At 59.4% G+C, this 40,423-nt stretch carries 28 protein-coding genes and 1 tRNA gene; 21 read left to right on the top strand and 8 right to left on the bottom strand.

The genetic code is table 11. The features are described from left to right. Nucleotides 1–91: 91 nt before the first annotated feature. Nucleotides 92–167: transfer RNA gene (locus AAE514_RS17480), tRNA-Val, on the bottom strand. A 309-nt stretch (nt 168–476) separates the two neighbouring features. On the opposite strand from AAE514_RS17480, the gene AAE514_RS17475 reads away from it, so the two are divergent. The 3 genes from AAE514_RS17475 to trmA all read left to right on the top strand — a co-directional run bounded on the left by AAE514_RS17475 (nt 477) and on the right by trmA (nt 3,933). Next, nucleotides 477–2,018 (top strand): two-component system sensor histidine kinase NtrB, encoded by a 1,542-nt coding sequence (locus AAE514_RS17475; protein WP_347332852.1) that lies wholly within the window; start codon nt 477–479, stop codon nt 2,016–2,018. Beyond that, on the top strand, nt 2,015–2,773 hold the full coding sequence (locus tag AAE514_RS17470) for a hypothetical protein (RefSeq protein WP_347332851.1): 759 nt from the start codon (nt 2,015–2,017) through the stop codon (nt 2,771–2,773). Before AAE514_RS17475 ends, AAE514_RS17470 begins: the two co-directional genes overlap by 4 nt. Nucleotides 2,774–2,844: 71 nt before the next feature. Then, a complete protein-coding gene (trmA, locus tag AAE514_RS17465) occupies nt 2,845–3,933 on the top strand; it encodes a tRNA (uridine(54)-C5)-methyltransferase TrmA (protein ID WP_347332850.1) in 1,089 nt (362 codons plus the stop codon). An 8-nt stretch (nt 3,934–3,941) separates the two neighbouring features. On the opposite strand, the gene AAE514_RS17460 is transcribed toward trmA, so the two are convergent. Together AAE514_RS17460 and AAE514_RS17455 are read right to left on the bottom strand one after the other, a co-directional pair. Beyond that, nucleotides 3,942–4,403, bottom strand: a complete 462-nt coding sequence (locus AAE514_RS17460; RefSeq protein ID WP_347332849.1) for a DUF2489 domain-containing protein — start codon at nt 4,401–4,403, stop codon at nt 3,942–3,944. Between the two features lie 87 nt (nt 4,404–4,490). Beyond that, complete coding sequence (locus AAE514_RS17455) at nt 4,491–6,134, bottom strand: DNA recombination protein RmuC (RefSeq protein WP_347332848.1); 1,644 nt, start codon at nt 6,132–6,134, stop codon at nt 4,491–4,493. Between the two features lie 250 nt (nt 6,135–6,384). Here AAE514_RS17455 and murI point away from each other — a divergent pair, with 250 nt between their 5' ends. After that, the gene (murI, locus tag AAE514_RS17450) at nt 6,385–7,197 is read left to right on the top strand and encodes a glutamate racemase (RefSeq protein WP_347332847.1); all 813 of its coding nucleotides are present in this window, start codon (nt 6,385–6,387) and stop codon (nt 7,195–7,197) included. A gap of 31 nt (nt 7,198–7,228) precedes the next feature. Here murI and AAE514_RS17445 read toward each other — a convergent pair whose 3' ends face one another. Next, the gene (locus AAE514_RS17445; RefSeq protein ID WP_347332846.1) at nt 7,229–9,835 is read right to left on the bottom strand and encodes a bifunctional diguanylate cyclase/phosphodiesterase; all 2,607 of its coding nucleotides are present in this window, start codon (nt 9,833–9,835) and stop codon (nt 7,229–7,231) included. 172 nt (nt 9,836–10,007) lie between these two features. Here AAE514_RS17445 and AAE514_RS17440 point away from each other — a divergent pair, with 172 nt between their 5' ends. The 16 genes from AAE514_RS17440 (at nt 10,008) to nuoN (ending at nt 32,696) form a co-directional block, all read left to right on the top strand. Further along, complete coding sequence (locus AAE514_RS17440; protein ID WP_347332845.1) at nt 10,008–12,755, top strand: PD-(D/E)XK nuclease family protein; 2,748 nt, start codon at nt 10,008–10,010, stop codon at nt 12,753–12,755. Then, nucleotides 12,752–16,273: a UvrD-helicase domain-containing protein gene (locus tag AAE514_RS17435; protein WP_347332844.1), complete on the top strand. Its 3,522-nt coding sequence runs from the start codon at nt 12,752–12,754 to the stop codon at nt 16,271–16,273. The genes AAE514_RS17440 and AAE514_RS17435 overlap by 4 nt, the downstream gene beginning before the upstream one ends. Nucleotides 16,274–16,376: 103 nt before the next feature. After that, a complete protein-coding gene (locus AAE514_RS17430; RefSeq protein WP_347332843.1) occupies nt 16,377–17,450 on the top strand; it encodes a 3-deoxy-7-phosphoheptulonate synthase in 1,074 nt (357 codons plus the stop codon). 235 nt (nt 17,451–17,685) lie between these two features. After that, nucleotides 17,686–18,099: an NADH-quinone oxidoreductase subunit A gene (gene ndhC / locus AAE514_RS17425; RefSeq protein ID WP_347332842.1), complete on the top strand. Its 414-nt coding sequence runs from the start codon at nt 17,686–17,688 to the stop codon at nt 18,097–18,099. An 80-nt stretch (nt 18,100–18,179) separates the two neighbouring features. Further along, a complete protein-coding gene (locus AAE514_RS17420) occupies nt 18,180–18,860 on the top strand; it encodes a NuoB/complex I 20 kDa subunit family protein (protein ID WP_347332841.1) in 681 nt (226 codons plus the stop codon). Nucleotides 18,861–18,997: 137 nt separating this feature from the next. After that, the gene (nuoC, locus tag AAE514_RS17415) at nt 18,998–20,764 is read left to right on the top strand and encodes an NADH-quinone oxidoreductase subunit C/D (RefSeq protein ID WP_347332840.1); all 1,767 of its coding nucleotides are present in this window, start codon (nt 18,998–19,000) and stop codon (nt 20,762–20,764) included. Then, on the top strand, nt 20,764–21,282 hold the full coding sequence (gene nuoE, locus AAE514_RS17410) for an NADH-quinone oxidoreductase subunit NuoE (protein ID WP_347332839.1): 519 nt from the start codon (nt 20,764–20,766) through the stop codon (nt 21,280–21,282). The genes nuoC and nuoE overlap by 1 nt, the downstream gene beginning before the upstream one ends. Further along, a complete protein-coding gene (nuoF, locus tag AAE514_RS17405; protein WP_347332838.1) occupies nt 21,279–22,628 on the top strand; it encodes an NADH-quinone oxidoreductase subunit NuoF in 1,350 nt (449 codons plus the stop codon). Before nuoE ends, nuoF begins: the two co-directional genes overlap by 4 nt. Further along, complete coding sequence (gene nuoG, locus AAE514_RS17400) at nt 22,628–25,366, top strand: NADH-quinone oxidoreductase subunit NuoG (RefSeq protein WP_347332837.1); 2,739 nt, start codon at nt 22,628–22,630, stop codon at nt 25,364–25,366. The genes nuoF and nuoG overlap by 1 nt, the downstream gene beginning before the upstream one ends. Next, entirely contained in the window at nt 25,363–26,340 is a 978-nt protein-coding gene (gene nuoH, locus AAE514_RS17395) for an NADH-quinone oxidoreductase subunit NuoH (RefSeq protein ID WP_347332836.1), read from the top strand. Before nuoG ends, nuoH begins: the two co-directional genes overlap by 4 nt. Nucleotides 26,341–26,368: 28 nt before the next feature. Further along, on the top strand, nt 26,369–26,905 hold the full coding sequence (nuoI, locus tag AAE514_RS17390) for an NADH-quinone oxidoreductase subunit NuoI (protein WP_347332835.1): 537 nt from the start codon (nt 26,369–26,371) through the stop codon (nt 26,903–26,905). 21 nt (nt 26,906–26,926) lie between these two features. Next, on the top strand, nt 26,927–27,451 hold the full coding sequence (nuoJ, locus tag AAE514_RS17385; RefSeq protein WP_347332834.1) for an NADH-quinone oxidoreductase subunit J: 525 nt from the start codon (nt 26,927–26,929) through the stop codon (nt 27,449–27,451). Beyond that, on the top strand, nt 27,448–27,756 hold the full coding sequence (nuoK, locus tag AAE514_RS17380; RefSeq protein ID WP_347332833.1) for an NADH-quinone oxidoreductase subunit NuoK: 309 nt from the start codon (nt 27,448–27,450) through the stop codon (nt 27,754–27,756). The genes nuoJ and nuoK overlap by 4 nt, the downstream gene beginning before the upstream one ends. A gap of 5 nt (nt 27,757–27,761) precedes the next feature. Continuing rightward, nucleotides 27,762–29,630, top strand: coding sequence for an NADH-quinone oxidoreductase subunit L (nuoL, locus tag AAE514_RS17375; protein WP_347332832.1), 1,869 nt, complete (start codon nt 27,762–27,764; stop codon nt 29,628–29,630). Between the two features lie 91 nt (nt 29,631–29,721). Continuing rightward, the gene (nuoM, locus tag AAE514_RS17370; protein ID WP_347332831.1) at nt 29,722–31,278 is read left to right on the top strand and encodes an NADH-quinone oxidoreductase subunit M; all 1,557 of its coding nucleotides are present in this window, start codon (nt 29,722–29,724) and stop codon (nt 31,276–31,278) included. After that, a complete protein-coding gene (nuoN, locus tag AAE514_RS17365) occupies nt 31,278–32,696 on the top strand; it encodes an NADH-quinone oxidoreductase subunit NuoN (protein ID WP_347332830.1) in 1,419 nt (472 codons plus the stop codon). The genes nuoM and nuoN overlap by 1 nt, the downstream gene beginning before the upstream one ends. Before the next feature lie 114 nt (nt 32,697–32,810). On the opposite strand, the gene nfuA is transcribed toward nuoN, so the two are convergent. After that, complete coding sequence (gene nfuA, locus AAE514_RS17360) at nt 32,811–33,398, bottom strand: Fe-S biogenesis protein NfuA (RefSeq protein WP_347332829.1); 588 nt, start codon at nt 33,396–33,398, stop codon at nt 32,811–32,813. 507 nt (nt 33,399–33,905) lie between these two features. Between nfuA and metH the strand changes: the two genes are divergently transcribed. Beyond that, nucleotides 33,906–37,622, top strand: coding sequence for a methionine synthase (gene metH, locus AAE514_RS17355; protein WP_347332828.1), 3,717 nt, complete (start codon nt 33,906–33,908; stop codon nt 37,620–37,622). Nucleotides 37,623–38,019: 397 nt separating this feature from the next. Here the strand turns inward: metH and AAE514_RS17350 are convergent, their stop codons facing one another. The 3 genes from AAE514_RS17350 to AAE514_RS17340 all read right to left on the bottom strand — a co-directional run. Continuing rightward, nucleotides 38,020–38,673, bottom strand: coding sequence for a DUF8164 family protein (locus tag AAE514_RS17350; protein WP_347332827.1), 654 nt, complete (start codon nt 38,671–38,673; stop codon nt 38,020–38,022). A gap of 234 nt (nt 38,674–38,907) precedes the next feature. Beyond that, nucleotides 38,908–40,173 carry a glycosyltransferase gene (locus AAE514_RS17345; RefSeq protein ID WP_347332826.1) on the bottom strand — a complete coding sequence of 422 codons (1,266 nt, stop codon included), beginning with the start codon at nt 40,171–40,173 and terminating at the stop codon, nt 38,908–38,910. Beyond that, the coding region (locus AAE514_RS17340; RefSeq protein WP_347332853.1) for a hypothetical protein at nt 40,082–40,423 on the bottom strand (342 nt) is incomplete at its 5' end. The genes AAE514_RS17345 and AAE514_RS17340, both read right to left, overlap by 92 nt.

Genomic DNA, 40,423 nt, shown 5'->3' with positions numbered 1-40,423 from the left:
ACTCGAACCCGCGACCTCCGGCGTGACAGGCCGGCATTCTAACCAACTGAACTACCGGTCCGCATTGTCATGGCAAGGGCTTCACTTAACGTGGTGGGTGGTACAGGAGTCGAACCTGTGACCTACGCCTTGTAAGGGCGCCGCTCTACCAACTGAGCTAACCACCCTCGCCATGGGCTGCGCATTCTACCGAATTCCGGACCGGTGTCAAACACTTTCTGGAAATTGTTGGAAAAAAAGCCAAGACATTGATTGTTGGGCATTTTTTGATCATCTGAGTGCAGGGGTTGCACTCATTTGAAGACCGGGAAATGCACCCTCCGCACCACTTGCCGTGCCGCTCATTCCAGCCCCTCCAAGCCAAGGTAGTAGCGCGCTTTTGGTGTGCGAGAATTTTGACGCAGTTCGTTAGAAGTTACGCGCCAAGGGGGGTAGAATGACGTCTTGACACCAATAACAACACGAGTGATGTCACCTTGATAGCGCACCCGCTTGCACAACGCCCTTTGCTCATTGGGGGGAGCCTAGTAGCCGGGGTCGGCCTTGCGGCCCTGCCCGCTATAGCGCACGCGCAAGAGGAGCCCGGGTGGCCCACCGCCCTGCTTTGGACGGTGATCCTGCTACTATTGCTGTTGCAATCGCTGCTCATTATTGGCCTCCAACGCAGCCGCCTGAACAACCAACGCGCCCGCAAAGCGCTCAAGCGCAACCAGTCCGAGCTCGAAGCCCGCATCGCCGAGCGCACTGAGAGCCTTAACGAGACCAATCAACAACTGCAGGATGAAGTGGCACACCACCAAGTCACCGAAATTCTACTGCGCGAAACCCAGGACTACCTGCACAGCATCATCAACGCCATGCCCTCGGTGCTAATCGGTGTGACCTCAGAGGGCATAGTTACCCACTGGAACAGTGCCGCTGAGCGCCTTACCGGCTTTGGCGCCGAACAGGCCCTGGGCCAACCGCTGCCAGAGGTTTACCCCAACCTGCCCGTGTCCATGAGGACCATCAATGAGACCATTCAAAGCGGCGTGCCCTACGTCAACGAGAATATTCAGGAGGGCCAGGGTAGCGAGGCACACTACACCGACCTGAGCATCTACCCCTTGATTGCCGTTCAGGCGATTGGAGCGGTGATCCGCCTGGATGACATCACCATGCGGGTGCGCGTTGAGAACATGATGATCCAGAATGAGAAGATGATGTCGCTGGGGGAGTTGGCCGCCGGCATGGCCCATGAAATCAACAACCCGTTGAGTACGGTGTTGCACGGGGTGCAAAATATTCAACGGCGTACCTCTGTTGAACTGGCGCAGAACCAGGCGGTGGCCCGGGAGCTTGACCTGAAACTGGAGCAGTTGCACGAATACCTGGCCCAGCGGCGGGTATTTCATTTTCTGGATGACATCCGAGAGGCCGGCGAGCGATCCATGCAGATCGTCAGCAACATGCTGGAATTTTCCCGTGGTAACAGCCGTTCCCACGAGCATTTTGACTTGGTGCGCATTGTCCGGCACACCCTGGAGCTAGGCGACAACACCCTGAGCCAGCAAACCAGCCAGGGCCAACAGCGCCCCCAGGTGGTTACCGAACTGGCCGATGACATACCCCCGGTGATGGGATCGGCGGCGGAGATCCAGCAGGTCATTCTCAACCTGCTGCGCAACGCCGTGCAGGCGTTTCAATCCAGTGACTCGACCTTGCCCCCAATCATCCGCCTGCGCGCCAGCCTGGATCGAGCCAGCGCGGTGCTTCAAATTGAGGACAATGGCCCGGGCATGTCCGAAGAGGTACGAAGGCACATTTTCGAGCCGTTTTTCACCACCAAGGAGGTCGGCCAAGGCACGGGGCTTGGGCTATCGGTGTCTTATTTTATTATTACCGAGCACCATTCCGGCACCATTGAAGTGGACTCTATCCCCGGTGAGGGGTCATGCTTTACCATTCGTTTACCATTGGCGGCCCATACCGAACACCACCGCATGGTTAATTCCACGTCTTCGGGGTTAAGATCATGAAGCTAAGCGACAAACGATTCACCACCATCGGCCACTCCCTTCTTGCCAGCGTGCTTTTCAGTTGGCTGGCCGGCTGCGCGGCGCCGGAGGTCAAACCTCCCACCGACAAGGAGCTGGAGCTAATGGCCGGGGCGGTTCTGGCCGAGGCGGTGTATACCGATGCCCTGCTCTCCGAGTGCGGCGCGGTTAGCCCGGAGCTAGAGACCTACGCCCAGGATTTGCGAGAAATGTGGCGTTATAGCCACGGGGAGGCGCTCGCCGGAGCCGATGCCCAGTATTCGCAAGCACTGGCCGATGAGGTTACCCATTTTCAGGGAAAACCGCTCGCTCTGAGGGCGATTCGCTTCAAACACCGCCACGAGCACCGCGCGGCCACCGAGCTTCGACTTGCGGAGCGCAGCGCCAATAACCGGCGCATCGTCTGCGAACGGCGCTTTGGGGAGCTTGAAAAAACGCTGGAAGAGAAACGCTACCTGAAATCCGAGCGGGACCAGTTGATTCAAGAGCAGCTAATCGCTTCGGCGGATGAGTCGGTGAGCATGACGGAGGTACCCACATTGGCGGCCGATATTCCCCGCAACCTGGAACCGGGGCGCAGCTACCGCGAGATCGAGAAGCGCATGGAGCAGCAGTGCCCCAACGCGGCGCCGATGGTTATTCACAACGACTGGCCCCACGAGGCGTACGGCATCTACTGCAGCGAGCAGAACCAGAGCCTTTTGGTTTGTGAGTGGGGCGAATGTCGCACGCCCTGAGGCTCTTTTCACCGGTGAGGGAACAACTGGTACAATCTCGGCCCTTTTTCCACCGGTGAAGACCCGACCCTATGGCCATACATCAAGTATTTCCGGAACAGTACGAGCGCCAGCTGGCCCAGAAAGTAGACCAGCTCAAGGAGAGTTTTGCCCGTTTCAAGCTGCCGGAAATCGAGGTTTTTAGCTCGCCCGATAAGCATTACCGGATGCGGGCCGAGTTCAAAATGTGGCAGGAAGACGGGCGGGCGAACTACGCGATGTATCAGCCCGGCGAGTACAAAAAGCCCTTTATCATTGATGAGTTTCCGGTGGCCTCCCAGCGTATCAACGAACTGATGCCGCCACTGCTGGAGGCGATCAATGAGGACCCGGTGCTGCGCCTGAAGCTGTTTCAGACGGAATTCCTGACCACTCTGTCCGGCGAGGCGCTGGTCACCCTGCTTTACCACAAACCCCTGAACGATGAGTGGGAGGCGGCGGCAAGGTCGTTGCAGGAGGCACTCAATATTCGTCTGATCGGCCGCAGCCGAAAGCAGAAGGTCGTGCTGGATCGGGACTATGTGATTGAGCAATTACAAGTTGGAGGCCGCGAGTTCCAATACCAGCAGGTGGAAACCGGCTTTACCCAGCCCAACGCCCGGATCTGCGAGAAAATGCTTTCCTGGGCCGTGGGGCACACCCAAAACTTCGGCGGGGACCTACTGGAACTCTACTGCGGTAACGGCAACTTCACCCTGCCCTTATCCCAAAATTTTCGTCATGTGCTGGCCACCGAGCTGGCTAAAAGCTCACTGGCCTCGGCGGAGTTTAACCGGGAGCTGAACGGTGTGGACAACCTGACGCTGGTGCGTATGTCCAGCGAGGACTTTGCCCAGGCCCTGGACAAGGTCCGACCCTTTCGCCGGTTACGGAACGTCGACCTGGACAGCTATGAATTCAGTACCATTTTTGTCGACCCTCCCCGCGCGGGGCTCGATCCGCATACCACGCGCATTACCCAGCGGTTTGACCATATTGTGTATGTGTCTTGCAACCCGGACACTTTGAAACACAACCTGGATACCATGACGCAAACCCATCGCATCGAGCACTTCGCCGTTTTTGATCAATTTCCTTACACGCACCACCTGGAGTGCGGGGTCATCCTGACCCGGCGCTAGCGCGGCGGTCAGAACTGGCGGCCGCGAATCCGTTTGGCGGCATCCACGACGGCCTTTTCGTGAAACTGCTCCTGGGTGGTGCGCTCGCGGTCATACTTGAATTTTTGCTTGGTGCTCAGTTCCTTCCAGGCTTGCAGAATGGGGATGTGATCAGTGGCGGTCTTGAGCTCATAAAACGCGGAGAACTCTTCCCGCACGGGATCTTCCACGCCCAGGCTATCGAGTAGCACGCTGATGCGTATGCTCGCCTCGGTCAGCGTGATATCGTCCGACCCCACCGCCTGGGCAATCACCTGAATACTTTTGTTGATGCGCTCCCGTTGGGCCTGGTTGGCTTCCTCCAGTTCCTGCTGCTGGGCCTTTCGAGCCCGGTTTAACTGATGCACCTTGTACTGAAGTATGCCGGCCACCACAGCCAGCACCAAGATTACCACTGCACCGGCCACCGCCAGCCATTGCCATAAACTCATACCGTCATTCCCAATTCGTTACAAACTGTGAGGCCCTCCCGCACTGTGGCGGGGCCGTCGCTTTGGGGAAACCTATTGAGCTGCGCGTTAATCGCCGCGTTCGAACTCACGGGTGGTTTCCTCACTCTCTTCACTCACTTCTTCAGCGAAGTCATCCAGTGACTCCAGCACATCAAGCTCATCAGCTTCTTCCAACTTGTCCCGCCCGATCGCTTTCTTGGTTTTGGCACCCAGTTTTCGGATGTTATCCACTCTCCGGAGTAAGTTGCCATTGCCTGTCGCCAGGCGCTTTCGCGCTGTTTCATAGGCCTCACGGGTTTTGTCGATGTGGTTGCCTACTGTGTCCAAGGCGTCGAGCAGCAGTACAAACTGGTCATGCAGTTTGCCGGCGTCGCGGGCAATGCGCTCGGCGTTTTTGTTCTGTTTTTCGTACCGCCAGATGTTTTCCACGGTGCGTAAAATGGCCAGCAGCGTAGTCGGGCTCGCCAGAATGATGTGTTTGTCGTACGCGTCGCTGTAGAGTTTTGGGTCCTCTTGCAACGCCAACATAAACGCGGCCTCAATGGGCACAAAGATGAAAACAAAGTCCAGCGCCCGAATGCCCTCGAGCTGTTCGTAATCTTTTACGCTCAAACCGCGGATATGGTTGCGTATTGACTGGATATGCTGGGCCAGGTATTGCTCGCGTTGGGCCGGGTCCTCGGTGTTGCAGTACTTTTCGTAATCCACCAGCGACACTTTGGCGTCGATGATGATGTCTTTGTTCTCCGGCAGACGCACAATCACATCCGGGGCGCGCCGTCCGCCGCCCTCGCTGGCATAGCTGACCTGAGTGTCGTACTCGCGCCCCTTTTGGAGCCCCGACTGCTCCAGCAGGCGCTCGAGCACCACCTCACCCCAGTTCCCCTGGGATTTGGTGTTGCCCTTGAGAGCCTGCGCCAGGCTGACAGCGTCCTGGCCGATTTTCTGAGCCTGTTTTTGCAGCTCCACCACCTGCCCCGCCAGGCGGTTGCGCTCGGCACTTTCCTTGTCGTAGACGTCCTCAACCTTGCGGCGAAACTCCGTCAGTTGGGACTTTAGCGGATCAATGGTGGTTTCCAGCAGGGTTTTGCTGCTGTTGGAAAACTGTTGCTGCTTGCTTTCAAAGATTCGGTTGGCGAGGTTTTCGAACTCGCCCGTCAGTTGCTTTTTGGCATCCTGCAAGAGCGTTAGCTGCGCTTCGAAGTGCTCCCGCTCCTGGCCCAGCCGGGTTTGCAGCTCGGTGGCCTGGCTGCGGCTTTCCGCCAACTGGGCGTCGCGCTCACGTAGCTCTCGTTGGGTAGCATTCAGGTATTCGAGCCTTTCCCGCGCGGCAGCCAGTTCCTGCTGGGTATCTCCCAGGTGGCTCTGTAGCGCCTCGCGCTGCTGCTGAGCCTCCCGCCACTGCTGGCGGTGTTCCAGCTCCCGCTCTCGTCGCTCGGCGAGCTGTCGCTCAAGCTGTGCCTTTTGGTGGCGATAGTCCGATTCTTTCAGCGCCCACTCGCTCTGGGCACGCTGAAAGCTGTAATCTTTGCGTTGAAGGCTCTGCGCCTGCTCCTGAAGAAGTTGTTCTTGCCGTTGAAGGCGGGCGGTGAAGGCGCCCTTGATTCGCCCATAGTAGAACAACGCCGCTACCATCAGGCCGGCCAGGAGCCCACTGGCGGCAGCGATTAACAATGTCACATTCATCAAAGGCAAAGAAGCGGTTCCCATTTTTAAGCCGGTTCCCTTGTGTGGAACCGGGGGGCCAAATACAATCGCGGGCTCGTTCCCCGACGCCATCAAGAACTATGCTGCCGATAAACCCACAGCGCCAGACCCAAAAGCTCCGCCCATTACCGCGGCTCGGCCCACCGGGTTACGCGAGCGCAGGCAGTCCACCGACATCAGTCTTATTCTACCAAGCCTGGGCGGCCCAGCCCAAGCTATCGCACCGGCGTCCGCCAGAAGGAGCCACATTACCATGAACCGCCGCACCCCTCGCCTTTTGATCTTCGACTCCGGTGTCGGCGGACTGAGTATCATGGCCGACGTGCAGCAGCTTCTGCCCGGTTGCGCCATTACCTACGCCTCCGACAACGCCGCTTTCCCCTACGGCACCAAGGGCGAAGAGGAGCTGGTGCAGCGCGTCGATGCGGTGCTCCAGGCACTGATCCAGACAGTGGAACCCGATGTGGTGGTCGTGGCCTGTAACAGTGCCAGCACGCTGGCACTGCCGCACATTCGCGCCCATTTTAAGGTGCCCATTGTGGGTGTGGTGCCGGCCATTAAACCCGCCGCGGCCCAGTCCCGTTCCAAGGTTATCGGCCTGTTGGCCACGCCCGGTACCGTAGCGCGCGCCTATACCCGAGACCTGATCGCCCAGTTCGCCTCAAACTGCACGGTGATTTCTCTGGGCAGTTCGGAGTTGGTTCAAAAAGCGGAAAGTCACCTGCGGGGCAAAACCGTCACCACCGAATCCCTGCGGGAGTTGCTATCGCCTATGTTCGCCCACCCCCGCTTTGCCGAGATGGATTCGCTGGTGCTGGCCTGCACCCACTTTCCCCTGCTTCGGCCGCAATTCCAGGCGCTGCTCGGCCCTCGTATCACTCTGGTGGACTCCGGCGAAGCCATCGCCCGGCGGGTGAGTTACTGGCTAGAGGGGCTGGGGTTATCTCCCGATGCAACGAGCGCTGAGCACAGCGCGATATTCACGCGTCATTCGCCGGATGTCGAGGGACTGAAGCCGGCCTTAAGGGTGCTGGGTATTACCCGAGTGGAGTGTCAGACGATTTAGCGGGCATTGGAGCACGGGCGCCGCTACCGCCTTATTTTGGGGCCTGGGAACGCTTTTCAAACAACAGCAACATAAGCTGTTCCACCGGAACGGGCCGGCTGAAGTAAAACCCTTGCCCGTAGTGACAACCGCACTGCTGCAAAAAACCAAGCTGGGGCTCGGTCTCCACGCCCTCTACCACTACTTTGTATTTCAGGCTCTTCGCCATCGCGACAATGAGAGTGGTAATGGCTTGATCTTCTTCATCATCAGGCAGTTGCTGGACAAAACTGCGGTCTATTTTCAGCCAGTTCACGGGTAGACGCTTCAAGTAGCTCAGGGAGGAGTAGCCAGTACCGAAGTCATCAATGGCCAGGCCAACCCCTATTTCACGCACCGCATGGAGGTGCTTCAACGCCAACTGAGCGTCGGCCATCAGGGTGCTTTCAGTCACTTCCAGCACCAACCGATGCGGGTCTACGCCAATTTCCGCAATCACGCTTTTCAAGTCATTAACAAAGGCCAGATCATTCAGTTGCCTAGCGGAGACGTTGATGGATACTTTAATGTCCTTGAAGCCGGCTTTTTGCAGGCTCTTCGCTTGCTGGCAAGCCGCGTGCAACACCCACTTTCCAATGGGAATAATCATTCCCGACTCTTCGGCAGCGGGAATGAACTCGTCCGGCGGCACCAACCCCAGGTATGGGTGGCGCCAGCGAATAAGTGCTTCAATGCCCACCACCTGCTGGGTGGCCATATCGAGTTGGGGCTGATAGAAAAGCTCAAATTCCCGATTGGCCACCGCTTGGCGAAGCTCACGTTCCATGCGCAAACGTTGCTCCACCTGTGTATTGAGCTCCGGGGTATAAAAGCGATGGATATTTCGACCGTGGTTTTTCGCCTGGTACATGGCCAGGTCCGCATTGCGCATTAGAATCTCGATATCCGAGCTATCATCGGGGGCAAGAGTAATCCCAATGCTGGCGCCGACCACGACTTCCTGAGCGCTCAGGCGGATGGGGCGACGCAGTGCGTCAATGATTTTTTCCGCTACCAGGGAGGCGTAGCGTGCCTCCTTTACATGCCGCAGCAATACCGCAAACTCATCCCCTCCCAGCCGGGCGACTGAATCTTCCTCCCGCAAGCATCCCCTCAACCGGTGCGCAACTTCAACCAGTAGCTGGTCGCCCGCTTCGTGTCCCAGACTGTCATTAATGTCTTTGAAGTGATCAAGGTCCAGGTATAACAGCGCCAGTTGCTGCCGGTCCCGCGTAGTGGTGCTCAGCGCCGTGCGCAGCTGTGCCTTGAACAAAAACCGGTTCTCAAGCCCGGTGAGCTGATCGTAATAGGCGAGGCGTTCCATGTCCTGAATATTGTGGTTCAGCCCCCGAATGAGCTCGTTGATTTTTTCCAGCATTCGGTTAATGCCGCGAGCCAACTGGCTGATTTCGTCCTTTCCACTTTCCGGGACTCGCAGGTCCCAGTTGTCCGCTCCCACACGCTCGGTCATGGACGCCAGGGCCTGAACCCGACGGGTAACGACCCACTTCAAGCCGTAATACAGCCCCACCGCAAGAAAGAGCAACATGCCGATAAGGTTCTGATAAATCACCTTCATCGTCGCGGCGTACTCGTCTTCCAGCACTTTATGAGAATAATGCAGCCCCACGTACCAACCCAGTTGGGGTAGCGGCTGATAACTGACATGCTGCGTTTGCTCGCGCAGCGAACGAACCTGCACCGCCCCCGGCGCCACAGCCTCAGCAAGTACCGCGTCGATAAACCCGCGCATCCCAGCATCGGTTTCATCGCGCGGATTGAACGTTTTTTGGGGGGGTTGTTCAGCCTCTGAGGGCAAACGTTCAGACTGGGCACTATGGACGATCAACTCGCCCTCGCGGCTAAAAATGAAGCCCTCCAGGGACTTGAAGTCGTCCTCCACTTGGTTCAGCTGTGAGAACAACAAGGCCGCTCGAAGGTCCGCGCCCACCACGCCGATAAACTCCTGGCCTATGTACATGGGGACCAGTAGCGACATGGTCCAAGTCTGGGAATAAGCGTCGAAATACAGCGGCGTCCAGCGCGGCTTGCGTTCGGGGTTGTGAGCGGGTTCGGCCAGGGTATAGAAAATTTCTTCGGTAACATCGTGGTCGGGTTTGTGGGCGGACACCAAACTTGCCGGCCAAATCCGGCTGACCCGATCTTCCGTTATAAAATAGAAAGCACTGAACTGGGACTTGAGAAGCGGCTCAATGTTTAGCCATACGTCACTGGTGTGGTACACCCGGCGGCGAAGCTCGGCATCAATCGCGGTGTCCCGATGAATAAAAACGCCGGAGGCTCCCCGGTAGGCCCGGACAGCGCCGTCCGGGTCCCGCTGAAACCCGAAGTTCAGGGGAACCGGCGTGTCCGCATTGCGGGCAAGAGCGTCCGCAATAGCGTCACGGGCGGCCGTGAGCAGCCCCTGCCGAGCGACCATTTCACCGGCCAGCTGGTCGCGGTAGCGCTCACCCAGTGCTTGCAGACGATCATTGTAATGCTGTTGAAGCCGCTGAGACTCCTTGGCTCCCTGCCAAGCGCCAATCAATACGCCGCTAATGGCCGCAAACAGAACCACGATCATCAACAATTTTGTATTGATTGACTTTATCCAGGGCATTGGCTTACCTCGAGAGGGCCGCTCGCTTTCCAAGCCGGCCGACGCTCTCTGATTTTTCTTCCCTTTAGCATAGCATCTGGCACCCCCTTCTTTGTGTGCCCCCTGAAGCGGCGCGCCCGCTCATGCTATTCTTTCCTTCTTTTTGCGACACGAGTCCCCCGGACGGAGCACCATGGCCACCTCTTTGTTTGACCTGGAACCACTCATACCGGCACTGGAAGCCAATGAGCCCATTCTCACCGCCAACGACCGGCTGCGGCGCCACCTGCTTAAGGCCTGGAGCCAACACCAGAAAAAACTCGGTCGGCGCGCTTGGAAAGCGCCCCAAGTCTGGCCGCTAAACCGTTGGCTTGACCGGCAATGGCAGACCCTGGTGGAACTGGGGCACCCCGGCTGTGACCGGGCTCTCGCCAACCGACACCAGAGGCAGTGGATCTGGGAGCAGGTTATCGGCCAAGCCGAGGATACTCAGGCACTGCTACAGCCCGACCCTTTGGCTCAGCAGGCCGACGGCGCATTGCGCAGCCTGACCCTGTGGCAGGTGGAGCCGGCCTCCTTGCGGGAAGACCCTTACCTTCACAGCAACACCCGCAGCTTTTTGGGTTGGCTGGAGCCATTTGAGCAGCGCCTAGCCAACCGGCAATTGATGGCCCCCGAAGCCGCTCAGGTAATTATCGCGCGCGCTTTTGAAGAGGGCGCGCTGGCCCGCCTGCCCCGACTTTGGCTGCTGGGATTTGACGCCTTGCCACCGCTGCACCAGCGCATAATCGACGCCGCCAGTGCCGAGGCTCATCCTATTGTTCCGGGCGGGGCAAAGCAGGCTCACTGCCGGCGCCTTTCCCTGCCCGATACCGAAACCGAGCTCAGAACCGCCGCACTATGGAGCCTGGAGCAGTTGCAGGCGAACCCCGAGGCGGTTATCGGCGTCATTGTGCCGGACCTGGGGCAAAGGCGGGACCAAGTGGAACGGGTATTCGCCGACGTATTCGAACCCACGGCCATTTTGCCGGAGAAGCCCCGCTACACCCTGCCCTTCAACTTCTCCGCCGGGGTGCCCCTGGGCGCCACCGCGTTGATCCAGGGGGCCTTGTCACTGCTGAACTTGCTGCGCGAACAGTGGCCACTAAACGACATCTGCACTTTGCTGCAAAACCCTTTCTGGAGCGACATGGAAGGCGAGTTGGTGTGGCGCACGCAGTTAGTGAACCGGCTGCGGGAATTGGGCAAATTTGATATCAGCGGCAGCGACTTGCGCTACCATGGCCAAGCGTTGGCGGAACGCATGATGCCCCCGGAGCACGCAGAAACCCAGGAGGACGCTTTAGGCGAACCGGTCAAACGTCTCCAATTGCTGGATGAACAGCGCCGCCGCCTGCCCTCCGTGGCCAGCGCCCGCCAGTGGGCCCATGCCTTTCAGGCGCAGCTGGATACCCTGGGCTGGCCCGGCGCCCGACGTCTGGACAGCCAGGAATACCAACAAATGGGCCAGTGGCACGAGCTGCTCGAGGCGTTCTCCGCTCTGGAGGCCACCGGCACCGATATGACCCTCAACCAAGCTCTGGGGCAATTGGCCCAGCTTGCTCAACAAACACCTTTCCAGGCGCAAACCCCGGATTCTCCGGTTCAGATTCTGGGCGCCCTGGAAGGGGCTGGGCTGCGTTTTAGTCATTGCTGGGTCGTGGGGTTGCACCAACGGCAATGGCCCCCCGTACCGGCCCCCAACCCGCTGCTACCGCTGGAGCTGCAACGGGACCGGCAGATGCCCCACGCCAGTGCCGAACGGGAATTGCAGTATGCCAGCAGCCTGACCCGTCACTATCAGCAGTGCGCCGAAACCGTTATTTTCAGCGCGCCGGTCAGCGACGACCAGGGTAACCTCTCGCCCAGCCCGCTGATCCGCCACCTGCCGGAGACTCCCCTCGAGGCAGTGCTTTCGGCCCCGCATGACGCCCGCACTGAGTTTGAACGCCACTTGGCGGAGCGCCGCGCGCTGGAACCGGTATCCTGTGCCACTGGCCCGGCGTTTGCCACCGACGCCAAGGCCCCCGGGGGCAGTTCCCTGTTCAAGGCCCAGGCCGCCTGTCCCTTTAACGCCTTTGCCCAGTTGCGCCTGGGCGCCCGAACGCCGGACCGCCCGGTGATGGGGCTATCGCCCGCCGAACGGGGCATTCTGCTCCACGGGGTGCTCGCCAGCCTTTGGAAAACACTCGGGGACTCCGCCACGTTGCACGCCTGGGAGGAAGACTCACTCTCCGCCCTGATCACCGAGCTGTGCGAGCAAACCCTGGCCCCCATTCGCCAACGACGCCCCCGGGAGCTGGGCCCGGAATACTGTGCGCTGGAGCAGGAGCGGTTGCGCGACATGGTCCACCGCTGGCTAACGCTGGAAAAAGGCCGACCGCCATTCCGGGTGCTGGCCACGGAACAGCGTCGGCAAATAACGTTTCAGGGCTTGAACCTGACGTTGTTTATCGACCGGATCGATGAGCTGGAAAACGGCGAACGGCTGTTGATCGACTACAAAACCGGCGCCGAGCTGAACAGCCGCCAATGGCTGGGCGAACGCCCGGACGAGCCCCAACTGCCGCTCTACGCCGTCACCGACTCGGACGCGGTTCACGGCGTCGCCTTCGCCCAGCTCAACCCGAAAGCCCTCCAGTGGATCGGACTGGGTGCCCTAAGCACTCCCCTGCCGGGCGTGCAACCCACGGACGACTGGGACGCTCAGCAGGCCGAGTGGCAAGAGGTACTCTCCGAGCTCGCGCACGCCTTCATTCAGGGAGACGCCCGGGTGGACTACAAAGACGCCAAGTCCCAGCGCTACAGCGCCGAACTGATCCCCCTGAATCGGGCTTTGGAGGGCGACACCGTTAGCCGTAGCCTCGCCGATCCAACCCTTCTCAAGGGGGCCCAGCAATGATGACCGAACCGCTCCCGCACAATGCCTTCAGCCCGGATGCGCCACCGGACCGGGAAGCCCGAGAAGCCGCCCTGGCCCCCACCCGGTCCTTTGCGGTCGCAGCGCCCGCCGGCTCGGGTAAAACCGGGCTTTTGACTCAGCGCGTGCTCACCCTGCTCGCCGGCTGCGATCACCCCGAGGAAGTGCTGGCCATCACCTTCACCCGAAAGGCCGCCGGGGAAATGCAGGACCGGATTATGGCCGCACTTCGAGAGGCCGAAGAAACGCCCGAGCCGGACAACCCCCACGCCCGCCGGACGTGGCGGCTGGCCCAAGCGGTACTCGAGCGCGACCGGGCCCAAGGCTGGCAACTGTTGTTGAGCCCCCAGCGCCTGCGCATTCAGACCATCGACAGCCTCTGCCGCTCCATTACCCGGCAACTACCTCTGGACAGCCATTTGGGGGCCCAGCCGAAGACGTTGGATGCGCCGGAACTGGCCTACCGCGAGGCGGTACGGCAGTTTTTGGGCCGGTTGGAAACCGATGCCGCACTGCGCGATGACCTCAAACGCCTGTTGCGCCACCTGGACAGCAACCTGACCGCCGTGGAGTCGCTGCTAATGCGACTGCTGGCAAAGCGGGATCAGTGGCTCGGCGTTATGCTGGAAGCCCAACAGGCCCACGCCCGGGATTACCTGGAGGCGGTGCTGCACAGCGTTATTACCGAGCAACTGGAACGGGTGGCGGAGGGCATTGGCTATCACGCCAGCGAACTCTGCGCACTGGCCGACCAAGCCGCCGGCAATGTGGCGGAAGATAACCCCGAAAGCCCCGTTATCGCCCTGCAGGGCATTACCGACCTGCCCGATGAAGCGCCCGAGTCCATGGGCCACTGGCACGCACTGGCCGAGCTGATGCTCACCGCCAAGGGAGAGTGGCGAAAGCGACTGACCAAGAAGGAGGGCTTTCCCGCCGGCAAAGCCGGCGCCGGCCTGAAGGCCCGCTTCCAGGAACTGGTGGCCCTTTTGGAAGAAGAGACACCGGACTTGGCCGAGCAGCTGCATGCCGTGCGCCAATTGCCCCCCGCCACCTACACCGGGCCCCAGTGGCGCCTGCTCGACAGCCTGACCCGACTGCTCCCCCTACTGAGTGCCGAACTGACATTGGTATTCAAGCGCTTGGGGGCCACCGACTATGGCGCCATCGCCCAGGCGGCGAGCTTTGCCCTGGGCGATGAACAGAACCCCACCGATATTGCCCTAAAGCTCGACTACCGCATCCGGCATATTCTGGTGGACGAGTTTCAGGATACCGCCGCCCCCCAACTGCAACTGCTGGAAAAGCTCACCGCTGGCTGGCAGCCGGATGACGGACGCACGCTGTTTATCGTCGGTGACGGCATGCAGTCCTGCTACGGTTTTCGGGACGCCAACGTGGGGCTGTTTCTCGACGCGCGCGCCCATGGTATCGGGCAGGTGCCCATGAGCGCGCTCGACCTGACGGTGAACTTCCGCTCTCAAACGGAGGTGGTACGCTGGGTCAATGACATCTTTCACCAGGCCTTCCCCGCCCGGGACGATATCGGCCGAGGCGCGGTGCGCTACTCGCCCTCCATTGCGTTCAATGGCCCACTCGAGGGAGAGGCGGTTCAGTTTTACGGCTGCCTGCACCAGAGTGAAAACGATCAAGCCAGCAGCGAGGACCTAAACCCCGAGGCGAGTCCCGACAAAACCCTGGCGCAAATGCAGGAAGCGGAATCGGTAGCCGAGCTGGCGCAACAGAGCCTCGAGCGCGACCGGGAAGGCACCGTGGCCATCCTGGTCCGCAGTCGCCCGCACCTGCAATGGATACTGCCGGCACTCGCACGTCGTGGCCTGCACTGGCAGGCCACGGAAATCGATCGGCTGGCCAGTCGCATGGCCATTGTCGACCTGATGTCGCTCACCAGGGCCTTGCTGAACCTCGATGACCGCATTGCCTGGCTGTCGATTCTTCGCGCACCCTGGTGCGGGCTGGACCTGCACGACTTGCATACCCTGATCAACGCCGACCCCACTGAGAACAACCCCCGCCTCCCCCATGGCTGGCCGGTAATCTGGCACCAGCTCCAACACCGTGCGGACATTACCGGGCTCAGCGACGACGGCCGACGCTGCCTGGATCGACTGATGGCGGTCCTCGAGCCGGCTTGGAAGGAGCGCCAGCGAAAGCCGCTGCGCCAGTGGCTGGAGGGCATCTGGCTGGGGCTGGGAGGCCCCGCGTTACTGGCCGACCCGGGGGACGCGCAGGATGTTCCCAGCTACTTCAACCTGCTCGAACGGCATCAGTCCGGCGGCGGCTTGAGGGACTGGGACACCTTCGAGCGCGGCGTGGAAAGCCTGTTCGCCGCCCCCAGAGCGGACGCCGACCCGCGCTTGCAGGTAATGACCCTGCACAAATCCAAGGGGCTGGAATTCGAGACCGTGATCATCCCCGGCCTGGACCGCGCCAGCAGCAATGACGATAAGGAGCTGCTGCTCTGGCAGCAGCGCATCAGCCGGGAGGGGGAGCGACAACTGCTGCTGGGCCCACTCGCCCCCACCGGGGCCGACGCCGACCCGCTCTACCAGTTTATGCGCTCCGAAGCCAAACTCAGGGATGCCTACGAAGCCACCCGCCTGCTCTATGTGGGCTGCACCCGCGCCATCAACCGATTGCACCTGCTGGCTTGCATTACCCTCGACCCGCGCTCCGGCAAGCCCCGTTCGCCACGCCAGGGCTCCCTGCTGCGAACCATTTGGGAGCCCGTGCAAGGGCAGATGCAACCGGCGCCCGGCTGCGCTCCAGCGCTGGCACCATCGCCGGAAGCGTCCGACGACACCCAACCCGGCCTGCAACACCTGCTGCGCCTGCCCGCGCGGTGGGAAGCGCCGGCCATGGAAGATCTCCAGGTGCTGGCGGCCTACCGCGGTCGGGAATTCGATGATGAGGAAAACCTACCCGAACGGGAAACTCCCCAAGCACGCCTGGCCCGCCATACCGGCACGGTGCTGCACAACCAGCTTCAGCGCCTGACCGAGCAAGCCCTCACCGTCTGGTCCGAGCGGTGGGCTGAACAGCAACGGCCTTTTTGGCGCCTGCAACTACGGCAAATGGGATGGGAGCCGGAGACCATCGCCGAGGCTCTGAATAAAGTTCACTGGGGCCTGCAACAAACCCTTAACGACCCGGACGGACAATGGGTGATCCGACCGGACCACGAGGACAGTCAATGCGAATGGGCCATTCATCACGTGGTGGGCACCGCCGTGCAGGAGTCGGTGATCGACCGCTCGTTTGTCGCCGAAGGGGTGCGCTGGATTATTGACTACAAGAGCAGTCAGCCGGAGGCGAACCAGTCGCCGGAGACCTTTCTTGCCGAGCAGGCCGAGTTCTATCGGCCACAATTGGCACGCTACGCAAAAGCCCTTAGGGACCTGGGAGAGCAACGGCCGATCAAAACCGCGCTCTACTTCCCGCTACTGGAGCACAAAAGGCGGCTGCTGCCGCTGGAGACATAATGGTAGGCTATCGGCCCGATCGGGAAAAATCTCCCAAAAGGGGCACTAAGTTCAGTAGAATGCCCCTTGTATTCGTAAAATGCTTCCAATGGACGAAAACCCAATGACAGACACCCAAGTAGACGACCTGAACGTAGTCTCCCAGGAGTTGTTGACCTCACCGGCAGACCTCAAGCGCGAGCTGCCCATGAGCGACAAAGCCCGGGAGGTTGTCACCCAGGGCCGGGAAACGATTCGCAATATCCTCGACCGTAAGGATCACCGGATTTTTGTAGTTATCGGCCCCTGTTCCATCCACGATGTAGAAGCGGCCAAAGACTATGCCAAGCGGCTGAAAAAGCTGGCGGACGAGGTCAGCGATACCATCTATGTGGTGATGCGCGTCTATTTTGAGAAGCCCCGGACCACGACCGGCTGGAAGGGCCTGATCAACGACCCTTACCTGAACGACTCCTTTAAGATTGAGGAAGGGCTTCATATCGGCCGCCGGTTGCTGCTGGACATTGCCGAAGAGGGCTTGCCCGCCGCCACCGAGGCACTGGACCCGATCTCTCCCCAGTACCTGCAGGACCTGATCAGCTGGTCCGCCGTCGGGGCCCGCACCACCGAATCCCAGACGCACCGGGAAATGGCCAGCGGCCTGTCCGGCGCCGTGGGCTTCAAAAACGGGACCGACGGCAGCCTGACGGTAGCGATTAATGCGCTTAACTCGGTGTCCAGCCCGCACCGTTTTCTGGGCATTAATACCGAGGGCCGCGTCTCCATCGTTCATACCCGCGGCAATCAGTACGGTCACGTGGTGCTACGCGGCGGCAACGGCAAGCCGAATTACGACTCGGTGAGCGTTGCCATGTGCGAGCAGGAGTTGGAGAAAGCCGGCGTTGCCCCCGCCAATATCATGGTGGATTGCAGCCACGCCAACTCCAACAAGAACCACGAACTGCAGCCGTTGGTGATGGACAATGTGGCCAACCAGATTATGGAAGGCAACCAGTCCATCGTGGGCCTGATGGTGGAAAGCCACATCGGCGCCGGTAATCAAAAAATCCCAGAGGACTTGAAAGACCTGAAGTACGGCGTTTCCATTACCGACGCCTGCATTGACTGGGAAACGACCGAGCGCGCCGTCAAGGAGATGCGTGACAAGATTAAGGACCACCTTAAAAAGCGCGCATAACCCCACAGTAGTCCCCAAAGGGGCGTCTTCCCAACGCCCCTTCTCCCCTCCCCCTATTGATACGCCTTCCCCGATAGTAAACGCCACGGCTTCTTTGCGTGCGTCTCTCGCCACCCTGTCAGTTTTGCTACATTTTTGACATACCAGTTTCCCTTCTCTAGGCTTTAAAGAATAAGTGCCCGTGCAGCAGGGCATGGCAGGGCCAAGTTCTAACTAAGTCGCCGGAGTACGGATTATGGAACAGACTCTGACATCAGCGGCTGCCGAGCAGTGGGCCATTGGCATTTTTGTACTGGCCGTGCTCGGCCTGTGCTGCTTTATGATTTTGGCCTCCTGGCTTCTGGGGGGGCGTTCACAGGGGCGTGAGAAAACCCTGCCGTTCGAATCCGGCATCGTCGGGGCGGGAGAGCCCCGGCAGAAGTTTTCCGTCAAGTTTTATCTGGTCGCGATGTTGTTTGTCATCTTCGACATTGAGGCCGTCTACCTATTTGCCTGGGCGGTCTCCTTGCCCGAATCCGGATGGATCGGTTTTTGGGCCGCCGCTGTCTTTATCTTCATATTGCTCGCCGGGCTACTGTATGACAGCCGCACCGGCGCGCTGGATTGGGCGCCGGTACGGCGCCGTCCGCTCAACTCCACGCACACCTGAACGTTTCCACCGTCGGCTGCCGCGGGAGCACTCGCATCAGCCACGATTGTTTAACGAAAGCCGTCGGGAGATTGATTGCTATGCCCTATACGCTAACGCGAGCAGACGGACCCCAAGCGCAAGCGGACGATGCCTACCCGCTGGGCGAACGCACTCGCGTCGACGATCCCATGCAACAACAGCTCGAGCGCACGGTGTTCACCGGCAAGCTTGAAGACATGCTGAATTCAACCGTGAACTGGGGTCGAAAAAACTCCCTCTGGCCTTATAACTTCGGCCTTTCGTGCTGCTACGTGGAAATGACGACCGCCTTTACCGCACCCCACGATGTCGCCCGCTTTGGCGCCGAAGTCATACGGGCCTCGCCCCGCCAAGCGGACTTTATGGTGATTGCCGGCACCTGCTTTATCAAAATGGCGCCGGTTATCCAGCAGCTCTACGACCAGATGCTCGAACCCAAATGGGTTATTTCGATGGGTTCCTGCGCCAATTCCGGCGGCATGTACGACATCTATTCGGTCGTCCAAGGAGTGGACAAATTTTTGCCAGTGGATGTCTATATTCCCGGTTGCCCACCGCGCCCGGAGGCGTTTCTCGAGGGACTGCAACTGTTACAGGATTCAATTCAGGAAGAGCGCCGGCCGCTATCCTGGGTGGTGGGCGATCAAGGCGTTTACCGCGCTGACATGCCCTCGCAAAGGGAGAAAAAACGGGAAAACCGAATCCAAGCCACCGAGCTGCACACCCCAGACAGTCTGTAACACACCTAGGCGTACTCCCAGCGGGCAAGTACCGCCGTGGGCAGGCCGGTCCGACGCGTCACAGCGAAGCGCCCCTGCCACTTACAGTTTGTCTTCAAAGCACCATCAGTGAAAACACAAACACGAGAGGAGCTTCGATGAACACAGTCACCGCCGCGACCGACAACACCGCCGACGCGTTGCTCGAGCTGATCGGGCGCGAACTCGGCGATGCCGCGGTGGTGACCGACCAGTCAACGCTCACCGGCATGCCGGTGCTGTGGGTCGCGCGCAACGAGCTACTCAACGTTCTTAAGCTGCTGCGCGATAGCGCCTGGTCGATGCTGTTTGACCTCTCCGCCGTTGACGAGCGGTTGCGCAATTATCGCAAGGGCCTTCCGGCCGCCGATTTCACCGTCTTTTATCACCTGGTCTCGATTGAGCGTAACACCGACGTTCTGCTTAAGGTGGCATTGGATGAGAACGACCTGAAGCTACCCAGTTGCGTGGAGGTTTTCACAAACGGCAACTGGTATGAACGCGAGGTATGGGACCTGTTTGGAATCGAGTTCACTGGTCACCCACACCTGACCCGCATCCTGATGCCGCCCACCTGGGAGGGTCATCCGCTGCGTAAGGACTACAATGCCCGCGCCACTGAGTTCGACCCCTACACGCTGACCGTTGAAGGCCAGCGCCAGGAACAAGAAGCCCTTCAATTTGATCCGGAAGCCTGGGGTATGGAGCGCGAGCGCGACGGCGCCGAGTTTATGTTCCTGAACCTCGGGCCCAACCATCCCTCGGCCCACGGTCCGTTTCGCATTGTGCTGCAACTCGATGGCGAGGAAATTCTCGACTGCGTGCCGGACATCGGTTACCACCACCGGGGCGCGGAGAAGATGGCCGAGCGCCAGTCCTGGCACAGTTTTATTCCCTATACTGATCGCATCGATTACGTCGGCGGCGTGATGAACAACCTACCGTACGTGCTGGCGGCGGAGAGACTCGCCGGCATTGAGGTACCGGAACGGGTCAAAACAGTGCGGGTGATGCTCTGTGAATTGTTCCGAATCACCAGCCACCTGTTGTTTCTCGGTACCTATTTACAGGACCTGGGCGCCATGTCCCCCGTGTTTTATACCTTCAGTGATCGCCAACGGGCCTACAAAGTGATCGAGGCCATTACCGGGTTTCGAATGCACCCGGCCTGGTTCCGCATTGGCGGCCTTGCTCAAGATTTGCCGCGCGGCTGGGCGCCACTGATGCAAGAGTTTCTGGACTGGATGCCCAAGCGCCTGAAGGAATACCATAAAGCCATGATGCAAAACGCCATCGTACGCGAGCGCACCCGCAATGTGGCGGCCTACAACACCAGTGAGGCGATTGAGTGGGGCGTCACCGGGCCCAACCTACGCGCCACCGGCTGCGATTTCGACTTGCGCAAGAAGCGGCCCTATTCCGGCTATGAGAACTTCGACTTTGAAGTGCCGCTGGGCAGCCACGGTGATGTGTTCGATCGCGGGCAGCTGCGAATTGACGAAATTCATCAGAGTCTGCGCATCATTCAACAGTGCGTGAACCACATGCCCAAGGGCGATTACAAAGCGGACCACCCCTTGACCACGCCCCCACCGCGCGAGCGCATGCTCGAGCATATCGAAACCCTGATTACCCACTTTGTGCAGGTCTCCTGGGGGCCGAGGCTGAAACCCAACGAGGCGCTACAAATGGTGGAGGCCACCAAGGGTATTAACAGCTACTACCTGACCAGTGACGGCAATACCAGCAGTTACCGAACCCGAATCCGCACGCCCAGCTTCCCGCACTTGCAACAAATACCGGCGGTCATGCGTGGCGGCTTCGTGCCCGATTTGATCGCGCACCTGGGCAGTATCGATTTTGTGATGGGGGATACGGATCGCTGATGAGCATTGAGCAGACTGAGCAGACCGTAAGCACCATCGCCAGCGACCGCTTCGAGCTCGAGCGCGCCGACCGCGAGGCCATGCAGCAAGAGTGCGAGCACTTCGAGCAACCTCAAGCAGCCTGCATCGAAGCACTGAAAATCGTCCAGCGCCGCTACGGCTGGGTGCCGGACGAAGCGATACCGGCCGTAGCCGAAGCGCTGGGTTTGCCGCCGGCCAATGTTGAAGGGGTGGCGACCTTTTACAGTCTCATTTTTCGCCAACCCGTGGGCCGGCATGTGATTCTGCTGTGCGACAGCAGCTCCTGCTTTCTGAATGATTACGAGGCGCTGCGCGCGGCATTCGAAGAAAAGCTCGGCATCGGCTATGGGCAAACCACCGAGGACGGTCGTTTTACCCTGCTGCCGGTCTGCTGCCTCGGGGCCTGTGACCGGGGGCCGGCGCTGATGATTGACGACGATACTTTTGGACCTGTCGGGCCGGACGATGTCGATGATTTACTGGAGGCCTATTCGTGAACGCCAACATTGATCGCCTGCGCTACCGCTGCCAATTGCGCCAGCCGGCCAGCGAACGGCATGAGGAAAGCCACCCGCTGACCTGGCGTTTGCGCGAGGACAATGCGCCTATCGATCTGGCCGAATACGAGCGCAAGAACGGCTACGTCGGCACTCGACGCGCGCTCACCGAACATTCGGCGAGCGAAGTGATCGATATCGTCAAGGAGGCCAATGTACGCGGTCGCGGCGGCGCCGGTTTTCCGGCGGGCGTAAAGTGGAGCCTAACGCTGCAGGGCGAGGATATTCCGCGCGGGTATCTGGTATGCAACGCCGATGAAATGGAGCCCGGTACGTTTAAGGACCGAATGCTGCTTGAGCAGCAACCGCACTTGTTAATCGAAGGCATGATCATCGGTGCCTACGCCAACAACGCCCGTTTCGGCTACATCTTTTTACGGGACGAGTATCGCGAAGCCGCCGCCTCGATTACCCGCGCCCTGAATGAAGCGCGCGAAGCCGGCTGGCTGGGAAAGAATATTGCGGGCAGCGGTTTTGACTTCGATATTGCCCTGCATACGGGCGCCGGCCGCTATATTTGCGGCGAGGAAACCGCGCTACTGAACTCCCTGGAAGGCCACCGCGCCAACCCGCGTGACAAACCGCCTTTCCCCGGCCAGTCCGGCGCCTGGGGCAAACCCACGGTGGTGAACAACGTGGAAACGTTGTGCAATGTGCCGGCGGTACTGCAACACGGCGCGGATTGGTACCAAAAGCTCTCCGGCGGGCGCAGCGACGATGGCGGCACAAAACTATACGGCGTTTCCGGGCGGGTTGAACGAACCGGCTTGTGGGAGCTGCCCATCGGCACCACCGGCGAGGAGCTCATGGAACTGGCCGGCGGCATGCAAAGCGGCCACGCACTCAAGGCGTGGTTGCCCGGCGGTGGTTCGACTGGCTTGCTGCTGCCAAAACATCTTGAACTGCCGCTGGACTTCGACAGTATCGGCGAGGCCGGCAGTCGTCTGGGCACCGGCCTGCTGACGGTGGTTTCTAAAGAACAGAGCATCGTCGCCCTACTGCGCAACCTGGAGCAATTTTTCGCTCGCGAATCCTGTGGTTGGTGCACGCCCTGTCGGGACGGCCTGCCCTGGACGGTGAAAGTGCTGCAGGCACTCGAACGCGGCGAGGGCCAGCCCGAGGACATTGATCTGTTACAGCATTTGGGCAAAGGCCTGGGGCCGGGGCAAACTTTCTGCGCCCACGCTCCCGGTGCCTCCATGCCACTGACCAGCGCGCTGAAATACTTTCGTGACGAATTCGAAGCCGGCGTCGCCCGGCCACCAGCAGCAGTAGGAGAGGCGTAATGGCAACGATTTACGTCGATGGCGAACAATACGAAGTCAACGGCAGCCACAATTTGCTGCAGGCCTGCCTGGAACTGGGCCTGGAAATTCCCTATTTCTGCTGGCATCCGGCCATGGGCAGCGTCGGCGCCTGTCGCCAGTGCGCCGTTAAGCAATTCAAGGACGAAGACGACGACAAAGGCATGTTGGTGATGTCCTGCATGAGCCCGGCAAAGGATGGCACCCGCATCTCCATCGCCGACGACGAGGCGGAAGAATTCCGTCAGAGCGTGATTGAGTGGATGATGATCAGCCACCCGCACGACTGCCCGGTGTGCGAGGAAGGCGGACACTGCCATTTGCAGGACATGACGGTAATGACCGGCCACGATCGTCGACGCTACCGGTTTAATAAGCGTACCCACCGCAACCAAGATTTGGGGCCCTGCATCAATCACGAAATGAATCGGTGCATTACCTGCTATCGCTGTGTGCGTTTCTATCGCGACTACGCCGGCGGCGAGGACTTGGGGGCATTCGGAGCCAACGACAATATCTATTTCGGCCGCTATGAAGACGGCACCTTGGAGAGCGAATTCTCAGGCAACCTGACCGAAGTCTGCCCCACGGGTGTCTTTACCGATCGCACCCACAGCGAGCGTTACACGCGCAAGTGGGACATGCAATTCGGCCCCAGTGTTTGCCACCAGTGCTCGGTGGGCTGCAATATCAGCGCCGGCGAACGCTATGGCGAGGTTCGCCGGATCGAGAATCGCTACCACGGCGAGGTCAATCGCTACTTTCTTTGCGACCGGGGCCGCTTCGGCTACGGCTATGTTAATCGCGACGACCGACCGCTGCGTCCCGAATGTCCAAATGGTGATGGCGAGCGGCGTGAACTCGACGTCGATGAAGCGCTCGATCGGGCCTGCGAGCTGTTGCGCAATGCCAAAGGCATTGTCGGCATTGGCTCGCCGCGCGCGAGCCTGGAAAGCAACCACCAACTCAAGCAGTTGGTGGGTGAAGACCATTTCAGTACCGGCCTGGCCGGCAACGAGCAGGCCTGCGTCGAGCGCATGCGCGCGCTCAATGAAAGCTGTGGCCTAGCGACACCCAGCCTGCGCGAAATCGAGCAACACGATGCCGTGTTGGTGCTGGGGGAAGATCCGATCCAAAGCGCTGCCCGTCTGGGCCTGTCCATCCGTCAGGCGGTCCTGGGCCGGCGCGAAGAATTGGCGGAGGAGCGCGGCGTTCCACTGTGGAATGCCGAAGCGATGAAAACCCTGGCTCAGGATCAACGTTACCCGCTGTTTACCGCTTACCCACAAACCACTGGGCTCAATGGCATTGTCGAGCAGCACTGGAACCTGGCGCCGGCGGATATCGCCCGGCTGGGTTTCGCCGTCGCCCGCGAAATCGATCCGGACGCGCCCCCCGTTCCCGACCTGGATGTCAGTACCCGAGAATCCGCCAAATTGATTGCGGAAAAACTGCTGGCCGCCAACAAGCCATTGTTGGTTAGCGGCGGTTCGCTGGGCTCGAAAGCCATCATCGAAGCCAGCGGCAACATCGCCCGCGCCCTGGCCAAGCGCGGCAAACAAGAGGCGGGGCTCAGCCTGATTCAACGGGAAGCCAACAGCGCCGGCGTGGAAATGCTCGGTGGGCAGCCAGTGGAATGGGCTCTGGATCGGGTACTCGTTGGCGAAGCCGACACTCTGGTGATATTGGAAAACGACTTATACCAGCGCCTGGCCACCGAAACCCTGGACGCCGTTTTCGCCAAGACCCCGAAACTGCTGGTGCTCGATCATCAACGCACCGTCACTCTGGAGCGCGCCGATCTGGCTCTGAGCAGTGCCAGCTTTGCCGAAGCCGACGGCACGCTGGTGAGCATGGAAGGTCGAGCCCAACGTTTCTTTCAGGTGTACGAGCCCCGCCATATGCGCCCGGAAACCCGCTTGCACGAAAGCTGGCGTTGGCTGCACGCGCTCGCCGCCGAACGCGACAAAGAGCCGGCAACCGACATCGTTCTCGACGCGGTGGTACGGGACTGCGCAGAACGCAATGCGGCCCTCGCTGGAATCGTGGAAGCCGCCCCCGATGCCGACTTTCGAATAAGCGGCCAAAAACTTGCACGCTCCCCCCACCGCTACAGCGGCCGCACCTCCATGCGCGCCCATCTCGATGTGCGCGAGCCGGCGCCGACCCGAGACCCCGATAGCGCGCTGGCGTTTTCGATGGAAGGCTACAGCGGCTTCGACCGCCCCCGGCAGGTAGTGCCCTTCGCCTGGGCCCCGGGCTTTAACTCCCCCGAGGCTTGGAACAAGTTTATGGACGAAGTCGGTGGCCACTTGCGGGCGGGCGATCCCGGCGTGCTCCTGTTTAGGTCAGCGGACGAGGTATCGGATTACAGCGGGGAGATTCCCGAGGCCTTTGTCCGCGGCGATGATTGGCAGCTCACGGTACTGCCACGACTGTTCGGCGGCGAGGAAACCTCCTCCCGCACCCAACCCATTATCGAGCGCAGCGCACCGGCACACATCGCCGTTGCCAGGGCAGATGCCGAGCGCCTTGGCCTGCGCGACGGCGACTGGCTGTCACTCACCGGCCAGTTCCAGGCCCTGACCCTGCCGGCCACCGTAAACGACCAACTGCCCGAAGGCCTGGTATCGGTACCTGCCGGACTCGACCCGGCCCTGATCACCGGTGCCCGGGTGAGCCTGAGCCGCATCCAACTGGATGAGGAGGTAAGCTCATGAGCTGGTGGACACCGGAATTGGCCTCCATCGTTTTCTCGGTGTTGCAAGCGCTGGTGATTCTGCTTACCGTGGTGTTGTTGGGCGCGGTGATGACCGTGGTTGAACGCCGGCTGCTCGGTGCTTGGCAGGACCGCCACGGCCCCAACCGGGTTGGGCCTTTCGGTTCGCTGCAATTGATCGCCGACATGATCAAGATTTTCTTCAAGGAGGACTGGGTACCTCCCTTCGCCGACAAACGCCTGTTCGTACTCGCCCCCGGCATCGCCATGGCGACGCTGTTGTTGTCGTTCATGGTCATTCCCATCACCCCCGGCTGGGGCGTGGCCGATTTGAACATCGGAATTTTGTTCTTTCTCGCCATGGCCGGCATTAACGTTTACTCCGTGCTATTCGGCGGCTGGGCCAGCGCCAGCAAGTACGCCCTGATCGGCGCGCTGCGGGTCTCGGCGCAGACACTCAGCTACGAAGTGTTTATGGGCCTGTCACTGATGGGCGTGGTGGCGCTCACCGGCTCCTTCAACCTGCGCGACATCGTTCAAGCCCAGGAGGGGCTCTGGTTCGTGATACCGCAGTTTTTCGGCTTTATCACGTTTCTGATCGCCGGCATCGCCGTCACCCACCGCCATCCGTTCGATCAACCCGAAGCCGAACAGGAACTGGCCGACGGCTTTCACATCGAATATTCGAGCATGAAGTTCGGGATGTTCTTTATTGGCGAGTACGTGGGCATGGTGCTGGTCTCGGCACTGATTGCCACGCTGTTTTTCGGCGGCTGGCATGGGCCACTGCTGCCACCCATTATCTGGTTCGCGCTCAAGACCGCTTTCTTTCTGATGCTGTTCGTCTTGCTGCGCGCCGCCCTGCCCCGCCCGCGCTACGACCGGGTAATGCAGTTCGGCTGGAAAATCTGTCTGCCCATTACGCTAATCAACCTGCTGGTAACCGGCGCCGTTATTCTGGCCCGGGCGAGCTAACCAGGTACGGATTGAGAAGGTACGGATAATGAAACGCTATTTGTTGTACAGCTATTCGGTACTGCGCACCATGTGGATGGTTTTCCTGCACATGTTCCGCAAGCGCGAAACCCTGCAGTACCCCGAGGAAAAAGTCGACCTGCCGCCGCGCTATCGCGGTCGCATCGTACTCACCCGCGACCCCGACGGCGAAGAACGGTGCGTGGCCTGCAACCTCTGCGCGGTGGCCTGCCCGGTAGACTGCATCGCGCTGCAAAAAGGCGAGCAGGAGGATGGCCGCTGGTACCCGGAATTTTTCCAGATCAACTTTTCCCGTTGTATTTACTGTGGCATGTGCGAAGAAGCCTGCCCCACCTCGGCCATTCAGCTCACACCGGATTTCGAGATGAGCGAATACCGTCGCCAGGAACTCGTATACGAAAAAGAGGACCTGCTGATCAACGGCCCGGGTAAGGATCACGACTACCATTTTTACAAGGTCGCCGGCATGGCCATCGGCGGTAAGGACAAGGGCCAAGCGAAGAACGAAGACGAACCCGAAAGTGTGAAAACGCTGTTGCCCTAAACGTGAGGTGAATGACGCACTATGGAATTGGCTTTCTACGCAAGCGCTCTGGTTGCGCTATTGGCAAGCCTGGGCGTGGTGACCGGTACCAACCCGGTTCACGCGCTTTTGTATTTGATTGTGTCGCTGATTTCAGTGGCGCTGACCTTCTTCGCTCTGGGCGCGCCTTTCGCCGGGGCGCTGCAGGTCATTGTTTACGCCGGCGCGATCATGGTGCTGTTTGTGTTTGTGGTGATGATGCTCAACCTCGGGCGGGACGCCTCCGCCCAGGAACGTGCCTGGCTCAAACCCCGCACCTGGGCGGGCCCTTCGGTCATGGCCGCGGTCTTATTGCTGGTTCTGCTCGCCGCTCTCGTGCGCGGTGACGTCACCCAAGTCATTGGTGGTGGTGGCACAATTGAGGCGAAAGAAGTGGGCGGCCTATTGTTCGGCCCCTGGCTGCTTGTGGTGGAACTGGCGGCGATGCTGCTACTCGCCGCCCTGGTCACTGCTTCGCACCTGGGGCGCGAAGCCGAGACCGATCGGGCCCCGGGAGGTGAATCGTGAACGGTATTCCCATGGAGCATGGCCTGATGGTGGCCGCGGCGTTGTTCGCCATCGGCCTTGCCGGCCTGATGTTTCGACGCAACCTGATGTTTGTACTGATGAGCCTGGAAATCATGCTCAACGCCGCCGGGTTGGCATTTATTGTCGGCAGCACCGCCTGGGCCGAACCCGACGGCCAGGTGATGTACCTGATGGTGATTACCCTTGCGGCGGCTGAAGCCAGCGTGGCATTGGCGCTGGTTTTGCAAATTTATCGCCGCTTCAAGAGCCTTGACGTCGATGTCGTAAGCCAACTGCGTGGATGATGGAAATGACTGAGTCGCTGCTACCGTTGACTTTCCTGCTGCCCCTGGCCGGTACCCTACTGCTGGCGTTCAGCGCCGGCCGCCTGGGCGAGCGCAGCGTCGTCTGGGTGGGTACCGGCAGTATCGCCTTGGCAGCGCTGGTGACCGCGTCGCTCGGCGCCGCTTTTATTCTCGGCGAGCAGAGCCCGCAAACGGTGAACCTTTATACCTGGATTGCGGTGGGGGATTTTACCCCCGGTGTTTCACTCACCCTCGACGCCCTGTCGCTAACCATGCTGTCGGTTATCACCGGGGTGGGTTTTCTGATTCATTGGTTCGCCGGCTGGTACATGCGCGGCGAGGAAGGGATGACTCGCTTCTACACTTACATGAACCTGTTTGTGTTCAGCATGGTATTGCTGGTGCTGGCCGACAACCTGTTGTTACTGTTTCTCGGCTGGGAAGGCGTGGGCCTATGCAGTTATTTGCTGATTGGCTACTACTATCACAACGACTCCAACGGCGGTGCGGCCATGAAGGCGTTTATCGTCACCCGCATTGGCGATGTGTTTCTTGCCGTGGGCTTGTTTCTGTTATTCGCACAGTTCGGCACCTTGAATATCGCCGAGCTGCTGACACGCGCCAATGAAGCCTGGAGCGTTGGCGAACCGCTCGCGCAACTGACGGCACTGTTAATTCTGGGCGGCGCGCTGGGCAAGTCCGCGCAGCTGCCACTGCACACCTGGCTTGCCGATGCCATGGCCGGGCCGACACCGGTCTCCGCCCTGATTCACGCCGCCACCATGGTCACCGCCGGGGTCTATTTGATTGCGCGCCTGCACGGCATTTTCGAACTGGCCCCGGCAGTGCTCTACCTCGTCGGCGTGATCGGCGCGCTGACGCTGTTGATGGCCGGTTTCGCGGCCCTGGCGCAAACCGATATCAAGCGGGTACTGGCGTATTCCACCATGAGCCAGATCGGCTATATGTTTCTGGCCCTGGGCGTGGGCGCCTACAGTGCTGGCATTTTTCATCTGGTCACTCACGCGTTTTTCAAAGCGCTGTTGTTTCTCGCCGCCGGCGCGGTGATTGTCTGCTGCCACCACGAGCAGGATATTCGTCGCCTGGGTGGGCTGCGCCGCCGGTTGCCGCTGGCCTACCTTTCCTTTGTGGTGGGTGGCGCGGCACTGGCCGCCCTGCCCCTGGTCACCGCCGGCTTCTATTCCAAGGACGAGATTCTCTGGCAGGCCCTCGCCGCCGAGCAGCAAGGCCTGCTGGTGGCGGGTTTATTGGGCAGCCTACTCACCGGCCTTTACACCCTTCGCCTGATCGTCGGTATCTTTCATGGCAAGCCAAACAGCGAGGCCGCGAAAAAGGCCAAAGCGGGCCGTGGGCTGCAACACACTGTGCCACTTGTCGTCCTTGCAGTGCTCTCGACCTTGCTCGGTGCCTGGCTGCGGCCGGACCTGAGCGCGATATTTCCCGCTGCCCCCGGGGCGGATGCGCACTCCGGCCACACGGCGGTGCAGTTGATCGCCTCGGCCACCGCCATAGCCGGAATCCTGGTCGGCGCCTGGCTGTTTTTAACCCAGGGGCCGAAGCTGGCGCGGCTGGTGGCCGGGGGCGTGGGCGGTTTTTTCTGGCGGTGGTGGCACCGGGCCTTCGGCTTCGACGGATTGTATGACCGTGTGCTGGTACGGCCATTTTTAACCGTGGTGTGCGGCCTGCGGCGCGACTGGCTAGACGCTTTCTGTGGTTTAGCGGGGCAACTGGCGCTGGCACTGCACGCCGGCCTGAGCCGCAGCCAGAATGGGCAACTGCGGCACTATGCCGCCGCCACGGTGGTGGGCGCGACCCTGATACTGGCGGTACTGGTAATGCTGGGGTACGAATAAGATCGACCCGGACTTGATTTCAGGACTAAGGATTCATGACGACAGACTTTGCTAGACACCACAACGCGAACAGACGGGAGACGCTTCACTCATGATTCTCGCCGGCCTGATTCTGATTCCGTTTCTCGGCGGCCTGCTGTGCTGGCAGGGCGAGCGCTTTGGCGAGGCACCACGCTGGATCGCGCTGGCCACCATGGTGGCGGTGTTGATCACCGCGCTGGCGTTGTGGGCCGGCGCGGACTTCCAGCTCGCCGATCCGGGCGCCGCCGCTTGGCTGTGGGAACTGCGCCTGCCGTGGATTCCACGCTTCGGCATTGAGTTTCATCTGGCGCTGGACGGTTTGTCTCTGGTGCTGATTGCACTCACCGGTTTTCTCGGCATCCTGGCGGTACTCTGTTCCTGGAAGGAAGTGCAGGAAGGCATCGGCTTTTTTCACCTGAACTTGTTGTTTGTGCTCGGCGGTGTGGTCGGCGTTTTTCTCGCCGTGGATTTGTTTCTGTTTTTCGTATTCTGGGAAATGATGCTGGTGCCGATGTATTTCCTGATCGCGCTCTGGGGTCACAGCGAGCCGGGGGGCAAGACCAGCACCTATGCGGCGGTGAAATTTTTTATCTACACACAGGCCGGCGGCCTGCTGATGCTGGCGGCGATTCTGGCGTTGGTATTCGCGCACCAGGCCAACACCGGCGAGCTGACGTTCAGCTATGAGGCGCTGCTGGCCACGACGCTGTCGAATGAACTGGCCCTGGTGCTTATGCTGGGGTTCTTTATCGCCTTCGCGGTCAAGCTGCCGGTGGTGCCGCTTCACGGCTGGCTACCGGATGCCCACGCCCAAGCGCCCACCGCCGGCAGTGTGGACCTGGCCGGCATTCTGCTGAAAACCGGCGCCTATGGTCTGCTGCGTTTTGCCCTGCCCCTGTTCCCCGAAGCCTCGGCGCAGTTCGCGCCGGTGGCGATGGGCTTGGGTGTGCTGGGCATTTTTTATGGCGCCGTGCTCGCGTGCGGGCAAACAAACATCAAACGGCTGATCGCCTACACCAGTATTTCCCACATGGGGTTCGTCCTGATTGGCATCTATTCCGGTTCAACATTGGCGTTGCAGGGGGCACTGGTGCTAATGGTCGCCCACGGCCTGTCGGCGGCCGGGCTGTTCGTGCTCGGTGGCCAGCTGTACGAGCGCCTGCACACGCGCGATATGAGTCAGATGGGAGGCCTCTGGGGGCGGCTGGGCAGCCTGCCGGGCTTTTCCCTGGGCTTCGTGGCGGCCGCTTTGGGCATGCCCGGCACCGCCAATTTTGTGGGCGAATTTATGGTGCTGTTAGGCACTTTCCCCACGGCCCCTTGGATAGTGGTACTGGCCAGCGGTGGCCTGATCCTGTCCGCGATTTACGCCCTGACGCTAATGCAGAAAGTCTATTTCGGCCCCGCGCAAAAGTCAGCGCCGCTGCCGGGGCTGGACCCACGGGAATATTCGATGTTGCTGGGCACTTTTGCCCTGGTGCTGCTGTTTGGCCTTTTCCCGCAGCCGCTGCTCGATACCACCAGCACGGTGATGAGCGGGGTGCAGGGCCTGTTCGAAGCGCCGGTGGCAGAGGCGCCCCAAGGGGGCGGCACATCCGAAATGACCATTGACCGGGGAGGTTTGTAATGCCGGAGCAACTGTCACTGCTCGCTCTGGGACCTTTCGCGCTGGTGTGCGCGGCGGCGGTGGCCGTCATGCTGGGCATTGCCTGGCGGCGGATGCATGGGGTGTCTGCCGTGGTGACCGCGGTCGGCCTGGTCGGTGCTCTGGCGCTGGAACTGGCCCTGCAATCTCCCCGGACGCTGGAAACGCCGCTGCTGGTATTCGATGGCTTCACCACTTTTTCGGCACTCATGATTCTGGGGTCCGCCCTGGTGGTGGCGTTGCTCAGCCCCGCCTACCTTCGCGGCTATGCGGGGCCGCGGGAGGAGTTTTATCTGCTTTTACTGTGTGCGGCCGCCGGCGCCCTGATTCTGGTGGCAAGTCGGCACTTGGCGAGTTTGTTCTTCGGCCTGGAGCTGATGTCGATGCCACTCTACGGCATGCTGGCCTATCGCTTCCGCGACGGCCGTTCGCTTGAAGCCGGCATTAAGTACCTGGTCCTCTCCGCGGCTGGCAGCGCCTTTTTACTGTTCGGCATGGCGCTGCTCTACGCCGAGACCGGGGCATTGGCTTTCGCGGGCTTGGTGTCCGATGCCGGGCCCTGGGCGCTAGCTGGCGCGGGGCTGATGCTCGTGGGGCTGGGCTTCAAGCTCTCGGTGGTGCCCTTTCACCTTTGGACGCCGGATGTCTACCAGGGCGGACCAGTACCGGCAACGATGCTGCTCGCCACCGTCAGCAAATTTGCGGTGTTTATGGTGCTGCTGCGGTTGGTACTGGAAGTCCCGGCCTTTCGGGACGGGAGATTCTCTGTGCTACTCGCGGGCTTGGCGATTCTGACCATGGTGGTCGGGAACCTGCTGGCGCTGCGCCAGCCTGACCTCAAGCGGTTGCTGGGCTACTCTTCCATCGCCCATTTCGGTTACTTGCTGGTGGCGCTGGTGATCGGCAGCCGCTTTGCGGTGGAAGCCTCCGGGGTCTACCTGATCACCTACCTGGTGGCGACGCTGGCCGCCTTCGGCGTGGTCACCCGACTATCCAGCCCCTACGGGGAAGAAGAGGCCTCCGACCTTGCACACTACCGTGGCCTGTTTTGGCGCCGGCCCTGGCTGGCGGCCGCGCTTACCGTGGCGCTGCTGTCCCTGGCCGGGATTCCGTTTACCGCCGGCTTTATCGGTAAGTTCTACATTTTGGCGCTCGCCGTGGAAGTCGGCCGCTGGTGGCTGGTGGTGGCAATCATCGCTGGCAGTGCTATCGGCTTGTACTATTACCTTCGGGTAATGGTCGCGCTCTATCTTCGGGAAGGTGCAATCACCCATAAGGATAACGCCAGTAGCGGCGGGCGTGCGGGCGATGCCATCGTACTGGCGCTGGCGTTGCTGACGGTACTACTCGGCGTTTACCCGGCCCCCGCGATCGACTGGGTGGCCGGATTGCACTTCTAGCAACCGTTGGCGTTTCACGTCCCGGGGGGGCGGGTCGTACGTATCCCGGCCTTCCTTGGCCACTGGTTCAGCGCCTGTTTCCCGCTCTATGGAGTAAGCGGGTTTAGGCCGGCCTTAAATATAGGCGTTGGTGCGGTCGGTGTGGTCTGTGACGTCTTTAATGCCCTTGAGCTCGGGAAGCTTGTCCATCAGAGCGGTTTCCACCCCATTTTTCAGGGTAACTTCCACCGCGCCACAGCCCTGGCAGCCCCCGCCAAACCGCAGGATGGCGTAGTTGTCGTCGGTCAGCTCCACGAGGCTGACGTTGCCACCGTGGGAAGCCAGCCCCGGGTTCACTTCGTTGTAGAGGATGTAGTTCACCTTGTCTTCCAGGGGGCTGTCGTCGGTGATGGTGGGCATTTTGGCGTTAGGCGCCCGAATGGTGAGCTGCCCGCCCATGCGGTCTGGCGAGTAGTCGACGGTGGCGTCTTCCAGGTAGGGCAGGCTGCGCCCTTCAAAGTAGGCTTTGAAGCTTGTCAGTTCGACCACTTCGTCGTCTTCTTTTTCTTCGCCGGGGCGGCAATAGGCGATGCAGGTTTCAGCCTGGGGTGTGCCCGGGCTGGCGACGAACATGCGGATACCCACTCCCTCGCTGTCTTTCTGCTTGTCCAGAAGCTCTTTGAGGTATTGCTGAGCGGATTCGGTGATCTGTACGTTAACCATAAGCGGCGGTTGGAACTCCAGTACTGAGGTAGCTGTATACCTGATTGAATTACTCGGGTATTTTACGGGATATCGGCGTTGGAGACAAAGGGTTGCGGATTTGGAGGTTTCTTCGGGTCCGGTCTGGGGTGGGGTATGGCCTTTCAAGACACGCCGTAAACCCATCCCTGGGGGCTCGAATCGCGGGTCCCCCGCTCCACGGTCTTGAAAGGCCATACCCCACCCCAGACCTCAGTGCCAGTAACCACCTGGGTCGTTTTTGGCACTGAGAGCCGGGGTTGGGCATACCGGTTGTAGACTCTCTGAGGCATGGATGCCGATGAGAAGCCCCCAGGGACGGGTTTACGGCGGGTCTACAACCGGTATGCCCAACCCCGGCTCGGACGTCACGACAACCAACTTGGCCGAGAAGAGATCCCAAACCACCTAGAGCCTGCGGTCTGCCGCCATTTCTGCTAAAATCCACGCCCTTTCGAATGATGTCAACGCCCACAGAATAGGTAGCCCATGACCCTCGACCAAAACCGTCAAACCCGCCTGGACACCCTCCACCGCCTAGTGCGCGAGCGTATTCTGATCCTGGACGGCGGCATGGGCACCATGATCCAAAACCTCAAACTGAGCGAGGCGGAATACCGCGGCAAGCGCTTTGCGGACTACCACAGAGACGTCGCGGGCAACAACGACCTGCTGGCCATCTCCCAGCCCGAAATGCTCAAAGACATCTACAAAGGCTACCTGGACGCCGGCGCCGACATCATCGAAACCAACACCTTCAACTCCACCCGCGTCTCCATGGCGGACTACGAAATGGAAGACCTGGTGCCGGAACTCAACCGGGCCGCCGCCCGCGTGGCGCGGGAAATCGCCGACGACTACACCCTCGACAACCCCGACAAACCGCGCTTCGTGGCCGGGGTGCTTGGGCCCACCAGTCGTACCTGCTCCATCTCCCCCGACGTGAATGACCCCGGGGCGCGCAACATTACTTTTGACGAACTGGTGGAAAACTACCTTGAGGCTCTGGATGGACTGGTACGCGGCGGCTCCGACCTGATTTTGGTGGAAACGGTGTTCGACACCCTCAACGCCAAAGCGGCCGTGTTCGCCGTGCAGGAATACTTTGAGAAGAACGACGTTGAGCTGCCGCTCATGATTTCCGGCACCATTACCGACGCCTCCGGCCGGACCCTTTCGGGGCAGACCACCGAAGCCTTTTACAACTCCCTGGCCCACGCCAACTCCTTCTCCATGGGCCTGAACTGCGCCCTGGGGGCCGAAGAGTTGCGCCCCTACGTGCAGGAAATGTCGCGCGTGGCCGATTGCTGGGTTTCCGCCCACCCCAACGCCGGCCTCCCCAATGAGTTTGGCGAGTACGACCAGTCTCCGGAGGAGATGGTGGCGGTGGTCGAAGAGTTCGCCGCCAGCGGCCTGGTGAACATTATCGGCGGTTGCTGCGGCACCGCGCCGGAGCATATCAAAGCCATTGCCGATGCCGTCGCCAAGCACGCGCCCCGCCAGAAGCCCGAGATTGAGCCGGCGTGCCGTCTGTCCGGCCTGGAGCCGTTCAACATTACCAAGGATTCCCTGTTCGTGAACGTGGGTGAGCGTTGTAATGTGACCGGTTCCGCCCGGTTCAAGCGGCTGATTATTGAGGAGGATTACACCACCGCGCTGGAAGTCGCGCTGGAGCAAGTGGAAGGCGGCGCCCAGATCGTCGACGTTAATATGGACGAGGCCATGCTCGATTCCGAGAAGGCCATGGTCCGCTTCCTTAACCTGATCGCTGGCGAGCCGGATATTGCGCGCGTGCCGGTTATGGTGGACTCTTCCAAGTGGACGGTGATCGAAGCCGGCCTGAAGTGCATTCAGGGCAAGCCCATCGTTAACTCCATCAGCATGAAGGAAGGCGAGGAGGAGTTTATCGAGCGCGCCCGGCTGTGCCGCCGTTACGGCGCCGCCGTAGTGGTGATGGCCTTCGACGAAGACGGGCAGGCCGACACAGCCGCGCGCAAAAAAGAAATTTGCGAACGCTCCTACCGCCTACTGGTGGACAAGGTGGGCTTCCCGCCTCAGGACATCATTTTTGACCCCAACATTTTCGCCATCGCCACCGGTATTGAAGAGCACAACAACTACGCGGTGGACTTTATCGAAGCCACCCGCTGGATTCGGGACAACCTGCCTCACGCCGGCGTGAGCGGCGGGGTTTCCAACGTGTCCTTCTCCTTCCGGGGTAATAACCCGGTACGCGAAGCGATTCACTCGGTGTTTCTCTACCACGCCATCCGCGCCGGGCTGAACATGGGCATCGTCAACGCCAGCCAGCTGGCTGTCTACGACGACCTGCCCGCCGAGCTGAAAGAAAAAGTCGAAGACGTGGTGCTCAACCGCAACGACAACGGCACTGAAGCACTGCTGGATATCGCCGAGAAGTACAAAGGCGACGGCAGCACCGGTGAGACAAAAGAAGACCTTGAATGGCGCAGCTGGCCGGTAGACAAGCGCATCGAGCACTCGCTGGTCAAAGGCATCACCGCCTTCATTATCGAAGACACTGAAGAGGCGCGGCAGAACGCCAACAAGCCTCTCGAAGTGATTGAAGGCCCGCTGATGGACGGCATGAACGTGGTGGGCGACCTGTTCGGTGCCGGCAAAATGTTCCTGCCCCAGGTGGTCAAATCCGCACGGGTGATGAAACAATCCGTGGCTTACCTGCAGCCTTACATTGAGGCGGAGAAAACCGAAGCCAGCAAGCCCAACGGCAAGATTCTGATGGCCACGGTGAAGGGCGACGTTCACGATATCGGCAAAAATATCGTAGGCGTGGTGTTGCAGTGCAACAACTATGAGGTGGTCGACCTGGGCGTAATGGTCCCGACGGAGAAAATTCTGAAAGTCGCCCAAGAAGAAAAGTGCGATATTATCGGCCTCTCGGGTCTTATCACCCCGTCCCTGGATGAAATGGTCAACGTCGCCCGGGAGATGCAGCGCCAGGGCATTGATAAGCCCCTGATGATTGGCGGCGCAACGACCTCGAAAGCGCACACCGCCGTCAAGATCGACCCCGCCTTTAACCTGAACCAGGTGGTCTACGTGGCGGATGCCTCCCGCGCCGTGGGCGTAGCCGGGCATTTGCTCTCGGATACCAGCCGGGAGAAGTTTGTCGGTGACCTACAAACCGAGTATGAGAAGGTGCGCGTACGCAACGCCAACCGCAAACCCCGCGGCACCCTGCGTACCTACCCGCAAGCGATTGAGAATGCGCCCAAGATGGGCTGGGAGGAATACACCCCACCAGTTCCCGCTTTCACCGGGTTGAAAGTGTTTGATGATTACCCGCTGGAGGACTTGCTGGACACGTTTGACTGGACGCCGTTCTTTATGTCCTGGGACCTTGTGGGCAAGTACCCGAAGATTCTCGACGATGATGTTGTGGGGGAAGCAGCCCGCAATCTATTTGATGACGCCCAGAAGATGCTGCGCAAGCTGATTGATGAGAAGCGCGTGAAAGCCCGGGGCGTTATCGGCTTCTGGCCGGCGAACACCGCACAGCATGACGATATTGAGCTGTATGACGAGCAGGGTAATGTGTTCGAAACCCTACATCATATTCGCCAGCAGAATCAGAAGCCGGGCAACGACCCCGCCAACTATTCACTGGCCGATTTTGTGGCACCGAAGGACAGTGGCAAGCAGGACTACGTGGGCGGCTTCGCGGTTACCGCTGGCATTGGTGCCGAGGAACTGGCCAAGGAGTATGAAAACGCCGGGGATGATTACAACAGCATTATGGTCAAGGCTCTGACGGACCGTTTGGCGGAGGCATTTGCGGAGCATATGCATCGCCGGGTTCGCAAGGAGTTCTGGGGCTATGAACCGGATGAACAACTGTCGAACGAGGAGTTGATTCGCGAGAAGTATACGGGCATCCGTCCTGCTCCCGGTTACCCGGCCTGCCCGGATCATACGGAGAAGGCAACGCTTTTCCGGGTGCTGGAGGCGGAGAAGAATACGGGCCTCGAGTTGACGGACAGTTTTGCAATGTATCCAACTGCTGCGGTTTCAGGTTGGTATTTCGCGCATCCGAAGTCGAAGTATTTTAATGTCGGCAAGATTCAGAAGGATCAGGTGGAGAGTTTGGCCAAGCGGAAGGATATGAGCCTGGTCGAGATGGAACGTTGGTTGAGCCCCATCTTGGGGTATGAGCCCGGGACTGATTAACCTTCGCATGGCATACCCGCTTTCCTAGGATTATCTCACCTCCGGTCCTGAAGCAGGTGTACGGGTACCAGACACGCCGTGAATACTTGACGTGAAGGGATTCACTAATGCCGCGAGGGCATGGATGCCATAGAGCAGCCCCTGTAGGCTTCTCATCGGCGTCCATGCCTCGGCTTGGGCTTCCATCACCCTAACACCTACATCCATGTAGGCGTCAGAGAGTCTACAAACAGTACACTGCCCGGACGCCCTCAGTGCCACACAATAAAAAATAGGTTTTTGCTCGGGCGCAACGATGCCCGACAGGGGCTTTCACCGTGCAAGAGTGATCCATGCTTCGCTTGTCACACCAACGCCCGCGTAAAACACGCGAGGGACGAGCGTTGCATTTGGCGCGTTAGAACTGGTGACATAATTTTCCTAGCAGCCATCCACCCATAGGAATTACTGCAAATCTGAATAGTGCGGATACTGTCGCAGCCAGAGCAACCCAGCCAATTACCGTATCATTACGCTCAAAGAAGTTTTGAACTTTAAACTCAATTGATTTAGTGCCCGACTTCCAGCCATCTCCGTTATAGTAGGTAAAACAAAACTCAAGGAAGTAGATACCTGGCCTAATATTTTTAGGCGTTGTTAAATAATACTTAACTGGAGCGTCATCTTGTTTCGTTTCTGTCAGGACTTGCGGTGGGTGGCCATCACCTGTATCTACAAATAGTGTGCTTTCATCCCACCCCTCTTGTTGGAGGCCCACCAAACCGAGAGTAATTCCGGTACTGGTAAACCTATCCTTGATTCCACCAAAGACGATTAAATCTGGCTCTTTCTCTTTTATGCTATGAAGCACATACGATTGCTCTTTGTCAAACACATCATCTGATGGATAGAAGACAGCCTTAGCACTTTTTATCTCTCCATAGCCAGTAAAATATTGCTCTACCTCAACTGCATCTCCGGGAGAAATTACTGATTTTTTTATACGCAAAGCTTGCTCATATGAGCCATGCCTTTCTGCGAATTTTCCACTTCTAGGCTTCTCCTTTGACATCATTGCTCCAAAATATTTCTAACAGCGTTATTAGACGAAAATTTTAAGTATTTCACATTTGGAACCTATTATATTATGCTCTATTGGGCCCGTCACTTCTGGCTTAGAATGTATCGATATAAAAACGGCGTGAAGCACCACCATCCCAGAAGCGAGTAAGCCAGCTCGATTTGAGTCGGTTTCCGCATGTCTCAGCAAGTATGTGTCCATATATTTCATGCTCCAACGTGGCATTCAGAGGCTCGTTCGCTGCAATGCAGTGTTAGGTCTAGCTGCAAGACTTTCAATCATAGCGACTGCGTTTTCTACGCCATTCTCCTCGCGGAGCTTTGCTCCAAGCCTTTCAGCTTGGCCAATGATAACCTCGCTGGTGGTCACTTCCTTAATAGCTGCTTTAAGTTTCTCAACCGTCAATTTTTTTAATGGGATGGGAACGGCAGCGGCCCTTAAGGCATGGACTTGATACCCCCAAAACGGTTGGTCCCCGAAAAATGGTACCACAACGGAGGGCTTACCCGCGCGTAATACAGCGCCAGTTGTCCCGGCGCCACCATGGTGAACCACGGCACTCACGCAGGGGAATAGCCACGCATGGGGCACTTGATCTATTTTGAGAATAGTCTCCGGCAACATTTCAGCTTTCAGCCCGCCCCACCCGGTCGCCAGAATACCTCGCAACCCCGCTTTCTGCAGTGCTTCAACTATGACACTTGCCAAACGCTCAGGGTCACGAGCTTTCATTGAACCAAAGCCAACATATACAGGCGGTGGGCCTGCGGCTAAGAAAGCTTCAAGTTCTGGCGGAGGGATATAGTTATGAGCATCATCGGTATGCCAATAACCACAAATACGAGCGGTTGATGGCCAATCAGCTGGTCGCGGGAGTACTAACCCACTGAACCCGTGCAAAACCGGAATAGGCGTGCCATCAGCGTTACATAACAGGTTAAATTCTTTAATTTTTGGCAAGTCGTTCTTTTTTCGCCATGCACGTACGTATTTCGCCACCGACCACCCAATCAGTTGATTAACAAAGCTGTACGAAAATCTATTATACCATCCGCCCAGCTTAAGACGAGGCAGCATCATGTTTGGGTATTCAGCAGTAGGCACCAGCCCGGGCACCACCAACGCCATTACGACGGGTATGCCTAGCTTTTCAGCAATATCAGGTGCTATAAATGCCTTTGGGTGAAAGACAATTATGGTTGGCCGAGATTGTTGTGCAGCGGTCCAGCTTTCCTCAACTAAAGCCCGCTGGATAGGACCAATTTGCTTTATCAGACCCAGCGTATGCCTTATTACCTGAAATATGTTGCTAGTATCTTCCAGCATGCCCTGTCCTTCAGGCGTTTCAAGCAACGCCAGCATGCCATCGTTCATAAACGCATATTGCAGCCCTACTGCTTCAATGGCGTCTCTGAATCGCCAGCTGGTTGCCACCGTTACGCAGTGCCCCGCTCGCTTTAAACCTTGCCCCAATGCAATATACGGCTGCACATCGCCCCGGGTTCCGTAGGTTAGAAGGAGTATGTTCATCGTGGTGGCCTAACAGTGTTGTTAGACGGGCGTGGAGCACCACCCGACTGACGCAAGATTTCACCCTTCTTGAACTGACGCCCAGAGAAACGGTATGGAGCAAATGACACCATACCGCTTCAGAGGTGATAGTCACCCAATCAAATTCGTAACTATTCAGCTCAATTTTTGAAAAAACACTTGACAGGGTTTTTCCGAGAAATTCTGAAAT

The sequence above is a fragment of the Marinimicrobium locisalis genome (assembly GCF_039822625.1).
GTDB classification, from domain to species: domain Bacteria; phylum Pseudomonadota; class Gammaproteobacteria; order Pseudomonadales; family Cellvibrionaceae; genus Marinimicrobium; species Marinimicrobium locisalis.
The sequence above is the reverse complement of the archived record's forward strand: the minus strand, read 5'-3'. Positions and strand labels throughout refer to the sequence as shown.

What these genes read in the sequence shown, in the direction of transcription:
- AAE514_RS17470 (WP_347332851.1), top strand. Translation starts at nt 2,015, where the DNA reads ATGAAGCTAAGCGACAAACGATTCACCACCATCGGCCACTCCCTTCTT.
- trmA (WP_347332850.1), top strand. Translation starts at nt 2,845, where the DNA reads ATGGCCATACATCAAGTATTTCCGGAACAGTACGAGCGCCAGCTGGCC.
- AAE514_RS17460 (WP_347332849.1), bottom strand. Translation starts at nt 4,403, where the DNA reads ATGAGTTTATGGCAATGGCTGGCGGTGGCCGGTGCAGTGGTAATCTTG.
- AAE514_RS17455 (WP_347332848.1), bottom strand. Translation starts at nt 6,134, where the DNA reads ATGGGAACCGCTTCTTTGCCTTTGATGAATGTGACATTGTTAATCGCT.
- murI (WP_347332847.1), top strand. Translation starts at nt 6,385, where the DNA reads ATGAACCGCCGCACCCCTCGCCTTTTGATCTTCGACTCCGGTGTCGGC.
- AAE514_RS17445 (WP_347332846.1), bottom strand. Translation starts at nt 9,835, where the DNA reads ATGCCCTGGATAAAGTCAATCAATACAAAATTGTTGATGATCGTGGTT.
- AAE514_RS17440 (WP_347332845.1), top strand. Translation starts at nt 10,008, where the DNA reads ATGGCCACCTCTTTGTTTGACCTGGAACCACTCATACCGGCACTGGAA.
- AAE514_RS17435 (WP_347332844.1), top strand. Translation starts at nt 12,752, where the DNA reads ATGATGACCGAACCGCTCCCGCACAATGCCTTCAGCCCGGATGCGCCA.
- AAE514_RS17430 (WP_347332843.1), top strand. Translation starts at nt 16,377, where the DNA reads ATGACAGACACCCAAGTAGACGACCTGAACGTAGTCTCCCAGGAGTTG.
- ndhC (WP_347332842.1), top strand. Translation starts at nt 17,686, where the DNA reads ATGGAACAGACTCTGACATCAGCGGCTGCCGAGCAGTGGGCCATTGGC.
- AAE514_RS17420 (WP_347332841.1), top strand. Translation starts at nt 18,180, where the DNA reads ATGCCCTATACGCTAACGCGAGCAGACGGACCCCAAGCGCAAGCGGAC.
- nuoC (WP_347332840.1), top strand. Translation starts at nt 18,998, where the DNA reads ATGAACACAGTCACCGCCGCGACCGACAACACCGCCGACGCGTTGCTC.
- nuoE (WP_347332839.1), top strand. Translation starts at nt 20,764, where the DNA reads ATGAGCATTGAGCAGACTGAGCAGACCGTAAGCACCATCGCCAGCGAC.
- nuoG (WP_347332837.1), top strand. Translation starts at nt 22,628, where the DNA reads ATGGCAACGATTTACGTCGATGGCGAACAATACGAAGTCAACGGCAGC.
- nuoH (WP_347332836.1), top strand. Translation starts at nt 25,363, where the DNA reads ATGAGCTGGTGGACACCGGAATTGGCCTCCATCGTTTTCTCGGTGTTG.
- nuoI (WP_347332835.1), top strand. Translation starts at nt 26,369, where the DNA reads ATGAAACGCTATTTGTTGTACAGCTATTCGGTACTGCGCACCATGTGG.
- nuoJ (WP_347332834.1), top strand. Translation starts at nt 26,927, where the DNA reads ATGGAATTGGCTTTCTACGCAAGCGCTCTGGTTGCGCTATTGGCAAGC.
- nuoL (WP_347332832.1), top strand. Translation starts at nt 27,762, where the DNA reads ATGACTGAGTCGCTGCTACCGTTGACTTTCCTGCTGCCCCTGGCCGGT.
- nuoM (WP_347332831.1), top strand. Translation starts at nt 29,722, where the DNA reads ATGATTCTCGCCGGCCTGATTCTGATTCCGTTTCTCGGCGGCCTGCTG.
- nuoN (WP_347332830.1), top strand. Translation starts at nt 31,278, where the DNA reads ATGCCGGAGCAACTGTCACTGCTCGCTCTGGGACCTTTCGCGCTGGTG.
- nfuA (WP_347332829.1), bottom strand. Translation starts at nt 33,398, where the DNA reads ATGGTTAACGTACAGATCACCGAATCCGCTCAGCAATACCTCAAAGAG.
- metH (WP_347332828.1), top strand. Translation starts at nt 33,906, where the DNA reads ATGACCCTCGACCAAAACCGTCAAACCCGCCTGGACACCCTCCACCGC.
- AAE514_RS17350 (WP_347332827.1), bottom strand. Translation starts at nt 38,673, where the DNA reads ATGTCAAAGGAGAAGCCTAGAAGTGGAAAATTCGCAGAAAGGCATGGC.